Origin of the sequence: Streptomyces sp. NPDC059248 (genome assembly GCF_042753905.1) — a bacterium.
In the GTDB taxonomy this organism is placed as follows: Bacteria; Actinomycetota; Actinomycetes; order Streptomycetales; family Streptomycetaceae; genus Streptomyces.
The window spans coordinates 1-41,664 of record NZ_JBHYZV010000067.1; the positions used below are offsets into that span (position 1 = coordinate 1).

General features: G+C 72.1%; 38 protein-coding genes and 1 CRISPR repeat array. Of the genes, 13 read left to right on the plus strand and 25 right to left on the minus strand.

Annotation, left to right across the window (positions count from 1 at the left end; translation table 11 throughout):
• Positions 1-64 precede the first annotated feature (64 nt).
• Positions 65-2,590: an ATP-dependent Clp protease ATP-binding subunit gene (locus ACFXG1_RS25170; RefSeq protein ID WP_384744630.1), complete on the minus strand. Its 2,526-nt coding sequence runs from the start codon at positions 2,588-2,590 to the stop codon at positions 65-67.
• A 496-nt stretch (positions 2,591-3,086) separates the two neighbouring features.
• Between ACFXG1_RS25170 and ACFXG1_RS25175 the strand changes: the two genes are divergently transcribed.
• On the plus strand, positions 3,087-3,773 hold the full coding sequence (locus tag ACFXG1_RS25175; protein ID WP_384718484.1) for an SCO3374 family protein: 687 nt from the start codon (positions 3,087-3,089) through the stop codon (positions 3,771-3,773).
• 40 nt (positions 3,774-3,813) lie between these two features.
• Here the strand turns inward: ACFXG1_RS25175 and ACFXG1_RS25180 are convergent, their stop codons facing one another.
• The 10 genes from ACFXG1_RS25180 to ACFXG1_RS25225 all read right to left on the minus strand — a co-directional run bounded on the left by ACFXG1_RS25180 (position 3,814) and on the right by ACFXG1_RS25225 (position 12,694).
• On the minus strand, positions 3,814-4,146 hold the full coding sequence (locus tag ACFXG1_RS25180) for an Lsr2 family protein (RefSeq protein WP_384718486.1): 333 nt from the start codon (positions 4,144-4,146) through the stop codon (positions 3,814-3,816).
• Between the two features lie 176 nt (positions 4,147-4,322).
• Positions 4,323-4,844 (minus strand): amino-acid N-acetyltransferase, encoded by a 522-nt coding sequence (locus ACFXG1_RS25185; RefSeq protein WP_384718488.1) that lies wholly within the window; start codon positions 4,842-4,844, stop codon positions 4,323-4,325.
• A gap of 9 nt (positions 4,845-4,853) precedes the next feature.
• Positions 4,854-5,414 carry a BlaI/MecI/CopY family transcriptional regulator gene (locus tag ACFXG1_RS25190; protein WP_384718490.1) on the minus strand — a complete coding sequence of 187 codons (561 nt, stop codon included), beginning with the start codon at positions 5,412-5,414 and terminating at the stop codon, positions 4,854-4,856.
• Between the two features lie 255 nt (positions 5,415-5,669).
• Complete coding sequence (locus ACFXG1_RS25195; protein WP_384744632.1) at positions 5,670-5,888, minus strand: hypothetical protein; 219 nt, start codon at positions 5,886-5,888, stop codon at positions 5,670-5,672.
• Positions 5,889-5,966: 78 nt separating this feature from the next.
• A complete protein-coding gene (locus tag ACFXG1_RS25200) occupies positions 5,967-6,572 on the minus strand; it encodes a hypothetical protein (RefSeq protein WP_384744651.1) in 606 nt (201 codons plus the stop codon).
• A 216-nt stretch (positions 6,573-6,788) separates the two neighbouring features.
• A complete protein-coding gene (locus ACFXG1_RS25205; RefSeq protein WP_384719724.1) occupies positions 6,789-7,589 on the minus strand; it encodes a type III pantothenate kinase in 801 nt (266 codons plus the stop codon).
• Entirely contained in the window at positions 7,589-8,677 is a 1,089-nt protein-coding gene (nadC, locus tag ACFXG1_RS25210) for a carboxylating nicotinate-nucleotide diphosphorylase (RefSeq protein WP_384719722.1), read from the minus strand. Before nadC ends, ACFXG1_RS25205 begins: the two co-directional genes overlap by 1 nt.
• A complete protein-coding gene (locus ACFXG1_RS25215) occupies positions 8,674-10,467 on the minus strand; it encodes an L-aspartate oxidase (protein WP_384744653.1) in 1,794 nt (597 codons plus the stop codon). The genes nadC and ACFXG1_RS25215 overlap by 4 nt, the downstream gene beginning before the upstream one ends.
• A gap of 137 nt (positions 10,468-10,604) precedes the next feature.
• Positions 10,605-11,684, minus strand: coding sequence for a pantoate--beta-alanine ligase (gene panC / locus ACFXG1_RS25220; protein WP_384744635.1), 1,080 nt, complete (start codon positions 11,682-11,684; stop codon positions 10,605-10,607).
• Complete coding sequence (locus ACFXG1_RS25225) at positions 11,684-12,694, minus strand: Rossmann-like and DUF2520 domain-containing protein (RefSeq protein ID WP_384719577.1); 1,011 nt, start codon at positions 12,692-12,694, stop codon at positions 11,684-11,686. The genes panC and ACFXG1_RS25225 overlap by 1 nt, the downstream gene beginning before the upstream one ends.
• A gap of 286 nt (positions 12,695-12,980) precedes the next feature.
• On the opposite strand from ACFXG1_RS25225, the gene ACFXG1_RS25230 reads away from it, so the two are divergent.
• Complete coding sequence (locus ACFXG1_RS25230; RefSeq protein ID WP_384719581.1) at positions 12,981-14,183, plus strand: threonine aldolase family protein; 1,203 nt, start codon at positions 12,981-12,983, stop codon at positions 14,181-14,183.
• On the opposite strand, the gene ACFXG1_RS25235 is transcribed toward ACFXG1_RS25230, so the two are convergent.
• Positions 14,125-14,349: a hypothetical protein gene (locus tag ACFXG1_RS25235; RefSeq protein ID WP_384719579.1), complete on the minus strand. Its 225-nt coding sequence runs from the start codon at positions 14,347-14,349 to the stop codon at positions 14,125-14,127. The two genes, ACFXG1_RS25230 and ACFXG1_RS25235, sit on opposite strands and share 59 nt — an antisense overlap.
• 132 nt (positions 14,350-14,481) lie before the next feature.
• Here ACFXG1_RS25235 and ACFXG1_RS25240 point away from each other — a divergent pair, with 132 nt between their 5' ends.
• A complete protein-coding gene (locus ACFXG1_RS25240; RefSeq protein WP_384718146.1) occupies positions 14,482-15,594 on the plus strand; it encodes a DUF5937 family protein in 1,113 nt (370 codons plus the stop codon).
• Positions 15,595-15,702: 108 nt separating this feature from the next.
• A CRISPR array of direct repeats spans positions 15,703-15,913; the repeat unit is 28 nt; unit sequence GTCGTCCCCGCGCCTGCGGGGGTGGTCC.
• Between the two features lie 69 nt (positions 15,914-15,982).
• Here the strand turns inward: ACFXG1_RS25240 and ACFXG1_RS25245 are convergent.
• Entirely contained in the window at positions 15,983-16,666 is a 684-nt protein-coding gene (locus tag ACFXG1_RS25245) for a response regulator (protein WP_384718148.1), read from the minus strand.
• Positions 16,667-16,722: 56 nt separating this feature from the next.
• The gene (locus ACFXG1_RS25250) at positions 16,723-17,916 is read right to left on the minus strand and encodes a sensor histidine kinase (RefSeq protein ID WP_384718150.1); all 1,194 of its coding nucleotides are present in this window, start codon (positions 17,914-17,916) and stop codon (positions 16,723-16,725) included.
• Between the two features lie 255 nt (positions 17,917-18,171).
• On the opposite strand from ACFXG1_RS25250, the gene ACFXG1_RS25255 reads away from it, so the two are divergent.
• Together ACFXG1_RS25255 and ACFXG1_RS25260 are read left to right on the plus strand one after the other, a co-directional pair.
• Positions 18,172-19,113 (plus strand): SAM-dependent methyltransferase, encoded by a 942-nt coding sequence (locus ACFXG1_RS25255; RefSeq protein ID WP_384744656.1) that lies wholly within the window; start codon positions 18,172-18,174, stop codon positions 19,111-19,113.
• Positions 19,114-19,201: 88 nt separating this feature from the next.
• On the plus strand, positions 19,202-20,344 hold the full coding sequence (locus ACFXG1_RS25260) for an NADH-quinone oxidoreductase subunit D (protein ID WP_384744639.1): 1,143 nt from the start codon (positions 19,202-19,204) through the stop codon (positions 20,342-20,344).
• 78 nt (positions 20,345-20,422) lie between these two features.
• Here ACFXG1_RS25260 and ACFXG1_RS25265 read toward each other — a convergent pair whose 3' ends face one another.
• The 4 genes from ACFXG1_RS25265 to ACFXG1_RS25280 all read right to left on the minus strand — a co-directional run bounded on the left by ACFXG1_RS25265 (position 20,423) and on the right by ACFXG1_RS25280 (position 24,470).
• Positions 20,423-21,634, minus strand: coding sequence for a hypothetical protein (locus tag ACFXG1_RS25265; RefSeq protein ID WP_384711019.1), 1,212 nt, complete (start codon positions 21,632-21,634; stop codon positions 20,423-20,425).
• A gap of 306 nt (positions 21,635-21,940) precedes the next feature.
• Positions 21,941-22,927, minus strand: a complete 987-nt coding sequence (locus ACFXG1_RS25270; protein WP_384711054.1) for an ABC transporter substrate-binding protein — start codon at positions 22,925-22,927, stop codon at positions 21,941-21,943.
• A 101-nt stretch (positions 22,928-23,028) separates the two neighbouring features.
• Positions 23,029-23,745, minus strand: coding sequence for an ABC transporter permease (locus ACFXG1_RS25275; RefSeq protein WP_384711023.1), 717 nt, complete (start codon positions 23,743-23,745; stop codon positions 23,029-23,031).
• Positions 23,745-24,470, minus strand: a complete 726-nt coding sequence (locus ACFXG1_RS25280) for an ABC transporter permease (protein WP_384711026.1) — start codon at positions 24,468-24,470, stop codon at positions 23,745-23,747. Before ACFXG1_RS25280 ends, ACFXG1_RS25275 begins: the two co-directional genes overlap by 1 nt.
• Positions 24,471-24,609: 139 nt before the next feature.
• Between ACFXG1_RS25280 and ACFXG1_RS25285 the strand changes: the two genes are divergently transcribed.
• Positions 24,610-25,797: an ABC transporter ATP-binding protein gene (locus ACFXG1_RS25285; protein WP_384744642.1), complete on the plus strand. Its 1,188-nt coding sequence runs from the start codon at positions 24,610-24,612 to the stop codon at positions 25,795-25,797.
• 104 nt (positions 25,798-25,901) lie between these two features.
• Here the strand turns inward: ACFXG1_RS25285 and ACFXG1_RS25290 are convergent, their stop codons facing one another.
• Entirely contained in the window at positions 25,902-27,014 is a 1,113-nt protein-coding gene (locus tag ACFXG1_RS25290) for an alpha/beta hydrolase (protein ID WP_384711032.1), read from the minus strand.
• Positions 27,015-27,394: 380 nt separating this feature from the next.
• Between ACFXG1_RS25290 and ACFXG1_RS25295 the strand changes: the two genes are divergently transcribed.
• The 6 genes from ACFXG1_RS25295 (at position 27,395) to ACFXG1_RS25320 (ending at position 32,384) form a co-directional block, all read left to right on the plus strand.
• Positions 27,395-29,230: a phosphatidylglycerol lysyltransferase domain-containing protein gene (locus ACFXG1_RS25295; protein ID WP_384711036.1), complete on the plus strand. Its 1,836-nt coding sequence runs from the start codon at positions 27,395-27,397 to the stop codon at positions 29,228-29,230.
• A 61-nt stretch (positions 29,231-29,291) separates the two neighbouring features.
• Positions 29,292-30,140, plus strand: a complete 849-nt coding sequence (gene folP / locus ACFXG1_RS25300) for a dihydropteroate synthase (RefSeq protein ID WP_384711039.1) — start codon at positions 29,292-29,294, stop codon at positions 30,138-30,140.
• Between the two features lie 74 nt (positions 30,141-30,214).
• Complete coding sequence (locus ACFXG1_RS25305) at positions 30,215-30,643, plus strand: nuclear transport factor 2 family protein (RefSeq protein WP_384711057.1); 429 nt, start codon at positions 30,215-30,217, stop codon at positions 30,641-30,643.
• A gap of 241 nt (positions 30,644-30,884) precedes the next feature.
• The gene (folB, locus tag ACFXG1_RS25310) at positions 30,885-31,244 is read left to right on the plus strand and encodes a dihydroneopterin aldolase (protein WP_384711042.1); all 360 of its coding nucleotides are present in this window, start codon (positions 30,885-30,887) and stop codon (positions 31,242-31,244) included.
• On the plus strand, positions 31,241-31,828 hold the full coding sequence (folK, locus tag ACFXG1_RS25315) for a 2-amino-4-hydroxy-6-hydroxymethyldihydropteridine diphosphokinase (protein WP_384711045.1): 588 nt from the start codon (positions 31,241-31,243) through the stop codon (positions 31,826-31,828). Before folB ends, folK begins: the two co-directional genes overlap by 4 nt.
• Positions 31,829-31,907: 79 nt before the next feature.
• Positions 31,908-32,384 (plus strand): DUF3180 domain-containing protein, encoded by a 477-nt coding sequence (locus tag ACFXG1_RS25320; RefSeq protein ID WP_384711048.1) that lies wholly within the window; start codon positions 31,908-31,910, stop codon positions 32,382-32,384.
• A gap of 306 nt (positions 32,385-32,690) precedes the next feature.
• On the opposite strand, the gene folE is transcribed toward ACFXG1_RS25320, so the two are convergent.
• The 6 genes from folE to dacB form a co-directional block, all read right to left on the minus strand.
• Complete coding sequence (gene folE / locus ACFXG1_RS25325; protein WP_384711051.1) at positions 32,691-33,296, minus strand: GTP cyclohydrolase I FolE; 606 nt, start codon at positions 33,294-33,296, stop codon at positions 32,691-32,693.
• A gap of 131 nt (positions 33,297-33,427) precedes the next feature.
• Positions 33,428-35,467 carry an ATP-dependent zinc metalloprotease FtsH gene (ftsH, locus tag ACFXG1_RS25330; RefSeq protein WP_384744646.1) on the minus strand — a complete coding sequence of 680 codons (2,040 nt, stop codon included), beginning with the start codon at positions 35,465-35,467 and terminating at the stop codon, positions 33,428-33,430.
• A 251-nt stretch (positions 35,468-35,718) separates the two neighbouring features.
• Positions 35,719-36,258, minus strand: a complete 540-nt coding sequence (gene hpt / locus ACFXG1_RS25335; RefSeq protein WP_384718424.1) for a hypoxanthine phosphoribosyltransferase — start codon at positions 36,256-36,258, stop codon at positions 35,719-35,721.
• A gap of 87 nt (positions 36,259-36,345) precedes the next feature.
• A complete protein-coding gene (tilS, locus tag ACFXG1_RS25340; RefSeq protein ID WP_384718420.1) occupies positions 36,346-37,722 on the minus strand; it encodes a tRNA lysidine(34) synthetase TilS in 1,377 nt (458 codons plus the stop codon).
• 237 nt (positions 37,723-37,959) lie between these two features.
• Positions 37,960-39,087 (minus strand): zinc-dependent metalloprotease, encoded by a 1,128-nt coding sequence (locus ACFXG1_RS25345; RefSeq protein ID WP_384718418.1) that lies wholly within the window; start codon positions 39,085-39,087, stop codon positions 37,960-37,962.
• 319 nt (positions 39,088-39,406) lie between these two features.
• On the minus strand, positions 39,407-40,840 hold the full coding sequence (dacB, locus tag ACFXG1_RS25350; protein ID WP_384744649.1) for a D-alanyl-D-alanine carboxypeptidase/D-alanyl-D-alanine-endopeptidase: 1,434 nt from the start codon (positions 40,838-40,840) through the stop codon (positions 39,407-39,409).
• Between the two features lie 193 nt (positions 40,841-41,033).
• Here dacB and ACFXG1_RS25355 point away from each other — a divergent pair, with 193 nt between their 5' ends.
• Positions 41,034-41,525, plus strand: a complete 492-nt coding sequence (locus tag ACFXG1_RS25355) for an inorganic diphosphatase (protein WP_006347521.1) — start codon at positions 41,034-41,036, stop codon at positions 41,523-41,525.
• The last annotated feature ends 139 nt before the right edge of the window (positions 41,526-41,664 follow it).

Genomic DNA, 41,664 nt, shown 5'->3' on the forward strand with positions numbered 1-41,664 from the left:
CCGTACTCGTCGTACGGGACCGGGGCGGCCGTCTCACCGCGCGGGGCTCGCCCGCGCGGCGGTGTTACGCGTCCTTCGACAGGTTCGGACCGGCGCCGCCGGCGGCCTGCTCGATCGGGGGGACGTCCGGCAGGGCGGACTTCTCCTCGCCGCGGAAGACGAACTTCTTCTCGTCGCCCTCGCCCTCGGTGTCCACGACCACGATGTGACCGGGGCGCAGCTCACCGAAGAGGATCTTCTCGGAGAGGATGTCCTCGATCTCGCGCTGGATGGTCCGGCGCAGCGGCCGGGCGCCCAGCACGGGGTCGTAGCCCTTCTTGGCGAGCAGCGACTTGGCCGTGGAGCTCAGCTCCAGGCCCATGTCGCGGTCCTTCAGCCGCTCGTCCACCTTGTCGATCATGAGGTCGACGATCTGGATGATGTCGTCCTCGGAGAGCTGGTGGAAGACGACGGTGTCGTCGACACGGTTCAGGAACTCGGGGCGGAAGTGCTGCTTCAGCTCCTCGTTGACCTTCGCCTTCATCCGCTCGTAGCCGGTCTTCACATCGCCCTGGGCGGCAAAGCCCAGGTTGAAGCCCTTGGAGATGTCCCGGGTCCCGAGGTTGGTCGTCATGATGATGACCGTGTTCTTGAAGTCCACGACCCGGCCCTGGGAGTCGGTCAGCCGACCGTCCTCCAGGATCTGGAGAAGGGAATTGAAGATATCGGGGTGGGCCTTCTCGACCTCGTCGAAGAGGACGACGGAGAACGGCTTGCGGCGCACCTTCTCGGTGAGCTGGCCGCCCTCCTCGTATCCCACGTATCCGGGCGGGGAGCCGAAGAGGCGGGAAACCGTGTGCTTCTCACTGAACTCCGACATGTCGAGGGAGATCAGGGCGTCCTCGTCACCGAAGAGGAATTCGGCGAGCGTCTTGGACAGCTCGGTCTTACCGACACCGGACGGACCGGCGAAGATGAACGAGCCGCCGGGGCGCTTCGGGTCCTTCAGACCGGCACGGGTCCGGCGAATGGCCTGGGAGAGCGCCTTGATGGCGTCCTTCTGCCCGATGACGCGCTTGTGGAGTTCGTCCTCCATACGCAGCAGGCGGGAGGACTCCTCCTCGGTCAGCTTGAAGACCGGAATGCCGGTGGCCGTGGCGAGGACTTCGGCGATGAGTTCGCCGTCGACCTCGGCGACGACGTCCATGTCGCCGGCCTTCCATTCCTTCTCGCGCTTGGCCTTCGCCGCCAGCAGCTGCTTCTCCTTGTCGCGGAGGGAAGCCGCCTTCTCGAAGTCCTGGGAGTCGATCGCCGACTCCTTGTCGCGGCGGACGCCCGCGATCTTCTCGTCGAACTCGCGGAGGTCCGGCGGAGCGGTCATCCGGCGGATGCGCATCCGGGATCCGGCCTCGTCGATCAGGTCGATCGCCTTGTCCGGCAGGAAGCGGTCCGAGATGTACCGGTCGGCCAGGGTCGCGGCCTGGACCAGCGCCTCGTCGGTGATGGAGACCCGGTGGTGGGCCTCGTACCGGTCGCGCAGGCCCTTGAGGATCTCGATGGTGTGCGGCAGCGACGGCTCGGCGACCTGGATGGGCTGGAAGCGGCGCTCCAGCGCGGCGTCCTTCTCCAGGTGCTTGCGGTACTCGTCGAGCGTCGTGGCACCGATGGTCTGCAGCTCGCCCCGGGCCAGCATGGGCTTGAGGATCGAGGCGGCGTCGATGGCGCCCTCGGCGGCGCCCGCGCCGACCAGGGTGTGCAGCTCGTCGATGAACAGGATGATGTCGCCGCGGGTGCGGATCTCCTTGAGCACCTTCTTCAGGCGCTCCTCGAAGTCACCGCGGTAGCGGGAGCCCGCGACCAGCGCGCCCAGGTCGAGGGTGTAGAGGTGCTTGTCCTTGAGGGTCTCGGGCACCTCGCCCTTGACGATGGCCTGCGCCAGGCCCTCGACGACCGCCGTCTTGCCGACGCCGGGCTCGCCGATGAGCACGGGGTTGTTCTTGGTGCGGCGGGACAGCACCTGCATGACCCGCTCGATCTCCTTCTCGCGCCCGATGACCGGGTCGAGCTTGGATTCGCGGGCCGCCTGGGTGAGGTTGCGGCCGAACTGGTCGAGGACCAGGGACGTCGAGGGGGTGCCCTCGGCCGGGCCGCCCGCCGTGGCGGCTTCCTTGCCGGAGTAGCCGGAGAGCAGCTGGATGACCTGCTGCCGGACCCGGTTCAGGTCGGCGCCCAGCTTCACGAGGACCTGGGCGGCGACGCCCTCGCCCTCGCGGATCAGGCCGAGCAGGATGTGCTCGGTGCCGATGTAGTTGTGCCCGAGCTGAAGGGCTTCGCGGAGCGACAGCTCCAGCACCTTCTTGGCACGGGGGGTGAAGGGGATGTGACCGGACGGGGCCTGCTGCCCCTGGCCGATGATCTCCTCGACCTGCTGACGGACCGCCTCGAGCGAAATCCCGAGGCTCTCCAGGGCCTTAGCGGCGACACCCTCACCCTCGTGGATCAGGCCCAGGAGGATGTGCTCGGTGCCGATGTAGTTGTGGTTGAGCATCCGGGCTTCTTCCTGAGCCAGGACGACAACCCGCCGCGCGCGGTCGGTGAACCTCTCGAACATCGTTAATCGCTCCTCAGAGCGGTCAGGCAGTAAGGGGTCGGTCCCCTCCCTGTCCTTCCGCAGCTTAGTCCCGCAAGCGGGGACCGCTCATTCCAACTGCCGACACCCGTCTGTGGCCTCCTGACCCCTGAACGCCGACACATGCTCCAACCCGATGGTGCGAGACGATGTTCCCGCAGGCCAGGCAGTTACTCTCGCCAGCTGTACGCCGATGGCGAACGCACGGCCTTTGTGCGAGCGTGTCGCCCCTCCTCACTAGGAATGTCTTACCCGTAAGCACTGACACTCCATGCCGCGCACACCGGTTCCCTCAGCTACGGGCGAACAAGGTCAGGGGGCCGAACGACCTCGATCACCCCGTGACCGGGGTCCGCCGGAGGCCACCGGAGGTCCACCGGAATGCGCGGGGGGCGCGCGGAGGCCCCACGGGGGGGACACGCCGCGACGATTCCGGCACTCCGCGTAACCACCGGGGGGTTCCGGGTGTTCCCGGACCATGAGCGTCCCGCCGCTTGTGCGCGTTCCGCCGCCCGTTCCGCCGCCCGTTCCACCGCTTGTTCCGTCGCCCGTTCCGTCGCGCGGCACGGAGGGGTACGCCGCCGTGGCCCGCTGGTACGAGACCCGGCTCGGCTGGCCGGTCGCGGGGCCGCCCGGGGGCGGGCCGGTGGAGCTGCTGGCGGGGATCGCCTTCGACGCCCTGGAGCTGCCCGCCGACGCGGGCGCCGCCGTGCTGCGGCGGGTCGCCGCAGGGCCGGTCGCCCTGGCCGGGGACCGGATGCTGCTGCTGATCGCCGCCGGGGCCGCCGACGAGGTGCCGGGACTGCTGGCCTGGCTGGAGTGGAGCGGGGTCGCCCTCGACCTGACGGCCGTCGGGGCGGGCGGGCGGCTGCCCGCGCCCCTGCCGCCGGGCTGGACCGGCCCCCGGGGGGCCGCCGTATGGCTGCGGCCCCCCGTGTCGGGGCGAGAACCGGTCCCTGGCCTGCCCGGCCTGCCGGACGTCCCGGGGCCGCCGGGCTCGGCCGGTCCGGCGTACACCGAGGACGGGCACCCCGGACGCGTACGGGGGCCCGATCTCATGAGGCTCCTGGACGCGGCGGCGACGGAATGCCACCGGGCCCGATTGCTGCGGACGAATACCCCCACCCGCATCGGATACCTGTGCGATTGCCCGGCCCGCGAATAGGTCCGATTAGCGGGCGCGGACGCCCGCCGGTCGGCACCGGTCAGCCGTTGGCCTTCTCGTACGCCTCGCGCACCGTGGCGGGCACCCGCCCGCGGTCGTTGACCTCGTAACCGTTCGCCTTGGCCCAGGCGCGGACTTCCGCGGTGTTCTTGTTGTCGCTCGCGGCCCGACCCTTCCCACGGCCCGTGGACGCGCGGCCACCGGTGCGCCGGCCGTTCTTGGCGTACGGCTCCAGCAGCGAGCGGAGCTTGTCCGCATTGGCGGTGGTGAGGTCGATCTCGTAGGTCTTGCCGTCCAGCGCGAACGTGACGGTCTCGTCCGCCTCGCCGCCGTCGATGTCATCGACAAGAAGGACCTGAACCTTCTGTGCCACCGGATTTCCTTTCATCGAAAATGCGTTACGCGGAAAGGAAACCGCTTTTCTCTGAAAAACTCAAACCCTTGGGAGAGGTTCAAGACCCGAAGAACGCGGGAAACGTGCGCGATTCGGACATAGGGATCGCGCCGCTGATGGCACGAGATGCTCCGAGGGGTCCCCCGGAGGGGGGATCACAGCTGGAGAAGCATGCGGCTGTTGCCGAGGGTGTTCGGCTTCACGCGTTCGAGTCCGAGGAACTCGGCGACGCCCTCGTCATAGGAACGGAGCAGCTCGGTGTAGACATCTCCGTCGACCGGTGTCTCACCGATCTCCACGAAGCCGTGCTTGCCGAAGAAGTCGACTTCGAAGGTGAGGCAGAAAACCCGGCGCACCCCGAGCCAGCGCGCCGTGTGCAGCAGCTTGTCCAGCACCAGGTGCCCGATGCCGGACCCCTTGTCGACCGGATCGACGGCGAGAGTACGGACTTCCGCGAGGTCTTCCCACATGACATGGAGGGCGCCGCAGCCGACCACGGTGCCGTCCGTGTCCCGTTCCGCCACCCAGAACTCCTGGATGTCTTCGTAAAGAGTGACAGTCGCTTTGTCGAGCAGGATGCCGTCGTGCACGTACGGGTCGAGGAGCCGGCGGACCGCGGGCACATCCCCGGTCCTGGCCCGGCGGACGCTGATGGCATTCACTGCGGGATTCGACATGGGCCGACGCTATCGCCCCCGGGGTTCGCCCTCGTCGGCACCCTCGCCGGTGCCCTCTTCCGGGTCTTGGGCGCGAACGTCGCCCGCGGCGGCTTCCGAACCGACTTCGGCGGTGGCTTCCGTACGGCCTTCCGTGCCGCCTTCACCCTTCTCCGGAGCGCCTTCCGCGCCGACTTCCGGGCGGACTTCCCGGGCGGTGCCCGTGGTGGGCTCGGGGGCGAGTTCCGGGGCGGGTTCCGGGACCGTATCGGCCTGGACCATACGGACGGCGGCCTGAAGCGCCTCCCGCTGCTCCGGCGACATCATCCCGAAGAAGGCGACGAGGGCGGCGGCGGGGTTGTCGCTCTGCGCCCACGCGTCGTTCATCAGTGCGGCGGAGTAGGCGGCGCGGGTGGAGACCGACGTATATCGATAGGCGCGTCCTTCGACTTCCCTGCGAACCCAGCCCTTCTGATGGAGATTGTCCATGACCGTCATGACGGTCGTGTAGGCGATGGAACGGTCCTGTTGAAGGTCCTCCAGCACTTCCCGGACGGTAACCGGCCGGTTCCATTGCCAGACGCGCGTCATCACGGCGTCTTCCAGCTCTCCCAATTGGCGGGGCACATACCCCACCATAGTGGGAGATCTCCGAAAATCATGGATTACTCCACACATTCGGAGATTGACGAACAAAAAGGACGCACGGTCGCGGCGGAAGCCGTCCGTGCGTCCTGTGGGTCACCCGAGCCGGGCACGGACGGGTGGGTGGGCGTCCGGCCCGGAACGGCGACGGCGGCGGCGCGGGCCGCGGGGCCCGCAGGGTCCGCGCCGGGCCCGTCGCCGTCAGTCGCTGTCGGCCGCCGTCGCGGTCGAGGTCCCGCCGGAGGCCGCGGCGGCGGCCGGGGACTGCGGGCCCCCTTCGACGCGCGCGAGGGCCGCGTCCACGTACGCGTCCTCCTTGGTCTTGTTCGGGCCGCCCTGACTCTTGACGATCGTCACGATCAGGATGGTGAAGAACGTGGCCATGACCACGGGAGGCACCAGCGCCGAGATGTAGTCCATGGGCTCAGGGTAGCCAAGGGCCCGCGGGCGGCCCCCGGCGGGCACGGCTTGCCGACGGCCGGGGGTGCGGGCGGGGGGTCAGGCCGTGGCCAGCCGCTCCGGCGGGGGTACCGGGCGGCGGCGCGGCGGGAAGACCTCGGACGGCTTGGGCACCGGCCGCTCCCCGGGCCGCGCCGGGGCCGGTTCGGCGGGCCTGGGCGCCGGCCTCGGCTTGGGCTCGGGCTTCTCCTCGGGCGCCTCGCCGTCGTCGGCCGCGGCCCGCCCGCCGGGCAGCGCGAGCAGCCGGGTCCTGGGCGCGGGCGTGGTCACCCGGCGACCGGCGAGCCGGGCCCGTACGGAGCGTTCGGCCAGCACCTGGCAGCGCGCCAGTACGGCTTCGGCGACGGGCAGCCCGCGCAGCCCCCGGAGGGCGGCGAGGTCCTCGGGCCGCGGGTCGTACCCGGCCGCCAGCGCGTCCTGGAGGAGTTCCAGATAGCCCGCCACCGCGCCGGGCAGCGCGGCACGGTAGCGCCCGAGGTCGGCGAGGAGGAACGCGCGCAGCCTGCCCGCCTCCCGCGCCGCCTCGTCCACGGAGTCCGCGAGCCGGAAGCAGTCCTGGACGTCCTCGTCGGCGAGTGGGGCGGGATGCAGGGCGACGGCGAGAGCGCGTCGGAGGACCCGTAGTTCGTCCGCGCTGAAGGCCATACCGCCGCGAGATCCGTAAGGCGTGGGCATGTCCTGACGATACGGTCGCTTTTAGACAATATCGGGCTATTCCCGATTCTCGGGCGCGTCCCGGCGGAGGCTCGATCCGGCCCCCGATCCGGGTCCTGATGCGGGTCCTGACGCGGGTCCTGACGCGGGCCCCGACCCGGGTCCCGACCCGCCCCGGTCAGGATGTCGGCGGGCCGCCCGGCGCCTTCACAGTCGGGTGATGTTCCGTTCGTAGACGAGGCGGAGGCCGATCAGGGTGAGCCACGGCTCGTGCTCGTCGATCTCCGACGACTCGCCCAGGACCATCGGCGCCAGACCGCCCGTGGCGATCACCGTCACCTCGTCCGGGTCCTGCGGGGCCAGTTCGCGCTTCATCCGGTGGACGACCCCGTCGACCTGGCCCGCGAAGCCGTACACGATGCCCGACTGCATGGCCTCGACCGTGTTCTTGCCGATCACGCTGCGCGGCCGGGCCAGCTCGATCTTGCGGAGCTGGGCGCCCTTGACGCCGAGCGCGTCGACGGAGATCTCGATCCCGGGGGCGATGACACCGCCCACGTACTCCCCGCGCGCGCTGACCGCGTCGAACGTCGTCGCCGTACCGAAGTCGACGACGATCGCCGGGCCGCCGTACAACTCGACCGCGGCGACGGAGTTGATCACGCGGTCCGCGCCGACCTCCTTGGGGTGGTCGGTCAGGATCGGCACCCCGGTCTTGACGCCGGGCTCGACGAGGATCGCCGGTACGTCGCCGTAGTAGCGGCGGGTCACCTCGCGCAGCTCGTGCAGGACCGCCGGGACCGTGGAGCAGATGCAGATGCCCTCGATGCCGTCGCCCAGCTCCATCCCGAGCAGCGGATGCATCCCCATCAGGCCCTGGAGGAGCACGGCGAGTTCGTCGGCGGTGCGGCTGGCGTCGGTCGAGATCCGCCAGTGCTCCACGATCTCCTCGCCGTCGAAGAGACCGAGGACCATATGGGTGTTGCCGACGTCGATGGTGAGCAGCATCAGACGTCAGCCCCCGCGGCGCCGGAACCGTCGTCGGCACGGCCGGCCGGGACGTCGGCACCGGCCGCCGGCTCCCGCAGGTCGAGCCCGATGTCGAGGATGCGCGACGAGTGGGTGAGCGCGCCGACCGCGAGGAAGTCGACGCCGGTGTCCGCGTACGCCCGCGCGTTCTCCAGGGTCAGCCGGCCGGACGATTCGAGGACCGCGCGGCCCGCGACCAGGGCGACCGCTTCCGCGGTGGCCTCCGGGGTGAAGTTGTCGAGCAGGATCAGATCGGCGCCCGCGTCGAGCACCTCCCGCACCTGGTCGAGCGTGTCGGCCTCGACCTCCACCGGCACCCCGGGGAAGACGTCGCGGACGGCCTTGAACGCCTCGGCGACACCGCCGGCGGCGACCACGTGGTTGTCCTTGACGAGGGCCGCGTCGGAGAGGGACATCCGGTGGTTGACCCCGCCGCCGCAGCGGACCGCGTACTTCTCCAGGGCGCGCAGCCCCGGGGTGGTTTTGCGGGTGTCGCGGACCTTCGCCCCGGTGCCCTCCAGCGCGTCCGCCCAGGCGCGGGTGGCCGTCGCGATGCCGGAGAGGCGGCACAGGATGTTCAGCGCGCTCCGCTCGCCGGTGAGCAGGTCGCGCGTGCCGGCGGTGACGGAGAGCAGCTTCTGGCCCGCCTCGACCCGGTCGCCGTCCGCGACGTGCCGCTCGACTTCGAACTCGTCGGTGGCGACGATGGAGAGGACGGCCTCGGCGATCTGGATGCCCGCGACCGTACCGGCCTCGCGGGCGGTGAAGTCGCCGGTGGCGACGGCGTCGGCGGGGACGGTCGCCACGCTCGTCACGTCCACGCCGCCGTCGAGGTCCTCACTCAGCGCGAGATGGGCGATGTCCTCGACCTGGACCGGGTCGAGACCGGACTCGGCGAGCAGGACGGCGAGGGCGGGGTCGAGTCCGCATTCGTACAGCTCGTCGTCGGCCGCGTTCGCGCCGTGGCCGCAGCCGCAGGCGTCCCCGCAGCCGCCGGCGGAGGGGTCGGAGCCGATCTGGATCAGGGGTACGTCCACGGGGACCGGACGTTCTTCGGGCGTGCTCACGACTGGTGCTCCCTGGAGGATGTCGGGGGGAAAGCGGTGCTGTCGGTCCGGTGCGCGACCACACTCCGGCCGGGGTCGAGGCGGATCACCAGATGGCGGCGCCACTCCCGGTCGTCGCGGTCGGGCCGGTCCTCGCGCCAGTGGCAGCCGCGGGTCTCGTCGCGCCGTAGGGCGGCGGCCGTCAGGACCCGGGCGACACAGAGGAGGTTGGTGGTCTCCCAGGCGTCCACACCGGGGACGGCGGGCTTGGGGGCGGTGTCCGTTCCCGTCGCGGGGGCCGTTTCCGTCGCGGGGGCCGTTTCCGTCGCGGGGGCCGTTCCCGAGGTCGGGGCCGTTTCCGAGGTCGGGGCCGTTTCCGGGATCGCGTCGGCCTCGGCGCGGATCGCGTCGAGTGCGCGGGCCGCCTCGCGGAGGCTGTCGGCGGAGCGCAGGACCCCCGCGCCGACGGACATGATCCGCTGGATCCGGACGCGGGCGCCCGGGTCGGTCAGCGGGAGCACCGTCGCGGCGGCCGGGGTGACCGGCGCACCGGCGGCCAGCGGCTCCCGGGCCGCGTCGGCCGCGATGTCCGCGGCGATCCGCTCGGCGAAGACGAGCCCTTCGAGGAGGGAGTTGGAGGCGAGGCGGTTCGCGCCGTGGACCCCCGTACAGGCGACTTCCCCGCAGGCGTACAGGCCCGGGACGGTCGTCCGGCCGTACGGGTCGGTGCGGACGCCGCCGGACGCGTAGTGCGCGGCGGGGGCGACGGGGATCGGCTCGGTGACGGGGTCGAAGCCGTTCGCCCGGCAGGCCGCGAGGATCGTCGGGAACCGGTGCGCCCACATCTCGGCGCCGAAGTGCCGGGCGTCGAGATACATGTGGTCGGCGTCGTGCTCGCGCATCCGCCGCATGATCGCCTTGGCGACGATGTCGCGCGGGGCGAGTTCGGCCAGCTCGTGCTCGCCGAGCATGAAGCGGGTGCCGGACGCGTCGACGAGATGGGCGCCCTCGCCCCGTACCGCCTCGGAGACGAGGGGCTGCTGGCCCTCCGCGTCGGTACCGAGGAAGAGGACCGTGGGGTGGAACTGGACGAACTCCAGGTCGGAGACCTCGGCCCCGGCGCGCAGCGCGAGGGCGACGCCGTCGCCGGTGGAGACGGCGGGGTTGGTGGTCGCGGCGAAGATCTGGCCCATGCCGCCGGTGGCGAGGACGACCGCCGGGGCGTGGACGGCGCCGACGCCGTCGTGCTGGCCCTCGCCCATGACATGGAGGCTGACGCCCGCCGTACGGCCGTCGGCGTCGGTGAGCAGATCGAGGACCAGGGCGTTCTCGATGGTCCGCAGTCCGGCGGAGCGCACCGCGTCGACCAGCGCGCGGGAGATCTCGGCGCCGGTGGCGTCGCCGCCGGCGTGGGCGATCCGGCGGCGGTGGTGGCCGCCCTCGCGGGTCAGCTCGATCTCACCGGTGTCGGGCGAGGTGTCGAAGTGGGCGCCGGTGGCGATCAGACGGTGTACGGCTCCGGGGCCCTCGGTGACGAGCAGACGTACCGCTTCCTCGTCACAGAGCCCGGCGCCCGCGACGAGGGTGTCGGCCAGATGCTGCTCGGGGGTGTCGCCGTCGCCGAGGGCGGCGGCTATGCCGCCCTGGGCCCAGCGGGTGGAGCCGTCGTCGAGGCGGGCCTTGGTGACGACGACCGTGGCCAGTCCGGCCGCCGCGCAGCGCAGGGCGGCGGTGAGTCCTGCGACACCGGAGCCGACGACGACGACGTCGGCGGCGACGGACCAGCCGGGCGGCGGCGCGTCGAGCCGTATCGCGGTCCGGGGACCGGTCGCGGGCCCGGGGCCGTGACCGGGGTCGGGTCCGTGACCGGGCCCGGGTCCGTGACCGGGGTCGGTGGGGCCCGGGTCGGCCGGGTCGGTGCCGGGGGGCCGGGGCCGGGCGTGGGCGGTCACGGCGTCGCTCCGAAACTCAGCGGGACGTTGTCGATCAGCCGGGTCGCCCCGACCTTCGCGGCGACGGCGAGGATCGCGTCGCCCCGGTGGTCGTCGGGGACCTCCGTGAAGTCGGCGGGGTCGACGAGGGCCAGATAGTCGAGGACCAGCGGCGGGATGGCGCGGGCCGCGTCGTCGAGGACGGTACGGGCCGCGGACCGTACCGCGTCGGCGCCTCCCGGGACCGCGTGGGCCACGGCGGCGGCGTCGGCGGCGGCCCGTGCCTCACCCATCCGGGAGAGCGCCTCGGCGCGGGCGGCGCTGTTCGTGGTGGCCTCGGCCCTGGCGTAGAGGGCCTGCTGTGCTGCGAGCCGCTCGCGGGCCGCGAACAGGGCGCCGGAGAGGGCGAGCGCCGTGCGCCGTTCGGTCCGGGAGAGATAGCGGTTGCGGCTGGAGAGCGCGAGGCCGTCGTCCTCCCGGACCGTATCCACCCCGGCGATCTCGACGGGCAGGTCGAGATCGCGGACCATCCGGCGGATCAGTGCCAGTTGCTGGGCGTCCTTCTGGCCGAAGAACGCCACGTCGGGGCGGGTGAGATGGAGGAGTTTGGCGACGACGGTCAGCATGCCGTCGAAGTGGCCGGGGCGGCTGGCGCCTTCGAGGCGCTCCCCCATCGGGCCCGCGGCGATCCGGACCTGCGGTTGGCCGCCGGGGTACATCTCGGCGGCGGACGGGGCGAAGACGGCGGCGGCGCCCGCGGCCGCCGCGATCGCGAGGTCCGCGCCGAGCGTACGGGGGTAGCGGTCGAGGTCCTCGCCCGCGCCGAACTGGAGCGGGTTGACGAAGACGGTGACGACGACCCGGCCGTCCGGTCCGACGGTTGACGCGGCGGTACGGACCAGGGTGGCGTGGCCGTCGTGGAGCGCGCCCATCGTCATCACGACGGCGGTACGGCCCCGGGGGCGGGCACCGGTCCCGGTGTCGAGATAGGCGTCGAGGTCGGCCTTCGTACGGAGCAGTACGAGCCCCTCGGGCACGGCGGGCGCCTCGGTATCGGCCTCGGTAGAGGGCGGGGACTGCGGACGGCCGGTGGTCATCACTGGTCGTCCCCCTCGCCGGGTCGTCCGTTCAGCCCGTTGCCGTTGCCGTTGCCTTGACCGTCGCCGTTGCCTTTGGTGCCGCGGGCGGTGTCACGGCCATCGGCGAGGACGCCGAGCAGGTCCTCGGCCAGTTCGGGCTTGAGCAGACCGTGGGCCAGGGCCCGGTCGGCGGTGGTGCGGGCCATGGCGAGATATCCGGCGACGGTCCCCGGGGCGTGCTTGCGCAACTCGGCGACATGGGCCGCGACCGTACCGGCGTCGCCGCGGGCGACCGGGCCGGTGAGGGCGGCGTCGCCCGAGCGGAGGGCGTTGTCGAGGGCGGCGCCGAGGAGGGGGCCGAGCATCCGGTCGGGGGCGGCGACGCCCGCGGCCCGGAGCAGCTCCATCGACTGGGCGACCAGGGTCACCAGGTGATTGGCGCCGAGGGCCAGCGCCGCGTGATAGAGCGGACGGGCCTGCTCAGCGATCCACTCCGGCTCGCCGCCCATCTCGATGACGAGCGCCTCCGCGGCCAGCCTCAGCTCGTCGGGCGCGGTCACCCCGAAGGAGCAGCCGGCGAGCCGCTGGACGTCGACCCCCGTACCGGTGAAGGTCATCGCGGGATGGAGGGCGAGCGGCAGCGCGCCGGCGCGGGTCGCCGGGTCGAGCACCGCCGTGCCGTACCGGCCCGAGGTGTGGACGAGCAGCTGTCCCGGTCGTACGGCGCCGGTGCCGACGAGGCCGTCGACCAAGCCGGGCAGGGTGTCGTCGGGGACGGTGAGCAGGACCAGCTCGGCGCGGGCGAGGACCTCGGCGGGCGGGACCAGGGGCACGTCGGGCAGCAGGTCGGCGGCCCGGCGGCGGGAGGCGTCGGAGACCCCGGAGACGGCGACGGGGCGGTGTCCGGCCAGCCGGAGCGCGGCGGCCAGCGCCGGTCCGACGCGTCCGGCGCCGACGACGCCGACGGTCAGCCGGGCGGGGCGGTCCCGGGGGTCGGACGGTTCGTGCTGGGGTGCTGATGCGTTCACGCGGTGGGGCCTTCCGTTCCAGTCCGCGGTGGGTACCGGACGATGTTCCGTCATGCTACGCCAGCGCCGTGGACGCCCCTCCGGTTGTCCACAGGCGAGTTATCCACAGGCGTGGACGGGGGTGGCGGGCCGGGGAATCATCGTGGGTGATCGCGGAGGACCGGGCGTCGGGAGCGGGAAACCCGGGTGCGCGCGAGCACCCGCTGGGGCACGCTCGCACGGAATTCCCGTGGCCGCGGGCGCGAACAACATCAACGACACCGACGACACGGACGGGGGCGGAGCGATGACCGACGAGGGCACCACCGGGGAAGTGACGGCCGAGGAGGAGCTGAGGCGGCGCAGGCGGGCGGCCTGGCAGGCGTCGGACCGCGTGCTGTGGCGGCAGTCGACGGACCGGCCGATGGCGGAGCTGCTGACGGAGCTGACGGCCGGCGCGGCGGGGGCGTACGACCTCACCGGCCCCCCGGACTGGTACGGGGACGGGGTCGTCGGGGAGCTGGAGCGGCGGGTGGCCGGGCTGCTCGGGTTCCCGGCGGCGGTGTTCTTCCCGACGGGGACGATGGCGCAGCAGGTCGCGCTCCGCTGCTGGGCGGGCCGGACGGGGAACGGCACGGTGGCCCTGCACCCGCTGGCTCATCCGGAGATGCATGAGCGGGGCGCGTTCGGCGCGGTCAGCGGATTGCGGACGGTCCATCCGACGCGGGAGAACCGGCTGCCGACGGCCGACGAGGTCCGGGGCTTCGACGAGCCGTTCGGGGCGCTGATGCTGGAGCTGCCGCTGCGGGACGCGGGCTTCGTGCTGCCGTCCTGGGAGGAGCTGGTCGCGGTCGTGGAGGCGGCGCGGGAGCGGGACGCCGTGGTCCATTTCGACGGCGCCCGGCTCTGGGAGTGCGTATCGCACTTCGACCGGCCGCTGTACGAGATCGCGGGCCTCGCCGACAGTGTCTACGTCTCCTTCTACAAGTCGCTGAAGGGTCTGGCCGGGGCGGCGCTGGTGGGCCCTGAGGACGTGATGGCGGAGGCCCGCGCCTGGCGCCATCGGTACGGGGGCACGATGTTCCACCAGTTCCCGACGGCGCTGTCGGCGCTGGTGGGCCTGGAGCGGGAGCTGCCGCGGCTGCCGGACTATGTGGCGCGGGCGAAGACGGTCGCCGCCGCGCTGGCGGACGGCTTCCGGGAATCGGCCGCGCCGTGGTTCCGGATCCACCCGGAGATACCGAGCACGCACCAGTTCCTGGTGTGGCTGCCGTATCCGTCGGAGGTGCTGGCCGCGGCGTCCCTCTCCCAGGCCGAGGAGACGGGGACGACGCTGTTCCGGTGGTGGTCCGAGGAGTCCCTGGTGCCGGGGGTGTCGTCGACCGAGGTGACGGTCGCGTCGGAGGCGCTGGAGTGGTCGCCGGAGGAGATGAGGAAGGCGGTGGCGGAGTTCATGCGCCGAGTCGCCGATGAGGCGGTGCGGGCCGACGCCGGCGCAGCAGCCGGGTGAGCCGGGTGAGAAGGCCGGGGGCCCGGTCGGCGCGGCGGACGAGCACGGCCTGGGAGGTCAGCTCGCGGGCGGCCCGCCAGTCGTAGGTGCCGGGCGGGGGCGGGATCGGGGCGCCGTGCCGGGAGGCCCGATAGCTGTCGAGTGTGTGCTGGTGAAGGGCGTTCATGGCGTTCACGCTGCGCTCGCCCCGGGACGGCCGTCACGTCGATTGACGCCGCTGGTCAACCGGCGGCCGGTCGATTGACGGGCGGCGTCAATCGACGTCCCGCCCCGCCCGGGCGGGGCGCAGAATGAGGGGGTGAACGTCACCATCGACATCACCGGGCTGCCCCGGGAGCGCGTCGCCTTCGAGCTGTCGCCCCTCGCGGAACTGGGGCTCGCCCTGCACGCCCTGTCGGAGCCCGGCCACCATCCGGCGCTCCACGGCTGGGTGACGGCGACCTCCGCCGGCCTGCCGCCCGATCTGGCGGACCGGCTACACGAGGCGGAGTTCCTGTGGCGGGCCACGCACTCCGATGTACTGGCTCCGTTCGCCGGCCTGCCGGCGGGTCCGGGTCGGCCGGGGGCCACCCTCGCCGAGGAGCTGGACCTGATGGACCGGCTGAGCGACGAGCAGTTCGCGGACGCGGCCCTCGACTTCGCCTGCGGCAGCCCCGACCGGACAGGCGACGTCCTGGGAAACGCGGCGGACCGGGACCGGGTCCTGTCCCTGGCGGTCGGGCGCGGCCCCCGGGTACTGGCCTCCACCCGTCGCCTCCTGGAGGACCCGCCCTCGGTCCGGGCCTGGCTGCGCCGACTGCTGGAGGACTGCGAGGAGGCGTTCTTCGCCGACGCCTGGCGCCGGGTCGCCCCCCAGCTCGCGGCCGACGCCCGGCACAAGACGGAGATCCTCCGCCACAAGGGCCTCGCCGAGGCGGTTCGCGCGGTGTCCCCGGCGGTCTCCGTCGACGGCGACCTGACCCGGATCACCGTCGACAAGCTCGCCTCCGGCCGGACGACGGCGGTCGACCCGGCGGTGGGCCCCGGAATGACGTTCATCCCGTCCAGCTTCGGCCGCCCCCATCTGCTGGTCCTCAGCGCCCCCGGCTGGCGCCCGGTGATCTACTACCCCATCGGAGCCCCCCACCTCACCGGCCCCGGCTCCATCGACCTCCTGAAGCTCCGCATGGACGCCCTGGCCCACCCCATGCGCATCCAGCTCTGCCGCCACCTGGCCCGCTCCTCCCACACCACGACCGAACTTGCGGAGGCCCACGGCATCACCGCCCCCGAGGTCTCCCGCCATGTCGCGGTCCTGAAGAAGGCGGGCCTGGTCACGACCCGCCGCCGAGGCCGCTACGTCCTCCACCAGTTGGACGTCGGCACGGTAGCCCGCCTGGGCAGCGACTTCCTGGAGGCCGTCCTCCGCTGACACCCGCAGGCGGGTTGCGCCCGGTAGCGTCTACGGGCCGACGCGATCCCCATCGCAAGCCGGGCCACCTCGTTCCTTGACCACCGAAGAACGCGCAGGCCAGGAAGTGTCGTCCCCGCGCCTGCGGGGGTGGTCCGTTCCTCCGCCGGGCCGGCCTACCCGACGCCGAGTCGTCCCCGCGCCTGCAGGGGTGGTCCCTTCTTGAAGGTGACCTGCGCGGCGGCCCGTTCGTCGTCCCCGCGCCTGCGGGGGTGGTCCGGCGATCCAAGTCCTGAAGGGCGAAGGCCTGGTGTCGTCCCCGCGCCTGCGGGGAACCCCATGCCTCCTTCGGTGGCCCGGTGACACCGATGCGCACCGGACGTCCCCGTCGCGGCACAGGGCCCCGGGCTCAGCGTCCGGGGCCCGGGGTGCCGCCTGCGCGGACGAGGCCGGATTCGTAGGCGAGGACGACGACCTGGACGCGGTCGCGGAGGCCGAGCTTGGTCAGGATGCGGCCCACGTGGGTCTTCACCGTGGCCTCGGAGAGGACCAGGCGGGCGGCGATCTCGCCGTTGGAGAGGCCCTGGGCTACCAGGAGCATGACCTCGCGCTCCCGGTCCGTGAGGCGGTCCAGGTCCTTGTTGGCGGGTTCGGCGCCGTGGCTCGGGAGCATGGGGGAGAAACGGTCCAGCAGGCGCCGGGTGGTCGACGGGGCGACCACCGCGTCGCCGCTGTGGACGGAGCGGATCGCGGCCAGCAGCTCACCCGGCGGTACGTCCTTGAGCATGAAGCCGCTCGCCCCGGCCTTCAGGCCGGAGAAGGCGTACTCGTCGAGGTCGAACGTGGTGAGGATCAGCACCTTCGGCGGGTTCGGCTGGGCGCAGATGCGCCGGGTGGCCTCCACTCCGTCCAGGCGCGGCATCCGGACGTCCATCAGCACCACGTCCACCGCCGTGGCGCGGAGGATGTCGATGGCCTCAGCCCCGTCGCCCGCCTCCGCGACGACCTCCATATCGGGCTGGGCGGCGAGCACCATGCGGAATCCCGTCCGGAGCAGTACCTGGTCGTCGACGAGCATCACCCGGATGGACATGTCAGCAAGGTCCTCTATTTGTTGTGATGGGAGTTCATGCACGTACGGACGACCGGTCACGCCGTCTTCAGCGGCAGCAGCGCGCTGATCCGGAAGCCACCGCCGGGACGCGGGCCCGCGTCCAGTGTGCCGCCGACCATACCGACCCGCTCCCGCATGCCGATGAGCCCGTGGCCCTGCCCGTCCGCGCCGCCGTCCTCGTACAGCTCGTGCGCGGCGCCCCGGCCGTCGTCCTCGACGAGGAGTCCGAGTCCGTCGTCGAAGTAGACCAGCCGCACACTGGCCCCCACCTCGGGCCCGCCGTGCTTGCGGGTGTTGGTGAGCGCTTCCTGGACGATGCGGTACGCGGTCAGCTCCACACCGCTCGGCAGCGGGCGCGGGGTCCCCTCGATCTTGAAGTCGACGGTCAGGCCGGACCTGCGGACCTGTTCCACCAGGTCCTCGATCTGCTGGACGTCGGGCTGCGGCACGTACTCGCCGCTCTCCGGGTCGTCCCCGGTGCGCAGCACTCCGAGCAGTCGCCGCATCTCGGCCAGCGCCTGCCGGCCGGTCGTGGAGATCGTCTCCAGTGCCTGCTTGGCCTGGTCGGGGGCGGCGTCGAGTACGTAGGCCGCGCCGTCGGCCTGGACGACCATCACGGAGACGTTGTGCGCCACCACATCGTGCAGCTCACGGGCGATCCTGGCCCGCTCGGCGGCGACCGCGACCTTCGACTGGGCCGCGCGCTCGTTCTCCAGCCGCCTGGCCCGCTCCTCCAGCTGCGCGAAGTAGGCGCGCCGGGTCCTGATGGAGTCGCCGAGGACCCAGGCGAGGGCGAACGGCACGGTCAGGATGATCGTTATGAAGATCTGGCCGAGGGCCGTGGTGTTCGGTTGCGGCCAGCGGATCATCGACAGGGTGGCCGCGCTGAGCCCGCCGATCAGGGCGAACCTCGACCACCACGGGGTGGACTGCGCCGCGACCGTATAGATGATCACCAGCATGGCGAAGTTGCCCGGGCCCTGTTGGACATCGGTGGCGAGCTGGACGACGCCCAGCAGGGCGGCGAGGATCAGCATCTTCTCGGGCGCCTTGCGGCGCAGCGCGACGACGAGACTCAGGCCCAGCGCGATGGGGACAGCGGTCCACGACCCCTGGCCGGGGTCGGCCGGATCGATCCACACCAAAGCTGACATCCCCAGGAGGACGACCGCCCAGAGGCAGTCGACACCCGTGGGGTGCCTGCGGACGAAGTCATAGAGACGCTGCACGTAACCCAGCGTAGGGAAGACCGACAGGTGTAGGGGTCAACCGCCAGGGCGATCCCGGCAGCGGAGGCATACTCCGCAAGGTGGAGACTGGTGGTCGTGGCGGACGAGGAGACGATCGGTGTGACGGCGGGGACTCCGGACTACTCCCCTGGTCAGACGGGTGATGAGGGGCGCGAGGAAGGGGATGAGAAGTGCCCCGGCGACGCACCCGGCGGGGATGAGGCGACCGGCTGGCGCGAGGCCACGGAGCGCGCCCTGTACGGATCCGGCGGCTTCTATCTGCGGCCCGAGGGCCCGGCGGGACATTTCCGTACGTCTGTCCACGCCTCACCTCTTTTCGCCGCCGCCGTCGCCCGGCTACTGGTCGCGACGGCCGACGGGCTCGGCCTCGGTTCCGGTTCCGGTTCCGGTGTGCCCGCCTTCGTCGATCTGGGCGCGGGCCGCGGTGAGCTGGTCACGGGCGTGCTCGCGGCCCTCCCCGAGGGTTTCGCGGTACGGGCCTACGCCGTCGAGCGCGCGCCCCGCCCCGCCGGGCTCGATCCCCGGATCGCCTGGGTGGCGACCCCGCCCGCGGGTGTCAGCGGGCTCCTGTTCGCGAACGAGTGGCTGGACAACGTGCCCGTTGACGTCGCCGAGACCGACGCCGGGGGCGTACCGCGTCTGGTTCTCGTCGAACCCGACGGCACCGAACGCCTCGGGCCGCCCGTGACCGGCCGGGACGCCGAGTGGCTCGACCGCTGGTGGCCCCTGTCGGAGCCCGGGACCCGGGCCGAGATCGGCCGGCCCCGCGACGAGGCGTGGGCGGCGGCCGTCGCGGGGCTGCGGGCCGGGCTCGCGGTCGCCGTCGACTACGGGCACACCTCCGGGTCCCGGCCCCCGTACGGCACCCTCACCGGGTTCCGCGGCGGGCGCGAGGTGCCACCGGTCCCCGACGGCGGGCGGGATCTGACCTCCCATGTCGCCATGGACGCCTGCCGGGACGCCTGCGCGCTGCCGGGCGCGACGCTCACCACCCAGCGGGAGGCCCTCACCGGGCTGGGGGTCGCGGCCGGCCGGCCGCCCCTGGCGCTGGCCTCGTCCGACCCGGCGGCCTATCTGCGGGCGCTGTCGGCGGCCGGGGAGGCGGCAGAACTGCTCGCCCGCGGCGGTCTGGGCGACTTCCTCTGGCTGCGGCAGCCCGTGACGGCGGGCGCGTGACAACGGGCGGACCGGAAGCCGGACCGGACGGGACGGGAAGCTCCGGGGACCCACCGGTGGCCGACCGGGTCCGGGGGATACTGAGCCCATGACGGAGACCACGTTCAGCCTCGGCGGGGCCGCGGACAGTACCGACATGGTGCTCAACATCGGACCCCAGCACCCGTCGACCCACGGCGTGCTCCGGCTCCGCCTGGTGCTGGACGGGGAGATCATCCGGCAGGCCGAGCCCGTCGTCGGCTATATGCACCGGGGCGCGGAGAAGCTCTTCGAGGCCCGGGACTACCGGCAGATCATCATGCTCGCCAACCGTCACGACTGGCTCTCCGCGTTCTCCAACGAGCTGGGCGTGGTGATGGCCGTCGAGCGGATGCTCGGCATGGAGGTACCGGAGCGCGCGGTCTGGATCCGGACCCTGCTCGCCGAGTTGAACCGGGTGCTGAACCATCTGATGTTCCTCGGCTCCTATCCGCTGGAGCTGGGCGGGATCACCCCGATTTTCCACGCCTTCCGGGAGCGCGAGGAGTTGCAGGCCGTCATGGAGGAGGTCTCCGGCGGCCGGATGCACTACATGTTCAACCGGGTCGGCGGGCTGAAGGAGGACCTCCCCGCGGGCTGGCTCGGCCGGGTCCGGCAGGCGGTGGCGGGGGCGCGGTCGCGGATGGACGTCTACGACCGGCTGGTCCTCGGCAACGAGATCTTCCGGGGCCGGACCCGCGACATCGGCGTCCTGAGCCCGGAGGCGGTCCACGCGTACGGGGTCAGCGGGCCCATCGCCCGCGCATCCGGCGTCGACTTCGATCTGCGGCGGGACGAGCCGTATCTGGCGTACGGGGAGTTGGGCGACGTCCTGAAGGTGGTGACCCGGCCCGAGGGCGACTGCCTGGCCCGCTTCGAGGTGCTGCTGGAGCAGACCCACAACTCCCTCGACCTCGCCGACGCCTGCCTCGACCGGCTGGCGGACCTGCCGCGGGGGCCGGTCAACCAGCGGCTGCCGAAGGTGCTGAAGGCGCCCGAGGGCCATACGTACGCCTGGACGGAGAACCCGCTCGGGATCAACGGGTACTACCTGGTATCGAAGGGCGAGAAGACGCCCTACCGGCTCAAGCTGCGCTCGGCGTCGTACAACAACATCCAGGCCCTGGCCGTGCTGCTGCCGAACACGCTCGTCGCGGACATGGTGGCGATCCTGGGGTCGCTGTTCTTCGTCGTCGGCGACATCGACAAATAGCGACGGGCCGCGCCCGGGAAACGGCACCGCCCGGCTCCGGGAGGAGCCGGGCGGCGTACCGCCGATACGGCCCGGGGGTTACGAGCTGAGCGCGTCGCGCAGGCCGGACATGTCGAGCTTCTCGGTCTCGTCGTGGGCGGTCAGATCGATGACCTCGCCCGCGACCGGGGCCGGGGCGAGGGTCGGGGCCTGGGCCGGGGCCGCGACCGGGGCGCCGGTGCGCTGCTCGTGCTCGGCGAGTGCCTCCTCGCCGACGACGTCCGCGAGATCCTCGGCGTGCGCCGCCGCGATCGCCCGGTCCTCGGGCGAACCGTCGCGCTCCCCGGCGTCCGGGGGACGGTGCCCCGGGGCGGCGGTGCCGAAGAAGTCGAAGCCGCCCTCGGGGCGCCGTACCGGGGTGCCCGGTGTACGGCGCGGGCCGTACGGGACGATCGCGGCGGGCGCCAGGGCGGCCGGTCCCGTGCCGACCGGTCCCGTGCCGATGGCCCGTACGGTCGGCCCGGCGGGGGCGGGGGGCAGGGCCCTCGGCCCGGCGTCGGCGGCCGGGGAGTCCGTCGTGACGGGGGGCTCGGCGGCTCCGGCTCCGGCCGCGGCCTTGCCGCCGCCCGGTCCACCGTCGTTCCCGCCGCCCGGTCCACCGCCGCCGTCCGGCTTATCGGTCTTCTTTTTTGCCTTGCCGGGGCTCTTGCCGTCCGTCGTCCCCGAGGTCTGCAAGGTGCGCTCGGTCTCCGCCGCGTCCCGGACGAGCGCGTCCAGCGCCTTGGCCGCGCGCAGATACATCGCGGGCGTCGGCGCCGCGCCCACAGCCGACAGCGCCTTGGACGCCGACGGCGCCGCCGTCTCGACCACCAGCTGCCGACGGCCCTCCAGCGCACTGGCGCGGCCGGTCTCCGCCGCCGCGTACCGGCGCAGCAGATCGGCGTGCTCATTGCGCAGCTTGGCCAGCTCGACGCGCTTGGCCCGGAGCTTGGTCTCCAGCTTGGCCCGCCGCTCGCGGCCGTCCTCCGCCTCGGACTCCAGCTCGGCTATTCGCTCCTCACTGCGCCAGGCGTCACCCGCCCGGCCCCGGGTGAGATCGGCGACCCGGCGGCCCGCCGCCCGGTCCCAACTGCGCATCAGCACCGCCCCGGTCACGGCGGCGGCAGCGGCGACCGCGGTCAAAGACCGCAGCAGCACCGGTTCGGTGAGCAACCACGCGGCTGCGGCGCTCAATACCGACGCTCCGGCCACCGCCGACGGCAGCAGCAGCCTGTGCAGGGGAGGGGAATGGCGGTGACGTCCACGGGGCATGGCCCGAAATTTACCGTGCGTAGACCGGGAATGGGATGGCGGGGTGGACAAATATCCCGCGACTAAGGCCGATCGGCGGCCGTCCGCCCACGATTCGACGGTAGGCGCCGGCCGGGGCCATCCGAACTCCGCCGCCGCACAGCGTTCCGTTCCGCCGTTTCGTTACGGCACTCCGTTCCGACGGTTGCCGCTTCTTCACCTCTCCTCCACGGCACTCACGGCACTTCACGGCACTTCACCGCTTACGGCGTTACGGGCGGGATACCCGGGACTTGTGATGCCCCGGGTATCTTGTCCGCCCCATGGCTACTTCTTCAGCAGCGCCTTGGACCGGAGATAGTCCTTCGCCACGTCCCCGGGCTTGGCCCGCTCCGAGTCCACCTTGCGGTTCAAGGCGGCCAGGTCCTCGGTAGTGAGGACCTTGGTGAGCCGGTCGAGGGCGGCGGCTATCGCGGGGTCGCCCGCGTCCTTCGCGTTCACCACGGGAAGCACGTTGTCCGCGTTCTGGAGCTTCTTGTCGTCCTCCAGGAAGACCAGACCGTCCATCACGGCGTCGGTCGTGGTGGTGAGGACGAGTTGCGCGTCGCCGTCCTTCACCGCCTGCTTGGACTGCGGGGTGCCGACGCCCTTGGGGTCGAGACCGGTGACGTCGATGCCGTACGTCTTCTTCAGCCCGGGTGCGCAGAAGGGCCGTACCTCGCACTCGTCACCGGCCGCGATCCTGACACCCAGCTTCGCCCGGCCCAGGTCGGAAAGGGTCTTGAGGTTGTTCTTCGCCGCGAATTCCTTACTCACGGCGAAGGCGTTCTGGTCGACCGCTCCGCCCGCCGGGAGCACCTTCAGACCGCGCGGCTCGGCGAGCTTCGTGAGGGCGGCGACGGTGGCCGCGACATCGCTGGACGCGACCGGCTTCTCCTCCGGCGCCTTCGGCCCGTTCACCTTGGCGTTGAGGAATTCGGCGAGGGTCGCCGCGTATTCCGGGACGATGTCGATGTCGCCCTTCTCCAGCGATGGTTCGTACAGCTCCCGGTTCTTCACCGTGGTGACGGACGTCTTATAACCCTCGTCCGCGAGGAGTTGCGCGTACAGCTCGGCCAGGATCTTCGACTCGGTGAACGCGGCGGACCCGACGACGAGGGATCCCTTTCCGCCCGAACCGCCGCCGGAGCCCGAACCGTCCTTCGACTTCTCCAGACTGTCGCCGCCCCCGCAGGCGGCGAGGGTGCCCGCGAGGGCGAGCGCCGACAGCGCGCCGACGGCGGTACGGAAAGGCTTGGACCTCATGGGCTTCATGGACTTCGTGGGCTTCAGGGACATGGTTGTTCTCCGTTCGAACGGACCGCGGCCCGGACGGGACGCGCGGCTCGGCGGGCTCGCTCGCGGGCCGGTCCGGCTCAGACGCCCGCGCCTACCGGGGCCGGACGGCCCGCGGCCCGCCGGGCACGGCGGCGCGCGGCACCCGGGTCGACCAGCCGGTCCACGGCGACGAGCACCCCCTCCACGACCAGGGCGAGCGACGCCGCGAGCAGCGCGCCGGCCACGACCTGGGGGGTGTTGTACGTATTGAATCCGGCGGTGATGATCCGGCCGAGGCCCCCCTGTCCGACCATGGACGCGATGGTGGCGGTGGCGACCACCTGCACGGCGGCCGACCGTATCCCGGTCATCAGCAGGGGATAGGCCAGCGGCAGCTCGACCCGGCGGAAGAGCTGCGCCCCGGACATCCCCATCCCGCGCGCCGCCTCCACGACCGCCCGGTCCACCTCCCGCATCCCGACATAGGCGTTGGTCAGCAGCGGCGGCACGGCGAAGAGCACCAGGGCGATGATGGTCGGCAGATAGCCCTCGCTCCTCAGCGGTGTGAGCATCAGCAGCGCCAGCACCGCGAAGACCGGGATCGCCCGTCCGACATTGGAGAGATTGACCGCGAGCGCTCCGCCGCGGCCGATGTGTCCGAGCCGGAAGGCGATCGGCAGGGCGATGGCGCAGGCGACCGCGAGGGCCACCCCGCTGACGTAGACATGCTCACCGAGCCGGTTCCACACACCGCTTTCGCCGGACCAGTTGGACGCGGTGGTGAGCCAGGTCCAGGCGTCGGCCACGACCCCCATCAGACCCCCTCCCCCGCCATCACCGGTATGCGGCGGCGGGCCCGCGGACTCCTCGTCCACGGCGTGATCAGCCGCTGGATTCCCAGCAGCAGCAGATCCGCGGCGACGGCGAGCAGCACGCACAGCACCGACGCGGTGAGCACCTGGGCCTTAAAGGTGGACTGCACGCCCTCGTCGATGAGATTGCCCAGGCCGCCCTTGCCGACCAGGGCTCCGACGGTCGTCAGCGCGATCGTCGACACCGTGGCCATCCGCACTCCGGCCATCAGCGCCGGTATCGCCAGGGGGAGTTCCACCTCCCAGAGCAGCCGCCCCGGCCCGTACCCCATCCCCCGGGCGGCCTCCCGGGCTTCGGCGGGCACGGCGGCGAGCCCGGCCAGGATGTTCCGCACCAGGATCGTCAGCGAGTACAGCACCAGGCCGGTGACGACGAGGGCGGACGAGAGCCCGAAGACCGGCAGCAGCAGCGAGAACATCGCGAGCGACGGAATCGTGTACAGCAGGGTCGTCAGACCGAGGACGGGGCCGGTGAAGACGGGCTTCACCCGGGCCAGCAGGGCGAGCGGGAAGGCGACCGCGAGACCGAGGAGCACCGAGACGACGGTGATCCACAGATGTTCGACCGTGGCGTCCGTCAGCTCCTGGCTCCGGGTGCGGAGATACTCCCCGCAGATCCAGTCATTGGCCGCCAGACAGCTCTGCGCCGCGGCCATGCCGATAGTCATGCTCCCGCACCTCCCCCGCCCGCACCGAACCTATGTCTACTGCCCGGAAACGACCCTAACCCCCACCACTGACAATCGCCCCGGCATGCCATCCGGCGGCAACATGGGCTTCACACAGCACCCGTCACAATGGGGAACCATGATCCGTTTCGAGCAGGTCACCAAGCGCTATCCGGACGGCACGACGGCCGTCGACGATCTGTCGTTCGAGGTGAACGAGGGCGAACTGATCACGCTCGTCGGCCCGTCCGGCTGCGGCAAGACGACCACCATGAAGATAGTGAACCGGCTCATCGAGCCGACGTCCGGACGCATACTCCTCGACGGCGAGGACATATCCACGATCGACCCGGTGAAACTGCGGCGCCGGATCGGCTATGTCATCCAGCAGGTGGGCCTCTTCCCGCACAAGACGGTCCTCGACAACACCGCGACCGTGCCCCATCTGCTCAACTGGTCCCGCAAGAAGGCCCGGGCCCGGGCCGCCGAACTCCTCGACCTCGTCGGGCTCGACCCCGCCGTCCACGGCGACCGCTACCCCGACCAGCTCTCCGGCGGCCAGCGCCAGCGCGTCGGGGTGGCCCGCGCGCTCGCCGCCGATCCGCCGGTCCTGCTGATGGACGAGCCGTTCGGCGCCGTCGACCCGGTGGTGCGCGAGCGGCTCCAGAACGAGTTCCTGCGCCTCCAGTCGCAGGTCCGCAAGACGGTGCTGTTCGTGACGCACGACATCGAGGAGGCGGTCCGCCTCGGGGACCGTATCGCCGTCTACGGCCAGGGGCGCATCGAGCAGTTCGACGCGCCCGCCGCGGTCCTGGGCGCGCCCGCGACCCCGTACGTCGCCGATTTCGTCGGCGCCGACCGCGGTCTGAAGCGGCTCTCCGTCACCCCGATCGAGGAGGGCGATCTGGAGCAGCCCCCGGTGGTCCGGCTCGACGACCCGTTCCCCCGCGACCTGGGCGCGCGCTGGGCCGTCGTCCTCGACGGCGCCGGCGATCTGCACGGCTGGATCCCGGCGGACCCCGCCGGAACCGGCCCGTCCGACGCCCGGGGCACCGTACGGGACCACGCCCGCCGGATGGAGGCGTGGCTTCCGCTGGGCGCGTCCCTCAAGCAGGCGTTCGCCACCATGCTCCAGCACGACGCGGGCTGGATCGCGGTGATCGACAAGGAGTCGGAGGGACGTTTCCTCGGGGTGCTGACCCCGGCGAGGCTGCACGAGGCGCTGCGCCGCTCCATCGACGCGGACGGCCGGGACATCCCGCGTACGGCGGTCGATCTGGAGTCCGTCGACGCGCTCCCGGAGCCGCCGCCCGGGCCCGGCGCTTAGCCGGCCCCGGACGCGTACGTACGGCCCCGGGGAAAGTCCCGGGGCCGTACACGTCCGAGGCCGTACGCGCCCCGGGCCGTACCAGTGGGGCTGTACGACCCGCGTCAGGCCGGCTTCAGCCGTCCGCTCAGCCACTCCAGCGCCGGCGGGATCTCCCGCCGCCAGGTGGTGAAGTTGTGGCCGCCGCTGTCCAGGAGGATCGACGACACCCGGGCCGGGGCCCGCACCTTCTCGATGAAGCGGAGGGTGTCCTTCAGATTGGGCTCGCCCTTCTTCGACGAGGTGACCAGGAAGGACGTCTTCGCGGGCGGCTTGTTGTCCAGGCTCCACAGCAGGTCGGCGCGCTTGCGCAGCTCCTTCTCGCCCTGGAACAGATCGCCGGTCGTCCGGTCCTCGGCCGCCTCGTAGTACGCCGAGAGACCGGCTCCGGCGGCGAATCGGCCGGGGTGGTGGAGGGCGATCTTCAAGGCGCAGTAGCCACCGGTGGAATTGCCGATGATGCCCCAGTTCGCGGGGGTGGTCCCGACTCGGTACACCTGGGAGACCGCGGTGGGCAGATCGTCGGCGAAGAACGTCTCGGTCTGCGGCCCGCCGGGGATGTCCACGCACTCGGTGTCCCGGGGCGGCGCGACGGTCGGCCGCAGCATGACCAGGACCATGGGCTGGATCTTCCCCTTCTCCGCCAGGTCGTACGCGGTCCGCGGATACTTCAGCGCCTTGATCAGGTTCTCCGCGGTGCCGGGGTAGCCGGTGAGCACGATCGCGGCCGGGAAGCGCTTCTTCGCGTACCGCGGCTGGAAGTACTCCGGCGGCAGATAGACATACGCCGGGCTCTTGATCTCCGACTTCTCCCCGGCGACGGCGATCTTCTGGATCTGGCCGCCCTTCTCCGGCCGGGCGCCCCCGGGCACATCGAGCCGCTGGGTGCCCATCACCTTGATCCGCTTACCGCCCGCCGAGTGGTCGACGACCACTCCCAGGTCCTGCTGCTTGCCGAAGAGGTCGGCCCAGGATCCGTAGAAGAGGAACGCGTTGTTCGCCACCAGGCCGACGGAGGCGAAGATCGCCAGCTGGGTGGCGAGGAGCAGGGCGACCCGGCCGGTGACCGCGCGCCAGGTCCGGCCCGCGAGCCGGGGCCACTGCCAGATGGTCACCGAGAAAAGCACGACGGCCGCGCAGACCGCCAGGACCAGGACGGTCGTACTGGTCAGACCCATGGGAGGGCTCTTCCTTGTCGGGGGCCCGGGCAGCCGGGACCGGCGAAATGTTCAGATTTCCCGGCCCGGAAGGAACCCGGCCGGGAGGACTTCCGTCCTACAGGGCGCGGATCGCCCGAGCCGTCCGACCAACGGCTCACCGGCGGAAGAAAGTCTCGCGAAGCACGAGAAACACCGAAACACGAGAAGTACCGGAGCACAGTACTGCCATGTCCGTATCCCTAGATGGTGATAAATCGCCTTCGGTTCCCCGTCCGGCACCACAGCTTCAGGACGGACCGAACCGGAACGACCGACCCCGGAACACTCCGGGCCGGATCACCGCGACCGGGGACGCGGGGACCGGAACGGGGGCGGAAACGGCGATGAGGGAACGGGCCATGAAGGAAGAGACAGGACGAATACGGCGGGTGGTGGAGGGCGTACGGCGGATACCGCTCGGCCCGCGCCCGGAGTCCGTCCCCGCGGTCGTCGGTACGGCGTGCACCCTCGTCGGACTGATCGACATCGCGTCGGGGATCGTCCCCCGCTTCCGGCACAGCGACGCCCACGCCCTGGTCGAGGTCCTCCCGGGCGCGACAGGACCCTTCGCCGCCGCCCTCTCGCTCGGCGTCGGCGTCCTGCTCCTGCTGCTCGCCCACGGCCTCAAGCGGCACAAGCGGAGGGCCTGGCGGGCCGCGGTGGTCCTGCTGCCGGCCGGGGCGTTCGTCCAGTACGCGTACCGGGAATCGGTCGTCGGCGTGGTCGTGTCCCTGGTCGTCCTGGCGCTGCTGCTGCGGCACAGGGCCCAGTTCTCGGCCCTGCCCGATCCGCGCAGCCGCTGGAAGGCGCTGGCGAACTTCGTGGTGATGAGCGCCGGATCGATCGGTCTCGGCCTGGTCGTGGTCAGCGCCCACCCCGGCAACGAGATCGGCAGCCCCGGCCTCGCCGACCGGCTGGAGCACACCCTGTACGGGCTCTTCGGCTTCGAGGGCCCGATCGCCTACACCGGCGACGACTCCTGGACCGTCGGCTACTCCCTCGGCGCGCTCGGCCTGCTGACCGCCGTCACCACCATCTACTTCGCCATGCGGCCCGAGCACCCCACGGCCCGGCTCACCGAGGAGGACGAGCGCCGGCTCCGCGAGCTGCTCGACCGGCACGGCGCCCGGGACTCCCTCGGCCACTTCGCGCTCCGCCGCGACAAGAGCGTCGTCTTCTCCCCCAGCGGCAAGGCCGCCGTCTGCTACCGGGTGGTGTCCGGGGTGATGCTCGCCAGCGGCGACCCGATCGGCGACGTCGAGGCGTGGCCGGGCGCGATCGAACGCTTCATGGACGAGGCGAAGGCCCACTCGTGGACGCCCGCCGTCATGGGCTGCTCCGAGACCGGCGGCCAGGTGTGGACCCGGGAGACCGGGCTCGACGCGCTGGAACTCGGCGACGAGGCCGTGGTGGACGTGCCGGATTTCTCCCTTTCCGGGCGCGCGATGCGCAACGTACGCCAGATGGTGAAGCGGATCGAGCGCAACGGCTACACCACCCGCGTCCGGCGCGTCCGTGATCTGTCCGAGAAGGAGCTGGCGCAGGTCAGGAAGGCGGCCGAGGACTGGCGTGGTACGGACACCGAACGCGGCTTCTCGATGGCGCTCGGCCGGATCGGCGACCCGGGGGACGGCGCCGCGGTGATCGCCACCGCCCACAAGGACGACCAGGACTCCCCGTACGGCGATCTGAAGGCGATCATCCACTTCGTGCCTTGGGGGACGGACGGAATGTCCCTGGAGCTGATGCGGCGCGACCGCTCGGCCGACCCCGGGATGAACGAGCTGCTGATCGTGGCGGCGCTCCAGGCCGCGCCGGGCCTCGGCGTCCGGCGGGTCTCCCTCAACTTCGCGATGTTCCGCTCGGCGCTCGCCCGCGGCGAGAAGATCGGCGCGGGGCCGGTGCTCCGGGCCTGGCGCGGACTGCTGGTGTTCCTGTCCCGCTGGTTCCAGATCGAGTCGCTGTACAAGTTCAACGCCAAGTTCCAGCCCCGCTGGGAGCCCCGATTCGTGGTCTTCCGCAAGTCGGGCGACCTGCCGCGGATCGGCTTCGCCGCGATGCAGGCGGAGGGCTTCGTCCCACCGGGACCGCCGCGCCCGTTCGCGGCCCGCAGGCCCCCGCGCCCGGAGCGCCCCTGCACCCATGTGATCCCGGTCACCGCACGGCCGACGGCCGGGGTGGGACGGGCGGCTTAGAAATACGGGTCCGGGACCGGCCAGCGGCCACGGTTCCGGAGGCCGGGCCTACGCTGGCCCTATGAGTACGTTGCGTGGATTGCCGGAGTGGGACCGCTGCGCGGTCATGGGCGTCGTGAACGTCACCCCGGACTCCTTCTCCGACGGAGGGCGCTGGTTCGACACCACCGCCGCCGTGAAACGGGGCATAGACCTGGTCGCGGACGGTGCCGACCTGGTCGACGTCGGCGGCGAGTCGACCCGCCCCGGTGCCAGCCGGGTCGACGAGGAGGAGGAGCTGCGGCGGGTGGTCCCCGTCGTCCGGGGGCTGGCCGCTGAGGGCGTCACGGTCTCCGTCGACACCATGCGGGCCAGGGTCGCCGACCGGGCCGTCGCCGCCGGAGCCGTACTCGTCAACGATGTCAGCGGCGGGCTCGCCGACCCGGGGATGGTCCCGGCGGTGGCCGCCGCGGGGGTCCCCTTCGTGGTCATGCACTGGCGCGGCTTCAGCCACGACATGAACAGCAGGGCCGTTTACGGGGACGTGGTCACCGAGGTCGTCGACGAACTGCGGACCCGGATGGAGGCGGTCGTGGCCGGCGGCGTACCGCCGGAGCTGATCGTGCTCGACCCCGGGCTCGGCTTCGCCAAGGACGCCGCCCACGACCTGGCGCTCGTCGCCCGGCTCGACGCCCTGCGCGAGCTGGGCCGCCCGCTGCTGGTCGCCGCGTCCCGCAAGCGGTTCCTGGGCCATGTACTGGCCCTGGACACCGAGGACGGCCTGCCGCCGCGCGCCCGGGAGCGGGACGCGGCCACGGCGGCGGTCTCCGCGATCGCCGCGTACGAGGGCGCCTGGGCGGTCCGGGTGCACGAGGTGAGAGCCACCGCGGACGCCGTACGGGTCGCGCGGGCCGTCGGGGCCGCCCGGTGAGCCCCGCGGACGGCGTCCCGGACGGGGCCGGGGACGGGACGGCGGACGGGGCCGCGGGCTCCGAGGCGGCCGACATCGCGGCCGTGACCGCGGCCAATACCGCCTTCTACGAGGCCGTGGAGCGGGCCGACGCCGAGGCCCTGGACGATCTGTGGCTCCTCGACGACGGGGTGTCCTGCGTCCACCCGGGCTGGCCGGTGCTCTCGGGGCGCGGCGAGGTGCTCCGCTCGTACGCGCTGATCATGGCGCATACCGAATACATCCAGTTCTTCCTCACGGACGTCCGGGTCGAGATCGCCGTCGACACGGCGGTCGTCACCTGTACCGAGAACATCCTCAGCAGCGACCCGGCGGAGCCCGCCGACGAGCCCGGAGCGCTGGTCGGAGCGCATGTCGTGGCCACGACGGTGTTCCGGCGGGCCGGCGACGGCTGGCGGATCTGGTCGCACCACGGCTCCCCGGTGCTCACGGACGGCACCGCCTCCGAGTCGGCCGAATCCTGACCCCGGCGGCTTCGGGACACCGCAGGGGGGTACCCGTCCGCGAACGGTGTCGGTGGGCGCAGGTAGATTCGCAGGGGGCGAAGGCGCCCGCCGGGCTCGTCGAAGGATGTGCGGACCGGCGGCCGTGCCGCCGCGCCGGGACAGCAGTACGCAGCAGACGCAACGAACGACCGACGGCCCGAAGGACCGGCACCCGGACCCGGCGGCCGACCGACGATTACGGACAGCAGGAGTGATTCGCGTGGATCGTGTCGCGCTGCGCGGCCTCAAGGCCCGCGGGCACCACGGCGTCTTCCCCCGGGAGCGGGAGGAGGGCCAGACCTTCATCGTCGATCTGGTCCTCGGACTCGACACCCGGCCCGCGGCGGCCGACGACGACCTGGCGAAGACCGTCCACTACGGCCTCGTGGCCGAAGAGGTCGTGGCGATCGTCGAAGGCGAGCCCGTGGACCTCATCGAGACGCTCGCCGAGCGGATCTCCCAGGCCTGCCTCAAGTTCGACGGCGTCGAGGAGGTGGAGGTCGTGGTCCACAAGCCGGACGCGCCGATCACCGTGCCTTTCGACGACGTCACCATCACGATCCGGCGGAGCAGGACATGAGCGACCCCACGGTGCAGCCCGTGCCGTCGTCCGTCGTCGAGCAGGTCGACGCGGCGGACACCACCCTCTCCAATCCCCGGCGCGCGGTGATCGCCCTCGGGTCCAATCTGGGCAACCGCCTGGAGACCCTCCAAGGCGCGGTCGACGCGCTGGAGGACACCCCCGGCGTCCGGGTCAAGGCGGTCTCCCCCGTCTACGAGACCGAGCCGTGGGGCGTCGAGCCCGACTCCCAGCCGTCGTACTTCAACGCGGTCGTCGTCGTCCGGACGACCCTGCCGCCGCGGTCCCTGCTGGAGCGGGGCCAGGCGATCGAGGAGGCGTACGAACGCGTCCGCGACGAGCGGTGGGGCCCGCGGACCATCGACGTCGACATCGTGGCGTACGCGGACGTGGTCTCCGCCGATCCCGTGCTCACGCTGCCCCACCCCAGGGCCCATGAGCGGGCCTTCGTGCTCGCGCCGTGGCACGACGTGGACCCCGGGGCCGAGCTGCCGGGGCGGGGCGCGGTCACGGATCTGCTGGCCTCCGTCGGACGGGACGGCGTCGCCGTCCGGGCCGACCTGGAACTCCGCCTGCCGGAATAGTCGTTAGGCTCGTGGCGAGGGCCGCGCGGACGACCGCGTGCGCACCGACGACGAACGGACGGAAGGACGTGGGCGGCCGGTGAAGCAGCTACACCTCGGGGTGCTGGCCGGGCTCTTCGCCGGGGCCGGAGTGCTGTCCTGGGCGGCGGCCCGGCTGTGGGACTCCTTCGGCACCCTGCCCGCGGTGCCGCTGGCCGCGCCGATCGTCCTGGGCCTCATCGCGGTGGTCCTCGTCGCGACGGCGCTCTCCCTGCGCGCCCGCCTCAAGGCCCAGCGCGAGCGGCGGCCGGGCGCGAAGGGCGTGGAGCCGCTGATGGCCGCGCGGGCGCTGGTCTTCGGGCAGGCGAGCGCGCTGGTGACGGCGCTGGTCAGTGGGATGTACGGGGGCGTAGGGGTCTTTCTCCTGGGGTCCCTGGACGTCCCGGCCCGCCGGGACCAGGCGATCTACGCCGGAGCCGCCGTGGTCGCGGGGGTCGCGGTGATCGCGGCCGCCCTCTTCCTGGAGCGGGTCTGCAAACTCCCGGACGACCCGGAGGGCCTGGCCGCCTCCCGCTAGGCGCTGTGCCCGGAGCAGGCAGCGGTAGCGGTTCCCCCGCCGGTGGGTTCACCACGGGTCCCCGGGCACCCCGCGCCGCGGCAGGCGCCGTGCCCCCGGGCGGGGTCGTATGTCGGCTGCACGCCGTCCTGGGTTGCTCGCGCAGTTCCCCGCGCCCCTAAAAACCTCCGCCTTCCGCAGTGCGGAACGCCGGGCTACCCAGGGGCGCGAGGAACTGCGCGACAAGCCGACCACCGGCCCGCGGCCCGACGAACACCCGTGGACGCCGGACGCGTCCGGTCCCGGCCCCGGCCACGGGAAGGACGGCTACTTGGCCATGATCAGGCTCATGGCCTCGTTGCGGGTGGCGGGATCCCGGAGCTGCCCCCGAACCGCAGAGGTAATCGTCTTGGCGCCGGGCTTGCGGACCCCGCGCATCGTCATGCACATGTGCTCGCACTCGACCACCACGATCACACCCCTCGGCTCCAGGATCTGCATCAGGGAGTCGGCGATCTGGGTGGTGAGGCGCTCCTGGACCTGGGGGCGGCGGGCGAAGACGTCGACCAGGCGGGCCAGCTTGGAGAGGCCGGTGATCTTGCCGTCGGTCGAGGGGATGTAGCCGACGTGGGCGACGCCCACGAACGGCACCAGGTGGTGCTCGCAGGAGCTCATCACCTCGATGTCCTTGACCAGCACCATCTCGTCGTGGCCCAGGTCGAAAGTCGTGGTGAGGACGTCTTCGGGCTGCTGCCAGAGCCCCGCGAATATCTCGCGGTACGCCCGTGCCACTCGGGCCGGGGTCTCCCGCAGGCCCTCCCGGTCGGGGTTCTCACCGACCGCGATGAGCAGTTCGCGGACCGCGTTCTCCGCGCGCTTCTCGTCGAACTCGCCGATCGGGTTCGCCCCGCTCAGGGTCACCGGGTCGGTCATCTGTGCCTCGTTCCTCTTACTCCGCACGGTCGTGCGAATGCCGCGTCCCCCCAGGCTAGAACCTGGGGGGACGCGGCAGCCATCCCGGGACCGGTGTGACACAGGAGACATCCTGGTCGCACCCGTGGGTGTCAGCTGGGCTCGGGGCGGTCCTCCGGGGCCACCTCGATGCCGGGGCCCTTGGTGGTGTCCGTCGGGGCGGGGGTGCCATTGGCTCCCGTCGCGCCGCTGGTGTTCGTCAGGGCCAGCTCCTTGGGGGAGAGCACCGGCGGACGGGTGGAGGGCGTACGGTGCGTCGAGCCGGTCCACGCGGGACGGGCCGGGCGCCTGACGATCGGGGCGAAGATCTCGGCGATCTCCTCCTTGCCGAGCGTCTCCCGCTCCAGCAGCTGGAGCACGAGGGCGTCGAGGACGTCGCGGTTCTCGACGAGGATCTCCCACGCCTCGTTGTGCGCGGTCTCGATCAGCTTCTTGACCTCTTCGTCGACGAGCGCCGCGACCTCTTCCGAGTAGTCGCGCTGGTGCCCCATCTCCCGGCCCAGGAAGGGCTCGGTGTTGTCGCCGCCGAACTTGATCGCGCCGAGGCGCTCGGTCATGCCGTACTGCGTGACCATCGCGCGCGCGGTGGCCGTGGCCTTCTCGATGTCGTTGGCCGCGCCGGTGGTCGGGTCGTGGAAGACCAGTTCCTCCGCCGCGCGTCCGCCCAGCATGTACGCCAGCTGGTCGAGCATCTCGTTCCGCGTGGTCGAGTACTTGTCCTCGTCCGGCAGGACCATCGTGTAGCCGAGGGCCCGGCCGCGGGACAGGATGGTGATCTTGTGGACCGGGTCGGAGTTCGGCGAGGCCGCCGCGACCAGGGCGTGTCCGCCCTCGTGGTACGCGGTGATCTTCTTCTCCTTGTCCGACATGATCCGGGTCCGCTTCTGCGGGCCCGCGACCACCCGGTCGATCGCCTCGTCCAGCGAGTGGTTGTCGATCAGCTTCTTGTCGCTGCGCGCGGTCAGCAGCGCGGCTTCGTTCAGCACGTTCGACAGGTCGGCGCCGGTGAAGCCGGGCGTACGACGGGCGACGGCGCCCAGGTCGACGTCCGGGGCGACCGGCTTGCCCTTCTGGTGGACCTTGAGGATCTCCAGACGGCCCAGCATGTCGGGGCGGTCGACGGCGATCTGCCGGTCGAAGCGGCCCGGGCGCAGCAGCGCCGGGTCGAGGATGTCGGGCCGGTTGGTGGCGGCGATCAGGATGACGCCGCCCTTCACGTCGAAGCCGTCCATCTCGACCAGCAGCTGGTTGAGGGTCTGCTCGCGCTCGTCGTGGCCGCCGCCGAGGCCGGCGCCGCGGTGGCGTCCGACGGCGTCGATCTCGTCGACGAAGACGATCGCGGGAGCGTTCGCCTTGGCCTGCTCGAAGAGGTCGCGGACCCGGGAGGCGCCGACACCGACGAACATCTCGACGAAGTCGGAGCCGGAGATCGAGTAGAAGGGGACGCCCGCCTCACCCGCGACGGCGCGGGCGAGCAGGGTCTTGCCGGTGCCGGGCGGGCCGTACAGCAGCACACCCTTGGGGATCTTGGCGCCGACGGCCTGGAACTTGGCCGGCTCCTGCAGGAACTCCTTGATCTCGTGGAGCTCCTCGACCGCCTCGTCGGACCCCGCCACGTCGGCGAAGGTCGTCTTGGGGGTGTCCTTGGTGATCAGCTTGGCCTTGGACTTCCCGAAGTTCATCACTCGGGAGCCGCCGCCCTGCATCTGGTTCATCAGGAAGAGGAAGACCAGCACGATCAGTACGAACGGCAGCAGCGAGAGCAGGATCGACAGGAACGGGCTCTGCTTGGAGGGCGAGACCGTGTAGCCCTTCTCGATCTCCCCCGCCTCGAACTTCTCCTGCAGCTTCGTGGCGAGATCGGCACCCTGGCTGCCGATATAGCTCGCCTGGATCTTGGAGCTGCCCTTGATCTTCTGGCCGTCCTTCAGCTCGGCCTTGATGATCTGGTCGTCGCCGGTGGTCAGCTTGACCTGTACGACCTGATTCTTGTCGATCGCCTGAATGACCTGGCCGGTGTCCACCGTCTTGTAGCCGCCGGAAGAGCCGACGACCTGCATCACCACGACCACGGCAAGGACGACCAGCACGATCCACATGACCGGCCCACGGAAGTATCGCTTCACGTCCATCCATACGGGGCGGTGTCGCCCCGTTCCTCCTGCCCGTAGGTAAGTGCTGCTGTGAGAAAAGACTGTTCTTCGGACGGTACCTCAGCTTGACAACCGTGACCGCACGGTACGGCGACAAACCCGCCCTCCCACGCATCAACGGCGCGAGGGGCCGGTTGGTTCCCGCCGGGATTCCACCGGTATCGGACCGATATCCGGGAGCGTCCGGGAGTACGTACCCGAAGGGCCCGCGAGGGGCCCGGCGGAACGGTTCAGCCGCCGTAGACGTGCGGCGCGAGGGTGCCGACGAACGGCAGGTTGCGGTACTTCTCGGCGTAGTCGAGACCGTAGCCGACGACGAACTCGTTGGGGATGTCGAAGCCGATCCACTTGACGTCGATCGAGACCTTTGCGGCATCCGGCTTACGCAGCAGGGTGCAGACCTCGATCGACGCGGGCTCGCGGGAGCCGAGGTTCGACAGCAGCCAGGACAGGGTCAGACCGGAGTCGATGATGTCCTCGACGATCAGGACGTGCCGGCCCTTGATGTCGGTGTCGAGGTCCTTGAGGATCCGGACCACACCGGAGGACTGGGTGCCCGCGCCGTACGACGACACCGCCATCCAGTCCATCGTGACCGGGCTGGACAGGGTGCGGGCCAGATCCGCCATCACCATCACGGCGCCCTTGAGCACACCGACGAGCAGCAGTTCCTTGCCCGCGTACTCCGCGTCGATCTTCGCCGCCAGCTCGGCCAGCTTCGCGTCGATCTCTTCCTTGGTGATGAGCACCGACTGGAGGTCGGTGCCCATGTCCTTCTCGTTCACGCGGTCGCTTTCTCTCGCCGGGAGGGGGAGGCGGCCGGTGGCGGTCTCCGTCACCGGGGCGCCTCGGCCTGGTCAGCCTTGCCGAATGACAAGTCTGCCACTCTGCCGTCGCGCCTCGACGCGGCCCGGCAGATTGATGGCCCCCTGGCCGCGCCAGCCGGTGATCAGCCGGTCGACCTCCTCGACATGGCGGGCGAAGAGCGAGCCGGCGGGCGACCCGGCGTCGATGGCGGCCCGGCGCAGCACCCGGCGGCGTACGGCGGGCGGCAGCGCGTAGAGCTTGGCGCACTCCAGTTCCCCGGACTCGTCCCGTACGGCGGCGTCGGCGTCGGCGGCCCAGGTGTCGAGGGCGTCGGCGTCGTCGCGGGAGAGCTGGGCGGTACGGGCCAGGGCCTCGACGACGCCCTTGCCGAGCGCCTTCTCCAGCGCCGGGAGGCCCTCGTGGCGCAGCCGGGAGCGGGTGTAGGCGGGGTCGGCGTTGTGCGGGTCGTCCCAGACGGGCAGCGACTGGACCATGCACGCCTTACGGGCGGTCTGGCGGTCGAGTTCCAGGAAGGGGCGGCGGTAGCGGCGGTGGGTGCCGGAGACCGCCGCCATACCGGAGAGGGAGCGGATGCCGGAGCCGCGGGCCAGCCCGAGCAGGACGGTTTCGGCCTGGTCGTCGCGGGTGTGGCCGAGCAGGACGGCGACGGCGCCGTGGCGTTCGGCGGCGGCGTCGAGCGCGGCGTAGCGCGCGTCACGGGCCGCGGCCTCGGGTCCGCCGTCGCGGCCGACGCGGACGGAGACGGCCTCCACGGGGTCGAGGCCCATCGCGACGAGTCTGCTCGCGACCTCGGCCGCGCGCGGCCCGGAGCCTTCCTGGAGGCCGTGGTCGACGACGACGGCACCGGCGCGGATGTCGAGTTTGCGGGCCTCGAAGGCGAGGGCGGAGGCGAGCGCCATCGAGTCGGCCCCGCCGGAGCAGGCGACGAGCACGAGGGGGCCGGTGGCGGTGGGCTGCCCGGCGGCGGGCGCGACGGGGCGCGGCACGGGGGCGTCGGGGAAGCGGGAGGCGGGGGCCGGGGGGTGGCCGAGCCGTACGGGCAGCTCGGGATGGGTGGCGCGAGCGGTGTGGGGGCCCGGGGCTCCGGGGGCGGGGAGGGCCGTCCCGGCGGCGGGGGCTCCGGGTGCGGAGGCCGTTCCGGGGACGGGGAAGGAGCCGGGGGTGAGGAAAGAGCCGGGGGTGGGGAAGGAGCCGGGGTTCGTGCCGTGGGGGGTGCCCGGCGGGGTGCCGGGGGCGGTGGCGCGTCCGGCCGCCGCGGTGCCGGGGCCGGCCGTGGCGGCGGCGGTGGCTGTGGCGCCGACCTCCGCTCCGGTGTGTCCGGTGTGTCCGGCGTATTCGGTCAGGATGTCGTGGAGTACGCGGCGGACCGCCAGGCGTATCGCCGCGACCGCTGGATGGGGACCCATATCCGGTGCCCTTCGTGAATGAGGATGACGGGAGGGGTTGCCTCTGGGGCGCCTCCGGGCGACGTGCTGGCTCGGCGGCTCAGATGTCGTCACTCAGAGTGCGTCGATGGTGACAGAAGCGGGCCGTTCCCCGAGCATTGCACGCCTAACCCTGGCCCTACGGTCCCTCGGACGGGTGATGCTGTGCACTCCAGGGGGCGTCTCCCGGCCCCCTGACGGCGTACGCCCCCGGCGCGCTCACGACTCCGGCTTCCGGTGCACCCGGGCGACCCAGTCCGCCGGTTTGGCGATCTCCGCCTTGGTGGGGAGGGTGTTCGGGGAGGTCCACACCTTGTTGAAGCCGTCCATGCCGACTTCCTGGACCACGGATCGTACGAACCGCTCGCCGTCCCGGTACTGGCGCAGCTTGGCGTCGAGACCCAGCAGCTTGCGCAGCGCCATGTCCAGTCTGCTCGCGCCGCGGGCCCGGCGCTGCTGGAACTTCTCCCGGATCTCGGCGACGGACGGTACGACGGACGGTCCCACGCCGTCCATCACGAAGTCCGCGTGGCCCTCCAGCAGCGACATCACCGCGGTCAGCCGGCCCAGGGTCTCGCGCTGCGAGGGTGTCTGCACCAGCTCGACGAAGGACCGGCCGTCCTCGTTCTCCTCGCCCTCGGGGCGGGCGCCCGCCAGCGACTGGGCGGCCTCCCGGAGCCGCTCCAGCACGGTCATCGGGTCGACGTCCGTCTGCGCGAGGAACGACTGGATCTCGCCCTCCAGATGGTCCCTCAGCCACGGCACGCCGGTGAACTGGGTACGGTGCGTCTCCTCGTGCAGGCAGACCCAGAGCCGGAAGTCGTGCGGATCGACTTCCAGCTCGCGCTCGACGTGCACGATGTTCGGCGCGACGAGGAGCAGCCGGCCGCCGCCGCTGCCCGCGGGGAGTTCACGGGTCGGCGGGGCGAAGGTCTCGTACTGGCCGAGGACGCGGGACGCCAGGAACGACAGCAGCATGCCCAGCTCCACGCCGGTCACCTTGCCGCCGACGGCGCCGAGCACCGCGCCGGTGGGGCCGCCGGGGCGGCGGTCCTGCATCTTCTCCAGCAGGGGCTTCAGCAGTTGCCGGAACCCGGCGACGTTCGCCCGGATCCAGCCGGCCCGGTCCACGACCAGGACGGGGGTGTCCTCGGGCGCGTGGCTCAGGGGGATCATCCGGGTGAACCCCCGGACGTGTTCCTCGGACGCCTTGGCGTGCCGGCGGAGCTCGGCGACGACGGCACGGGCCTCGTCCTTGCTCACATCCGGACCGGGCCGTACGAAACGGGTCGCGGTCGCCACGGCGAGGTTCCAGTCGACCATGTCGGTTCCACCGATGCGCGTCATGCGCTCCACGGTACGTGTTGCCCCTCCGGGGCGGGCGGTCCCCGCCGGGGTGGGGCTGCGGTGCGCAGGGCGCCCGGCCGGGACGAGGTTGTCGGGCGGCCGCGGCCCGCCGGTAGTTGTTCGCGCAGTTCCCCGCGCCCCTAAACACCTTGCCCGTGAGCCTTCTCCGAGGCCCGGCCCACAGGGAGTGCTTTTAGGGGCGCGGGGAACTGCGCGACAAGCCCACTACGGTCCGCGGACCGTGGAACACCCGCACCCGCCGGGCGGGACCGGCGTCGGACGGCTGGACGCACCGCGCGGGCGGGCGGCGGGACCGGGGTCAGGGGGTCAGGGATGCGGCGAGGCGGTCGAGGGCCGGTTGGGCGGCGTCGGGGGACGGGGTGCCGTTCGCCAGGAAGGCGAAGGCCAGCAGGCCGCCCGAGGGCGTCACCACCGTGCCCGACAGCGCGTTCACCCCCGTCAGGGTCCCCGTCTTGGCCCGCAGCACCCCGCCCACCGGCGACGCCCCCGTCAGCCGGGACTCCAGCGTGCCGGTGAAGCCGCCGACCGGGAGCCCCGTGAGGACCGGCCGCAGCCCCGGGTGAGCGGGTTCCGCCGCTCGGGCCAGCAGGGACGTCAGCAGGCGCGGCGCCACCCGGGCGCCCCGGTCGAGTCCGCTGCCGTCCGCGAGGCGCGCCCCGGCCACCGGGACCTTCAGGACCGTCCCCAGCTGCCGCTTCACCGCCCGTGCCGCGCCCTTGAAGCTCGGCTCCTCGCGGAGCACGATCGCGGTCTGCCGGGCCAGGGACTCCGCGATGTCGTTGTCGGACCGGGTGAGCATCCGCTCGACCATGTCCGACAGCGGCGGCGAGACCACTTCGGCGAGCGGCTCCGCCCCCTTCGCCAGCCGGCCCGGCGCCGGGGATCCGGCGACCTCGACGCCCCGCTTCTCCAGCAGTTCCCCGAACGCCCGCGCCGCCTCCCCCGCCGGGTCGCCGACCCGGTCGGCCGAGCCCGTGGAGCGGGGGTCGGCCCGCCCCTGGTCGACCATGAGCGGAACGACCCGGGCGATGTTCCCGTTCACCCCGATGGGGTGCAGGTCGGGGCCCCGGTAGGCGGAGGTGTCGTACGCCAGCGTCACCTGGGCGACCCCGCGGCCGCGCAGATCCGCCGCCGTGCGGTCGGCGAGCGTCGCCAGCCGCTTCCGGTCGAGCGTCGCGTCGCCCCCGCCGACCAGGGTGAGCTTCCGGCCGCCGGAGGACGCGCTGACCGTGGTGGGGATCCGGTGGTACGGGCCCAGGGCCGACAGCGCCGCCGCGGCCGTGGCGATCTTGACCGTGGAGGCCGGGATCATCGCCCGCCCCGGCTCCCGGGCGTACAGTTCCCGCCCGGTCCCCAGGTCCACGACCGATACCCCCGGCGACTTCCCGAGGCCGGGGTCGCGTACCAGCGGATCGAGCCTGCGGGCCAGCTCGTGCGCGGCGGTGCCGGTGCCCGTACCACCCCCGGCCTCGCCCGCGGCCTCCCCGCGCCCCGCCGCGGCGGACGCGCCGATGGCGCGCAGCACGGGGAGCGCGCTGGGCGCGGGCGCGGGTGCGTCGGGGTGCCTCCGGTCGCCGCCCCCGCCGTCGGCGCGGTCGGCGGCGGCCCGGTTCCGTTCCGCCGTACGCTGGCCGGATTCCCACGGTCCCGCCGCGGTCACCACCCCGGCGGCCAGGGCCAGTCCCAGTGCCGCGGCACCGGTCGCGAGCTGCCACGTTCGGATGTCCGGCACCTCGCACCAGCCCCTTTCGCGATCACACACCTGCGTGAGGGACACTTAACCACCAGAACTGCGTCTTGCCGCGAACATGGCACCCCGGACGGCGGCGACAGACGGCCGACTGGGGGTCCGGGGTTTACCGCCCGGAAGGGCACAGCACCACCCCGAGTACCTGACGTATGTGTTGATCATGGAGGAGCCACCCGTGGAGTTCGACGTCACCATCGAGATCCCGAAGGGTTCGCGGAACAAGTACGAGGTCGACCACGAGACGGGCCGTATCCGCCTGGACCGCCGGCTCTTCACCTCGACCAGCTACCCGGCCGACTACGGCTTCGTCGAGAACACCCTCGGCGAGGACGGCGACCCGCTGGACGCGCTGGTCATCCTGGACGAGCCGACCTTCCCGGGCTGCCTCATCAAGTGCCGTGCCATCGGCATGTTCCGGATGACGGACGAGGCGGGCGGCGACGACAAGCTGCTGTGCGTCCCGGCGTCCGACCCGCGGGTCGAGCACCTTCGCGACATCCACCACGTCTCCGAGTTCGACCGCCTGGAGATCCAGCACTTCTTCGAGGTCTACAAGGACCTGGAGCCCGGCAAGTCCGTCGAAGGCGCGGACTGGGTGGGCCGGACCGAGGCCGAGGCGGAGATCGAGGCGTCCTACAAGCGCTTCGAGGCGCACGGCGGTCACTGAGCGCGCGTAGGGCCCCACCGGTGCGGGGGGGGGCGACAACAGAATATTCCGCCCCCCCCCCCCGGGGGGCCCCACGCGCGCGGCCCGGCGCCTATAAAAAAAAACCCCGACACCCCAACCTGATAAAAAGTCGGTGTGA

What these genes read in the sequence shown, in the direction of transcription:
- ACFXG1_RS25170 (WP_384744630.1), bottom strand. Translation starts at nt 2,590, where the DNA reads ATGTTCGAGAGGTTCACCGACCGCGCGCGGCGGGTTGTCGTCCTGGCT.
- ACFXG1_RS25175 (WP_384718484.1), top strand. Translation starts at nt 3,087, where the DNA reads ATGAGCGTCCCGCCGCTTGTGCGCGTTCCGCCGCCCGTTCCGCCGCCC.
- ACFXG1_RS25185 (WP_384718488.1), bottom strand. Translation starts at nt 4,844, where the DNA reads ATGTCGAATCCCGCAGTGAATGCCATCAGCGTCCGCCGGGCCAGGACC.
- ACFXG1_RS25190 (WP_384718490.1), bottom strand. Translation starts at nt 5,414, where the DNA reads ATGACGCGCGTCTGGCAATGGAACCGGCCGGTTACCGTCCGGGAAGTG.
- ACFXG1_RS25195 (WP_384744632.1), bottom strand. Translation starts at nt 5,888, where the DNA reads ATGGACTACATCTCGGCGCTGGTGCCTCCCGTGGTCATGGCCACGTTC.
- ACFXG1_RS25200 (WP_384744651.1), bottom strand. Translation starts at nt 6,572, where the DNA reads ATGGCCTTCAGCGCGGACGAACTACGGGTCCTCCGACGCGCTCTCGCC.
- ACFXG1_RS25205 (WP_384719724.1), bottom strand. Translation starts at nt 7,589, where the DNA reads ATGCTGCTCACCATCGACGTCGGCAACACCCATATGGTCCTCGGTCTC.
- panC (WP_384744635.1), bottom strand. Translation starts at nt 11,684, where the DNA reads ATGACCACCGGCCGTCCGCAGTCCCCGCCCTCTACCGAGGCCGATACC.
- ACFXG1_RS25230 (WP_384719581.1), top strand. Translation starts at nt 12,981, where the DNA reads ATGACCGACGAGGGCACCACCGGGGAAGTGACGGCCGAGGAGGAGCTG.
- ACFXG1_RS25235 (WP_384719579.1), bottom strand. Translation starts at nt 14,349, where the DNA reads ATGAACGCCCTTCACCAGCACACACTCGACAGCTATCGGGCCTCCCGG.
- ACFXG1_RS25245 (WP_384718148.1), bottom strand. Translation starts at nt 16,666, where the DNA reads ATGTCCATCCGGGTGATGCTCGTCGACGACCAGGTACTGCTCCGGACG.
- ACFXG1_RS25260 (WP_384744639.1), top strand. Translation starts at nt 19,202, where the DNA reads ATGACGGAGACCACGTTCAGCCTCGGCGGGGCCGCGGACAGTACCGAC.
- ACFXG1_RS25265 (WP_384711019.1), bottom strand. Translation starts at nt 21,634, where the DNA reads ATGCCCCGTGGACGTCACCGCCATTCCCCTCCCCTGCACAGGCTGCTG.
- ACFXG1_RS25270 (WP_384711054.1), bottom strand. Translation starts at nt 22,927, where the DNA reads ATGAAGCCCATGAGGTCCAAGCCTTTCCGTACCGCCGTCGGCGCGCTG.
- ACFXG1_RS25275 (WP_384711023.1), bottom strand. Translation starts at nt 23,745, where the DNA reads ATGGGGGTCGTGGCCGACGCCTGGACCTGGCTCACCACCGCGTCCAAC.
- ACFXG1_RS25280 (WP_384711026.1), bottom strand. Translation starts at nt 24,470, where the DNA reads ATGACTATCGGCATGGCCGCGGCGCAGAGCTGTCTGGCGGCCAATGAC.
- ACFXG1_RS25285 (WP_384744642.1), top strand. Translation starts at nt 24,610, where the DNA reads ATGATCCGTTTCGAGCAGGTCACCAAGCGCTATCCGGACGGCACGACG.
- ACFXG1_RS25290 (WP_384711032.1), bottom strand. Translation starts at nt 27,014, where the DNA reads ATGGGTCTGACCAGTACGACCGTCCTGGTCCTGGCGGTCTGCGCGGCC.
- ACFXG1_RS25295 (WP_384711036.1), top strand. Translation starts at nt 27,395, where the DNA reads ATGAAGGAAGAGACAGGACGAATACGGCGGGTGGTGGAGGGCGTACGG.
- folP (WP_384711039.1), top strand. Translation starts at nt 29,292, where the DNA reads ATGAGTACGTTGCGTGGATTGCCGGAGTGGGACCGCTGCGCGGTCATG.
- folK (WP_384711045.1), top strand. Translation starts at nt 31,241, where the DNA reads ATGAGCGACCCCACGGTGCAGCCCGTGCCGTCGTCCGTCGTCGAGCAG.
- folE (WP_384711051.1), bottom strand. Translation starts at nt 33,296, where the DNA reads ATGACCGACCCGGTGACCCTGAGCGGGGCGAACCCGATCGGCGAGTTC.
- ftsH (WP_384744646.1), bottom strand. Translation starts at nt 35,467, where the DNA reads ATGGACGTGAAGCGATACTTCCGTGGGCCGGTCATGTGGATCGTGCTG.
- hpt (WP_384718424.1), bottom strand. Translation starts at nt 36,258, where the DNA reads ATGGGCACCGACCTCCAGTCGGTGCTCATCACCAAGGAAGAGATCGAC.
- tilS (WP_384718420.1), bottom strand. Translation starts at nt 37,722, where the DNA reads ATGGGTCCCCATCCAGCGGTCGCGGCGATACGCCTGGCGGTCCGCCGC.
- ACFXG1_RS25345 (WP_384718418.1), bottom strand. Translation starts at nt 39,087, where the DNA reads ATGACGCGCATCGGTGGAACCGACATGGTCGACTGGAACCTCGCCGTG.